Source organism: Sessilibacter corallicola, assembly GCF_021290925.1.
GTDB lineage: Bacteria > Pseudomonadota > Gammaproteobacteria > Pseudomonadales > Cellvibrionaceae > Sessilibacter > Sessilibacter corallicola.
In genome coordinates this window covers 1-57671 of sequence record NZ_JAJSLX010000002.1, presented here as the reverse complement: position 1 = coordinate 57671, position 57671 = coordinate 1, and the positions used below count along the sequence as shown (strand labels likewise).

47 protein-coding genes and 1 tRNA gene (1 of these 48 running past the window's edge) are annotated in these 57671 nt (G+C 44.9%); 10 read left to right on the top strand and 38 right to left on the bottom strand.

What is annotated here, in order from left to right; all coding sequences use genetic code 11:
- From LU361_RS07590 to LU361_RS07570, 5 genes are all read right to left on the bottom strand, one after another.
- Positions 1-292, bottom strand: the 5' end (the start) of a protein-coding gene (locus LU361_RS07590; protein ID WP_233088257.1) for a S41 family peptidase. The gene continues 1310 nt to the left of window position 1, outside the view; 292 of the gene's 1602 nt are visible here — the first part of the coding sequence; its start codon is at positions 290-292; the stop codon falls past the left edge of the window.
- Positions 293-457: 165 nt separating this feature from the next.
- Entirely contained in the window at positions 458-1669 is a 1212-nt protein-coding gene (locus tag LU361_RS07585) for a pyridoxal-phosphate-dependent aminotransferase family protein (protein WP_233088256.1), read from the bottom strand.
- A 236-nt stretch (positions 1670-1905) separates the two neighbouring features.
- Positions 1906-2415, bottom strand: coding sequence for a DinB family protein (locus LU361_RS07580; protein ID WP_233088255.1), 510 nt, complete (start codon positions 2413-2415; stop codon positions 1906-1908).
- Complete coding sequence (locus tag LU361_RS07575; protein ID WP_233088254.1) at positions 2399-4174, bottom strand: bifunctional lysophospholipid acyltransferase family protein/GNAT family N-acetyltransferase; 1776 nt, start codon at positions 4172-4174, stop codon at positions 2399-2401. Before LU361_RS07575 ends, LU361_RS07580 begins: the two co-directional genes overlap by 17 nt.
- Positions 4175-4405: 231 nt before the next feature.
- Positions 4406-5593, bottom strand: a complete 1188-nt coding sequence (locus tag LU361_RS07570) for a D-alanine--D-alanine ligase (protein WP_233088253.1) — start codon at positions 5591-5593, stop codon at positions 4406-4408.
- A 677-nt stretch (positions 5594-6270) separates the two neighbouring features.
- On the opposite strand from LU361_RS07570, the gene hmuQ reads away from it, so the two are divergent.
- On the top strand, positions 6271-6561 hold the full coding sequence (gene hmuQ, locus LU361_RS07565) for a heme-degrading protein HmuQ (protein WP_233088252.1): 291 nt from the start codon (positions 6271-6273) through the stop codon (positions 6559-6561).
- A 39-nt stretch (positions 6562-6600) separates the two neighbouring features.
- On the opposite strand, the gene LU361_RS07560 is transcribed toward hmuQ, so the two are convergent.
- From LU361_RS07560 to LU361_RS07525, 8 genes are all read right to left on the bottom strand, one after another.
- Positions 6601-8079, bottom strand: a complete 1479-nt coding sequence (locus tag LU361_RS07560; RefSeq protein ID WP_233088251.1) for an O-antigen ligase family protein — start codon at positions 8077-8079, stop codon at positions 6601-6603.
- 165 nt (positions 8080-8244) lie between these two features.
- Positions 8245-9780, bottom strand: coding sequence for a GMC family oxidoreductase (locus LU361_RS07555; RefSeq protein WP_233088250.1), 1536 nt, complete (start codon positions 9778-9780; stop codon positions 8245-8247).
- Complete coding sequence (locus LU361_RS07550; RefSeq protein WP_233088249.1) at positions 9770-9967, bottom strand: hypothetical protein; 198 nt, start codon at positions 9965-9967, stop codon at positions 9770-9772. Before LU361_RS07550 ends, LU361_RS07555 begins: the two co-directional genes overlap by 11 nt.
- Positions 9968-10003: 36 nt before the next feature.
- Positions 10004-11344, bottom strand: coding sequence for an oligosaccharide flippase family protein (locus tag LU361_RS07545; protein ID WP_233088248.1), 1341 nt, complete (start codon positions 11342-11344; stop codon positions 10004-10006).
- Between the two features lie 84 nt (positions 11345-11428).
- Positions 11429-12439, bottom strand: coding sequence for a glycosyltransferase family 2 protein (locus LU361_RS07540; RefSeq protein WP_233088247.1), 1011 nt, complete (start codon positions 12437-12439; stop codon positions 11429-11431).
- A gap of 84 nt (positions 12440-12523) precedes the next feature.
- Positions 12524-13342 (bottom strand): hypothetical protein, encoded by an 819-nt coding sequence (locus tag LU361_RS07535; protein WP_233088246.1) that lies wholly within the window; start codon positions 13340-13342, stop codon positions 12524-12526.
- Between the two features lie 58 nt (positions 13343-13400).
- Positions 13401-14420 carry a Gfo/Idh/MocA family protein gene (locus LU361_RS07530; protein ID WP_233088245.1) on the bottom strand — a complete coding sequence of 340 codons (1020 nt, stop codon included), beginning with the start codon at positions 14418-14420 and terminating at the stop codon, positions 13401-13403.
- A gap of 143 nt (positions 14421-14563) precedes the next feature.
- Positions 14564-15118, bottom strand: coding sequence for a serine O-acetyltransferase (locus tag LU361_RS07525; RefSeq protein WP_233088244.1), 555 nt, complete (start codon positions 15116-15118; stop codon positions 14564-14566).
- Positions 15119-16108: 990 nt separating this feature from the next.
- On the opposite strand from LU361_RS07525, the gene LU361_RS07520 reads away from it, so the two are divergent.
- From LU361_RS07520 to fusA (LU361_RS07500), 5 genes are all read left to right on the top strand, one after another.
- Positions 16109-16768 (top strand): XrtA/PEP-CTERM system exopolysaccharide export protein, encoded by a 660-nt coding sequence (locus LU361_RS07520; protein ID WP_233088243.1) that lies wholly within the window; start codon positions 16109-16111, stop codon positions 16766-16768.
- A 105-nt stretch (positions 16769-16873) separates the two neighbouring features.
- Positions 16874-18388 (top strand): hypothetical protein, encoded by a 1515-nt coding sequence (locus LU361_RS07515; protein ID WP_233088242.1) that lies wholly within the window; start codon positions 16874-16876, stop codon positions 18386-18388.
- Positions 18389-18397: 9 nt separating this feature from the next.
- Positions 18398-19192 carry a P-loop NTPase family protein gene (locus tag LU361_RS07510; RefSeq protein ID WP_233088241.1) on the top strand — a complete coding sequence of 265 codons (795 nt, stop codon included), beginning with the start codon at positions 18398-18400 and terminating at the stop codon, positions 19190-19192.
- Positions 19193-19252: 60 nt separating this feature from the next.
- Positions 19253-20569, top strand: a complete 1317-nt coding sequence (locus tag LU361_RS07505) for a hypothetical protein (RefSeq protein WP_233088240.1) — start codon at positions 19253-19255, stop codon at positions 20567-20569.
- Between the two features lie 365 nt (positions 20570-20934).
- The gene (gene fusA / locus LU361_RS07500; RefSeq protein ID WP_233088239.1) at positions 20935-23022 is read left to right on the top strand and encodes an elongation factor G; all 2088 of its coding nucleotides are present in this window, start codon (positions 20935-20937) and stop codon (positions 23020-23022) included.
- Between the two features lie 96 nt (positions 23023-23118).
- Here fusA (LU361_RS07500) and LU361_RS07495 read toward each other — a convergent pair whose 3' ends face one another.
- Complete coding sequence (locus LU361_RS07495; protein ID WP_233088238.1) at positions 23119-23949, bottom strand: YdcF family protein; 831 nt, start codon at positions 23947-23949, stop codon at positions 23119-23121.
- A gap of 37 nt (positions 23950-23986) precedes the next feature.
- Positions 23987-24592 carry an acyltransferase gene (locus tag LU361_RS07490; RefSeq protein ID WP_233088237.1) on the bottom strand — a complete coding sequence of 202 codons (606 nt, stop codon included), beginning with the start codon at positions 24590-24592 and terminating at the stop codon, positions 23987-23989.
- Positions 24593-25009: 417 nt separating this feature from the next.
- On the opposite strand from LU361_RS07490, the gene LU361_RS07485 reads away from it, so the two are divergent.
- Positions 25010-25639 carry a DUF1176 domain-containing protein gene (locus LU361_RS07485; protein WP_233088236.1) on the top strand — a complete coding sequence of 210 codons (630 nt, stop codon included), beginning with the start codon at positions 25010-25012 and terminating at the stop codon, positions 25637-25639.
- 382 nt (positions 25640-26021) lie between these two features.
- On the opposite strand, the gene LU361_RS07480 is transcribed toward LU361_RS07485, so the two are convergent.
- From LU361_RS07480 to LU361_RS07460, 5 genes are all read right to left on the bottom strand, one after another.
- On the bottom strand, positions 26022-26216 hold the full coding sequence (locus LU361_RS07480) for a hypothetical protein (RefSeq protein WP_233088235.1): 195 nt from the start codon (positions 26214-26216) through the stop codon (positions 26022-26024).
- Positions 26217-26519: 303 nt separating this feature from the next.
- Complete coding sequence (tuf, locus tag LU361_RS07475; protein ID WP_233088234.1) at positions 26520-27743, bottom strand: elongation factor Tu; 1224 nt, start codon at positions 27741-27743, stop codon at positions 26520-26522.
- A gap of 49 nt (positions 27744-27792) precedes the next feature.
- Positions 27793-29901 (bottom strand): elongation factor G, encoded by a 2109-nt coding sequence (gene fusA / locus LU361_RS07470; protein WP_233088233.1) that lies wholly within the window; start codon positions 29899-29901, stop codon positions 27793-27795.
- Between the two features lie 479 nt (positions 29902-30380).
- Positions 30381-31886, bottom strand: a complete 1506-nt coding sequence (gene amaB, locus LU361_RS07465) for an L-piperidine-6-carboxylate dehydrogenase (protein WP_233088232.1) — start codon at positions 31884-31886, stop codon at positions 30381-30383.
- Between the two features lie 50 nt (positions 31887-31936).
- Positions 31937-33046 (bottom strand): saccharopine dehydrogenase family protein, encoded by a 1110-nt coding sequence (locus LU361_RS07460; protein WP_233088231.1) that lies wholly within the window; start codon positions 33044-33046, stop codon positions 31937-31939.
- A gap of 123 nt (positions 33047-33169) precedes the next feature.
- On the opposite strand from LU361_RS07460, the gene LU361_RS07455 reads away from it, so the two are divergent.
- The gene (locus LU361_RS07455) at positions 33170-33604 is read left to right on the top strand and encodes an Lrp/AsnC family transcriptional regulator (protein ID WP_233088230.1); all 435 of its coding nucleotides are present in this window, start codon (positions 33170-33172) and stop codon (positions 33602-33604) included.
- Positions 33605-33622: 18 nt separating this feature from the next.
- Here the strand turns inward: LU361_RS07455 and LU361_RS07450 are convergent, their stop codons facing one another.
- The 6 genes from LU361_RS07450 to rpsL all read right to left on the bottom strand — a co-directional run bounded on the left by LU361_RS07450 (position 33623) and on the right by rpsL (position 38859).
- Positions 33623-34420 (bottom strand): DUF1338 domain-containing protein, encoded by a 798-nt coding sequence (locus LU361_RS07450; RefSeq protein WP_233088229.1) that lies wholly within the window; start codon positions 34418-34420, stop codon positions 33623-33625.
- A gap of 343 nt (positions 34421-34763) precedes the next feature.
- The gene (locus tag LU361_RS07445; protein WP_233088228.1) at positions 34764-36071 is read right to left on the bottom strand and encodes a TRAP transporter large permease; all 1308 of its coding nucleotides are present in this window, start codon (positions 36069-36071) and stop codon (positions 34764-34766) included.
- Between the two features lie 2 nt (positions 36072-36073).
- Entirely contained in the window at positions 36074-36595 is a 522-nt protein-coding gene (locus LU361_RS07440) for a TRAP transporter small permease (RefSeq protein WP_233088227.1), read from the bottom strand.
- Entirely contained in the window at positions 36595-37656 is a 1062-nt protein-coding gene (locus LU361_RS07435) for a TRAP transporter substrate-binding protein (protein WP_233088226.1), read from the bottom strand. The genes LU361_RS07440 and LU361_RS07435 overlap by 1 nt, the downstream gene beginning before the upstream one ends.
- A gap of 238 nt (positions 37657-37894) precedes the next feature.
- A complete protein-coding gene (rpsG, locus tag LU361_RS07430; protein WP_233088225.1) occupies positions 37895-38365 on the bottom strand; it encodes a 30S ribosomal protein S7 in 471 nt (156 codons plus the stop codon).
- 122 nt (positions 38366-38487) lie between these two features.
- Positions 38488-38859 (bottom strand): 30S ribosomal protein S12, encoded by a 372-nt coding sequence (rpsL, locus tag LU361_RS07425; protein ID WP_233088224.1) that lies wholly within the window; start codon positions 38857-38859, stop codon positions 38488-38490.
- A 640-nt stretch (positions 38860-39499) separates the two neighbouring features.
- Here rpsL and LU361_RS07420 point away from each other — a divergent pair.
- A complete protein-coding gene (locus LU361_RS07420) occupies positions 39500-40618 on the top strand; it encodes a M14 family zinc carboxypeptidase (RefSeq protein WP_233088223.1) in 1119 nt (372 codons plus the stop codon).
- Between the two features lies 1 nt (position 40619).
- On the opposite strand, the gene LU361_RS07415 is transcribed toward LU361_RS07420, so the two are convergent.
- A complete protein-coding gene (locus LU361_RS07415; RefSeq protein ID WP_233088222.1) occupies positions 40620-41561 on the bottom strand; it encodes a L,D-transpeptidase family protein in 942 nt (313 codons plus the stop codon).
- A 177-nt stretch (positions 41562-41738) separates the two neighbouring features.
- The gene (locus LU361_RS07410; RefSeq protein WP_233088221.1) at positions 41739-42626 is read right to left on the bottom strand and encodes a LysR family transcriptional regulator; all 888 of its coding nucleotides are present in this window, start codon (positions 42624-42626) and stop codon (positions 41739-41741) included.
- A 116-nt stretch (positions 42627-42742) separates the two neighbouring features.
- On the opposite strand from LU361_RS07410, the gene LU361_RS07405 reads away from it, so the two are divergent.
- Complete coding sequence (locus tag LU361_RS07405; RefSeq protein WP_233088220.1) at positions 42743-43960, top strand: MFS transporter; 1218 nt, start codon at positions 42743-42745, stop codon at positions 43958-43960.
- A 74-nt stretch (positions 43961-44034) separates the two neighbouring features.
- Here the strand turns inward: LU361_RS07405 and rpoC are convergent, their stop codons facing one another.
- The 10 genes from rpoC to tuf (LU361_RS07355) all read right to left on the bottom strand — a co-directional run.
- A complete protein-coding gene (gene rpoC, locus LU361_RS07400; protein ID WP_233088219.1) occupies positions 44035-48258 on the bottom strand; it encodes a DNA-directed RNA polymerase subunit beta' in 4224 nt (1407 codons plus the stop codon).
- Between the two features lie 109 nt (positions 48259-48367).
- Positions 48368-52456 (bottom strand): DNA-directed RNA polymerase subunit beta, encoded by a 4089-nt coding sequence (gene rpoB / locus LU361_RS07395; RefSeq protein ID WP_233088218.1) that lies wholly within the window; start codon positions 52454-52456, stop codon positions 48368-48370.
- Between the two features lie 296 nt (positions 52457-52752).
- Positions 52753-53130 (bottom strand): 50S ribosomal protein L7/L12, encoded by a 378-nt coding sequence (gene rplL / locus LU361_RS07390; protein ID WP_233088217.1) that lies wholly within the window; start codon positions 53128-53130, stop codon positions 52753-52755.
- A 74-nt stretch (positions 53131-53204) separates the two neighbouring features.
- On the bottom strand, positions 53205-53735 hold the full coding sequence (rplJ, locus tag LU361_RS07385; protein WP_233088216.1) for a 50S ribosomal protein L10: 531 nt from the start codon (positions 53733-53735) through the stop codon (positions 53205-53207).
- A gap of 274 nt (positions 53736-54009) precedes the next feature.
- The gene (gene rplA, locus LU361_RS07380) at positions 54010-54705 is read right to left on the bottom strand and encodes a 50S ribosomal protein L1 (protein ID WP_233088215.1); all 696 of its coding nucleotides are present in this window, start codon (positions 54703-54705) and stop codon (positions 54010-54012) included.
- 1 nt (position 54706) lies between these two features.
- A complete protein-coding gene (rplK, locus tag LU361_RS07375) occupies positions 54707-55141 on the bottom strand; it encodes a 50S ribosomal protein L11 (protein ID WP_233088214.1) in 435 nt (144 codons plus the stop codon).
- A 224-nt stretch (positions 55142-55365) separates the two neighbouring features.
- The gene (gene nusG / locus LU361_RS07370) at positions 55366-55899 is read right to left on the bottom strand and encodes a transcription termination/antitermination protein NusG (RefSeq protein ID WP_233088213.1); all 534 of its coding nucleotides are present in this window, start codon (positions 55897-55899) and stop codon (positions 55366-55368) included.
- Between the two features lie 8 nt (positions 55900-55907).
- On the bottom strand, positions 55908-56276 hold the full coding sequence (gene secE, locus LU361_RS07365) for a preprotein translocase subunit SecE (RefSeq protein WP_233088212.1): 369 nt from the start codon (positions 56274-56276) through the stop codon (positions 55908-55910).
- 38 nt (positions 56277-56314) lie between these two features.
- A tRNA-Trp gene (locus LU361_RS07360) sits at positions 56315-56390 on the bottom strand.
- Between the two features lie 66 nt (positions 56391-56456).
- On the bottom strand, positions 56457-57671 hold a 1215-nt coding region (tuf, locus tag LU361_RS07355), incomplete at its 5' end, for an elongation factor Tu (RefSeq protein WP_233088211.1).

Genomic DNA, 57671 nt, shown 5'->3' with positions numbered 1-57671 from the left:
AGTAGGTGTCATTCGTCCAAGAACGGAGCCAAAAGTTTTCTTCTAACACCGAGCCTTCACGATCATCAAAGGCGACACCAGTGACCGAGCTAACGCCACTGCGAGGATTTTGACACGCAGATTTGAAGTTATCGGCATCAGGAAAAACACCCGACTCAAACTGCAAATCAGCAAGACTAGCGACAGCATCGCTGGAACTGGAACCGCCGCCACCGCCACAAGCAGTCAGACTTAAAAATACGCCTGCCAATGAAAATACAACAATCCGTGAGCTACTCAACACTTGGAACATGCTTCATCCTTTTGCATAACGCGAACGCCATTCACACCGCTGATGACTGACAAGTTATTGACTCAATATAGGCGATTCTCTGTACTCCAGACAGCCCAGTATCAACGAGCAATGCAGCATCGATAAATATTGAAATCGAAAATTAGGAACTTACGAATCGGTATTTTACAAATCTGGCGTCTGTTTTTTGCTCGACTGTATTCGATTTTCGAGTTCTGCCATTGCCAGAGGAACATCCACTGCAACACCCAAATCGTTAAACGTAGAACCCAACGCGTGAAGTGCCCGAAACAAGTTATGCACTCGACATTGTTCGCCCATTTGACCGATTCGAACAATGGGTGGCCCGAACGAACCGGCAATCTCAACGCGGTAATTTTCAGAGATATGAGCGCACACCTGCTGCGCTGACAGTGACGGTGGTAAAGAAATACCAACGACGGAATTTAACCGAGCCTTAGGCTCAACGTAGAGATCCAATCCAAGACTTTCGATCGCACTTTGTAAAGCATCGGAACACACTTTGTGTCGCAAAAATCGTTTTTCCAAGGTCTCATCACACACGAGCCTCATCGCTTCATGCAACGCCAATAAACCCGAAACCGGTGCGGTGTAATGGTAAGACGCGCGATGCCAAAAGTTGGTTGCCAAGTTTGCATCTAGCGTCCAGTGGTTGCACGGCGCTTTGCGAGACTGGATTCTCTCCCAAGCAGGTTCCGAAAAGGCCACCAACGACACGCCTGGTATGGAACTCAGCCCCTTCTGACCTCCAGTAATAACCGCATCAATTCCCCACTCGTCCATCGGTAGTGGCATTGTACTTAGCGTACAGACCGCATCGACAACCACGAGACAGCCAAATTCTTTGGCAATTTTGGCAATTTCAGGGAGATGACAGTTAAACGTGGTATTGGAGGTTTCCCCCTGAACCAAGGTTAAAACCTGGGGGCGAAATTTTTCTATAATTTTGCGGACGTCGTCAGGATCAGCACTTCTTCCATCTTCAACAACTAATCGCTCGACGGTTCCGCCGGCACGCTCAGACATCTCGGATAATCGCTGCGAGAAAAATCCATTGCAGATATTAAGCACTTTGGTACCCGGCCAAACCAAGTTCACCACCGCCATTTCCATCGCCGCCGAACCTGGACCGGCCACCCCTAATAGCCAAGGTGATTGGGTTTGAAAAATATACGCACCCATTTGCTTCACTTGCTCAACAATACACGCCATGGTGTCGCCCAAGTGGTTTATAACAATACCATTGGCGGCAGCCACAGGCTCGGGAATCGGCACGGGTCCGGCTCCCATCATCAATAAAGGTTCGTCGGGGAGTATTTGATGAAGTTGTTTAATCGAGGGTAAAGCGACCGACATAGCGAATCCTGCGAGAGCAAATCGTCAATGTTAGCTCGCAGATTTCTAGAGACAAGTTTTTATTGTATCGATAAGCACCACTGCCTAATTATCTCGTCGAACAACGTCGACAAATTGTAGTCGTGGCGAACGAATACACCGATAAGAACGGAGCTTAAAGACGGAAAACTAAGAAATTGAGGGGTATACAGCAGGAAGGAATTCGCCGATTGAGAAAACCGGCGAATCAGTGGTGCTTAACCGTAGGCAGTCTGTCTCAAGTAGGTCGCCGTGCTTGGTGCAATGCCCACCTGCTTATCGATATCAATACCTAACTGACCGGCAACTAGCTTAGCGTAAGCCAAGTGATGAACGGTGTGGTTGATGATATAGCAGAATTCACGACTTAGTGACGAAGCCACAACCATATTTTGGGTTTGGCTAACAGAGACTTCTGTTTCAACGAACACGCTTTCATTCTCGAAATTGTTAGCGGTCATCCAATGAATTAAGTCATCGATTAGCTCAAGTGCTAATGTTGGCTCAACTTCTAAACGGCTATCACGAGAACGTTTGTTGTAATCAATTTTGCGAGACTCGATGCCTTCACGCAACGTAATAAAATGATCAAGAATATGTCTTACATGGCGACCGATTCCAGATAGTGAGTGCTCACAAGCTTGATTGTAAGACTCGCCCTGGCAAGCAATGACCAAAGACTTAAGTTGCTCTAGGGTTTCAATAGTTGCTTCAAGCAGCTGTTTCATGTTGGTTCCATAGTTGCAAAAATTTCTCAGCGCCATCTTTGCCGAGATAACGCTTAATATACTTCTCTGGCGACTTTCTCAAATCCACCAAGATCAAACCATCCAGGGAATCGTTAAATCCGGTATTCACCGAGAAACACACAAATCGCCCATTTAAAGCCAAATAATGACGCAGCAAGATTGGTACAGATTTACCGGGATCGCAGCGCCCTAGCAATTTATTAATTGCCGCAATATTGGATATTGAAGCCAAAGACTCCGGCGTCCATAACTTGCCTTTAACTTTCAAAGGCACAACCGGACGAATATCCATCAAAAATTCTTGCTCAGCTCTAAAGCTGGTCATCATTGAGTCTGATAAAAACGCTCGCGCAAGAATCGAATGCTCTTTTGAAATACTCACACAGCCAAATAACGTGTGGTAGTGAGGATTCTTAGCAACATAAGCACCAATACCTTTCCACAACAAATCTAATGCTCGCGGATGGCGTTGGTATTCTGGGGTGACGAAAGAGCGCCCCATTTCTAATGCGTTACCAATTCTCTGTAAATAACGCTCGTCGTAATGATAATGGGATCGGCTGTATAAACCTTTTAAGCCGTGTTTAGAAACAATTTCATCAACACAACCAATTCGATAGCCACCCACTAACGCTTGAGCTTCGTTATCCCATAAAAATAAATGTTGATAGTGTGGATCGTAGTGGTCCACATCCATTGCTCTACCCGTACCTTCACCGGCTGCACGAAATGTGACTTCGCGCGAACGAGCAATGACGTCCATCATTTTTCCAAGGCGCTGATACGGCGCGCAATAAACGGAAAAAGTGCCGCTATCTATTAACTTGAACTCTTCAAGTTTCGCTAAATCTTCTAACAACTCGTCTTGCTGGGAAGGCTGAATAATGTCCTTCCCTTCTATAATGACCGACTCAAGCGGTGTCTGGTTGCTTGAGTTTGGTAACAAATCTGTAGCAATTCTCAAATAATCGGTGATAGCTTGATCAGATTCCAAATGATCCAGCTCTCTAGGCGCAATAGGTTGACCAACAATGAGATCAAAGCGTTTACCTTGTTTGTTGGACAATTCACGAGGCAGCATCAATGTGCGCAAACGAGGGTGAACCAGTCCTGCAAGATAGAACAAGGAACTGTTTCGACCATCGACGAAAAACGGAACACAAGTCGCTTTGTATTTTTTCGCCAAACGACCGACCAAAGAATCCCATTGGCGATCGCGAATTTTTCGTAATTTGGTGTCGATTGCAGAGACCATCCCCGCAGGATAGATCAACAGTGCACCACCACTGCTCAACTGCTTGCACGCTGCACGAATACCCTTCGCATTTGCAGCCGCTGCATTTTTCGATAATACGTCAACACCAATAAACAACTCGCTCAACTCTGGAATACGAGTCAGCATTTCATTGGTGAGTACTTTTAGGTCGGGCCGAATTTTTACCAGCATTTCGGTCATCGCAACACCTTCCAAACCACCAAGAGGATGGTTTGCGACGAAAATAACTGGCCCTTCTTTCGGTATTTCGTCTAGATGTTCAGGGTAGACTGGATTCAAACCGCACCCGAGAACATCCATGGTGTAATTCAAAAAGTTAACGGAATTCTCAGCGCCGTCGGCGGACTCAGGGCGCTGATCATAGTAACGAATAAGCTTTTTAAGTCCGAGCAAGCTCTCTACAGCACCTGAAGCCACAGGATTACTAAGCGGAACTCGAAACGGATTAAACGCGGATTTCATACACCAAACCTTTGAATCTTACTTTTTTACACCCATATGCCGGCCGGTTTTTGAGCGGGTGCAACAATACCATTAGCCGACATTCGAAACCATGAGCAAATCAAATCTTGTCACAGAAATTACATAGAACTGCGAAGTTTGAGCTACTAATATGAAATTCAATAGTATCGAGGAAAGGCAAACATTGTTTTTTGTTAAATTTAACGCCCCGCCTCAACCAGAGATTAAAACTCAATCAGTTTCTGGGTAAAACTCTTTTAAGCGCCGCTCCTTCTGCCAGTGGCGATAAAATTGCAAAACGCCGGGTGTTTTAAAACCGCGTTTGCGATTTTGGCTGCCCAACGTAAACAGTGTTTTGTATTGATACAGCAACGAACCCACCGCCGTAGAAAGAGGCGTGTCGCTGTCCCAAATATGCAGCGATTCAGAGCTGGCGGTATTAATCTCAACAATTTCAATGCCGCGACCCGCTTGGAGTTCTTCAATAGACGGGAATTTAATGTCTAATCGGCCGTAATAGAATTCTGGCAAATCCGACATAATTTCATTAATGCGAGCGGTTAACGCTTCCGTGATGTATTTATTCGCGTCTTTAAATACCGCACCACGACAATGGCTAGCCGAAAAAACAAGACGATAAGGCTCGTTTTCAGGGATCACATCTTCGAGTCGGTCTTTGTGTCTTTCAAGATACAAATGTTGTAATTGGCTTGCTCGCTCATCGTTTTCTATCAATTTAGCCAACGTATCTTTGCCATTACCAACCACGTAGGGCATGTATTTCAATGCCAAAGAAATAATTTTACCGGCTTTTTCGTTAGGCTCACGAACAAAAAACACACCCGCCTCAGCTTCATGGCTGGCTAGGCGTTGCACCATCACACCAGAACCCGCTGGGTACGCGCGAAGATAACGTAACAGTTGTTCTTCATTTTTAACTAATTTAACACCTGAACCACGACAGCCAATATCAGGCTTACAAACCACAGGGAAAGAAAGGTCGTACTCTTCCATGGTTGATTTAATGATTTCAACCTGGGTTTCTAGTGCCTTGTCGTTAATGGTGTGCACAAACCACGTTAAGGTAGCTTCCGCACAGTGGCCACTGGCCTGGGCCAGAAGTTCGCTTTTAGGAACGCCGACCATGCCGGAAAGCTCTAGTTTTGGATTCGCGACTAAAGGCAGCGTCAATGAACGGTGTCTTATGCTTAAGAGAAGCCACTGGAGAACGACGGGCAAGTACATAACCCATGTCGGCCAAAACTCAAACATAGAAATTCTTTTCTTGGAATACGTCAGCGGCGGCATTCCAGGGGATACGAACGAATCAGAACGGCTTGCGGTTTTCATAGATTCACTAGGTTGTTCTATTCCTGAGTTATCGACATCAGGAAAACCTTCTTGGGTTTTTGCGCTCATTACTTTTTAACTTAAATAAAAATATCGTACAGATGGCGAGCCATATTCGCGTTGGAACACAAGATTCGCCACCATTATTGACCAGTTAATGAATACACGAGTCGAGTGCTACCTCTGAAACGGTAATGTCCAAGCTCTCATCTCACGAACAACAGATTGCCACCAAACCAGGGCAAACTACCGGTTACCTGTGCGGTAGCCAATCAGCTATTCTTTTTTGTACTCGTGCGTATGTTGTTACTGCGACAATCCATACACCACTTAATTCATTGGTCATTCTACCTGATCAAAAACCAAACAAAGAACATTGGCAATTGATCCATTCGAGGAAACCTACCATTCAAAACCTGAACACACCTAAAATCATAAGGTTTGTCGATTGAATTCAGCTGTCCTCAGAGAAAGCAGCAGCGGATTATATGCGCAATAGTGGTGTAAATCATGTCAGATCTATAAAATCCTGACAGGTTTAATCTATTGCGACCAAATAATGCCAAAAGTTAGCATACACTTACAGCAAACTTTCCGAATTCCGGGAACACATCAAAATAATTACGAATAGAGACGTATTAGTTTTTAGTAATACTGACCGATTACCTGGGCTGATCTGCCCCTTATAAGCATGAATACAGCTCACACCTACCCCCAACAAAAGGGCCTATTTTATGTATATCGCTATGAATCGATTTAAAATCGCACTCGGGCAAGAAGATGAATTTATCAATGTCTGGAAAAGCAGAGATACCTTTCTTGACGAAGTGCCAGGCTTTAAAGAATTCCACTTACTACAGGGACCAACCAACGAAGAATACACGTTGTTCTCTTCACACACGGTTTGGGAAAACGAATCAGATTTTATCAATTGGACCAAGTCCGAAGCCTTCAGAAAAGCCCACGCCAACGCAGGCTCTAATAAATCACTTTATTTAGGCCCGCCGCAATTCGAAGGATTTAACTCAGTTATTTAAACCATTTGATTCTCTGAGATTCAACCGTAACTCAGAGAATCACACTGGCGCATTGGCCATGCGCCTTCGAGTTTTCTTGGGAGGCGTTGTGTTTTTGATGTAAGCAGAGGCAAGCGCCAACAATAGCCAAAGCAGTTTACCGAGATACACGATGGAACTGGTAGTCACGATAAAGACGGCCATACCGACTAACATTCCCAACAACACAACCCCCACTTTCCAAAGCGGATCGTCTTTTTTCTCAAGTATCGCAATACGATCAGCTACCCGTATCATGGCGTAAAACCATATCCACACGTACAAGACAAAACCGAGCAAACCGTATCGAAGCAAAATTGCCAGATAACTGTTAACGATATCGACAATACCCTGCCCTTGCAGCATGGTCGCTCGCAACACTGGGTCATCGCGGAAAAACGGTGTTCCGAATAACGGATTTTCGTTAAAGGCGTGCCCAGAGTTTTGCACTAGATTGTATCGATAAAGCCAAGATCCCCCAGAGCTATCGAATTGCAACAACGCTTTCATATTGATCAGCATTATCGCCGCGACAAAGAAAATTGTGTATTTATAGAAATTACGCGCGCCTTGAGATTCAATCTTGTAATACAAAACGACCGCAATACCCACGAGTGCAACTAGGAAAGCACCCCGAGAATCGGTAAATAGCAAAGCGGCAAACAGCAAACCGACAAAACCTAAACTGTAGATTGAGGTTTTAACTCCGATTTTTGTCAGCTGGGTTACCACAAATAGTATAAGCGCCATAAATGACCCAAAAGCGATGGGGTCAAACCAGGAGGCGGAAATTCGCAAACCGAACCCTCGGAAATGGTAAGCCGTTGATAATTTGTCAACGCGAACACCACCAATATGAGACGCCAGAGGACCGTACATTTTCCAACTGAGAAACCACTCAGCCACACTACCAATCGCCAAAATAATACCGCCAAAAGACAGCGCGATTAAATACGAACGGAAATTTCCCCCCGCATTACTGATAACATAATAGGGCAGCCAAATGGTTAAAAAGGTATTTAACCCGAGTTTAAACCAGAAGGTAATCGAGGTATCGATTCTGAAATTAAGCACCGTGATAACAATGCAATAAATCAGTACTAATTTATCGATCAGAAGCTTTTGATGGGGCTGCTTTCTCAGCTTTAAATAAATTGGCAGCAATAAACAGATACTGAGAAAAATGGGGTGTTCCATCACCATCAAGTTACTGATTCCTGGGAACGGAACTGGAAACTTCATCATGGGTATTGCGGAGAATAACGCGAGAAAAGCACAAATTTTTTCTTCGCGCTCCTCTTCAATCATTTTGAAACAGATATAACCTGTCGCAAAATAAATCAGCCAAATATTCCCCATAAGTGCCGTAACACCCACCAGAATAAGAGAAGCTTTTCCCCACAGGTATGCACGCGGCTCTTGAAACGCCTTATTAAAGAGATAACTGCCCACAATAATTGTGGTGCCGAGCACAATGAAGATTTTTAGATAATAAATCATGACACCTCAACGGTTACCGCTGTGATTGCGTAATACCCTTAACTTTTGATCCAGATTTGCTTGTTGAGATCTGCCCGATAAAAATCTAAAAAATGTTGAAAGACACAAACCCCGAAGAATTCGAAGTCTATGCCGTTTGAATCATAACGTCACATTTATACGAAATTATGTCTCTTGAAGTAATTCTTGCTCCGCTGACAAACCTTCTTGATCGGGTAAACTCCCATCGTCAATTAAGTGATCGGCAAGGCGCAAGGCAAGTTGAACCAATGGCATGGTTGGGTTATGAGCGCCTCCTCTTGGGAACACACTCGACCCAGCAACGTATAAATTATTGGTACCAAAAACTCGACAATTAGGGTCGACCACGCCGTCTTTTTCAGACTCAGCCATACGGGTCGCCCCCATGTGGTGCGCGTGACCATTCACTAAATAGCCGTTGCCGTAAAATGGTAATTTAACGTCTTCTTCAAATAAAAATTCGGGTAACTTAACCCGCGCCACGCCACCTCTGTGCGCCTGAATAGCAAATTCCTCAGCGACTGCCTTAATGGTTTTTTTGTCAAAATCGGACAAACTCCAATCCACCGAGACTCGTCGCAAACCCAACTCATCTTTTTCATCGCTGAGGTAAATACGATTTTTTCTGTGCGGATCTTGCTCGGTCAAAGTCGATAAGCGCCCTTCTTCAGGACACACAAACTGGAAAACATTGGAGAGCTGATCTTCCAATCCCCAATTACAAGCGCGCTCTACTAAAAACTTTTTAACCGCTTGGCCACGACCATCAGATTCCGCTTTGGCGGTATAACCCATTGTCACATTTGAGGCACCAATACCTGCCGAGCGAATAAAATCATCGCCTGTGTAATACGCCATCGAGCTAATGCCGTCTTTCCAAACGTCTTTGTCTGGAATAAATTTACCCAAACGAACATTAACGTGGTCCATAAAGCACGTGCCAAGCATACCGCCGCCGTTACCTAAACCACCATCAATTTGACGATCGCAGTTCAATAGCAGGCGGGCATTTTCTACGGCACCAAGCGCAATCACATAATTTTTCGCCTGAATATTACCGCTGACATTATCAAATGTTTTAACTGCAAAAGAGTCGATACTTGCCAAATCTTCTTTTAGCGGAATATCAACAACATTAGCATTGACGTACAAGTCAATTAATTCAGATGACTGCAAGGTATCGAGGTATTTAACACCAAAACGGGTGGGAGGACTCAACAATTCTAAATCAGGATAAAAGCTATCGATTAAATCTTGAGTGCCTTCTTTCTCTTTAAATTCTTTCGATTCTAAATCCAGAATCGCTTTTGCAGGCGCTAAGTATTTCTTAATTTCGGCAAATGAAATTGGCCAACCAGATTCTTCATAGGCTTCTGGACGCTCTTCAAAATCCACCGGCTCAGGCTCGCGACAACGGCCAGCCCAGTGGTTTGAGGTTCCACCAAAAAAGCGCAACCGAGTCGCAGAAAAATACGGATCAGTGCCTTCCGCCGTTTGATATACCGCTTGAGATTGTGGGGTAAATTGTAAGCCACCAGCTTCTAAAAGCGCTACCTTCTTACCCGATTCGGCCAGACGAAGCGCGAGTGAAATACCCGCAGGGCCAGAACCGGCAACAGCAACGTCGTACTTATCTTGTGGAAATTCAAGCTCAGATTTCCCCGCCAAATCAATCAACATGGCCTGACTCCTTCAGCTGAGCAAGTTCTTTCTCAGACACCACCCATCCGTCGACGGTGTAATAACCTTCTCGCAAATAAACAACTTTTGTGGACTTTTTAGCTTGATTCGTTGAATCCGCTTTTACAGGTACCGCTGCTGCAAATCCCGTTGCCAAAGCACCACTGATAAAATTCCTTCGATTCATAGTTCCATCCACATTTTTGTCTAAGACAATCTTCATTTATTGAGGGGCCAAGCCCAAGTTTGAATCAGAAACTGGATTTTCAATCTCCAGCGGATTGAAGCCAACGGCCCACCAAGTCAAACACACGCAAACCACAATAAACGCCATAAGAACCACATCTAAACTGAGGGTTTTAATTCCGTGGCGCCTGACGTAAAAAGTTAACATCAACTGATTCAGTATTGGGGTAATAACGATGGCGTAAATAATGCCCACCAGCCCCAGCATATACCCACCAATAATCATAGCTACAATATAGGTGATTCCTTTACCAAATTCATAAATCATCGCAGTAAACGAATCATTATTGGCTAAAAAGATGGGTTTTAGCGTTGAATCCATAGCTCGAACCAAAGACGCAACGATCAAAATTTGTAGCATCCAGCCTGCCGCATCGTAACGCGGGTCGTATAAGAAATACACAAGCTGATCACCAAAGGCAACTATCGGCAAACACAGAACTGTACTAGCCACCACACCGAGCACGCGGAATTTACGGATAAACTGATTCAGGTTTTCTTCTGCCACGACTTTTTGTCGATAGCGGGGGTACAGGTATTTTTTGCCAACTTTTTCAGCGGCTTCGATTACCATCGACGCCAATGCTATAGCAATACTGTAAATACCGAGCAGCTCTACTGTTGCAAAGTAACGGGTAACAAATCGGTCACCCTGAAGCACCAGGAACGCACCAATGGTAGAAATAAGAATCCATCGACCGAGTTTAAACACTTCCCAAAAAGCGTCTTTTTCCCAGTGGAAATGATTTCTTGGCCCTGGGAGAACGTAGGTGTAGCAAGTGATCATAATAAGCGTAGTGACAATAGACCCTACCGCCAATGCCCAAACACTGCGCCACCACCAGGCCAAGGCAATCATCACAATCATTCCGATCAGCGAAGACGCGATCTCGATTAAAGATACGGTTTTTAGCTGAGTCTCACGCTCGGCATTAAAAACCTTTGTACTCATAAACGAGTACGCAAGAATCGATACCCCAGAGACGCAAATAATAACCGCAATTCCCTCGACATCTAGGAGGAGTTCCGCGGGATACGCCAATAACAGAATAATGCCGTATACGACAAAACCTCGAATAACACTGAGTGTCCAAGCGGTATTGACGAAATTCTTGTCTTTGTGGCGATGGCTATTAATGACCGCATCGCGCACGCCAACGTCAGCAAACATATTGATACCCAGAATAATGGCGTTCACCAACGCAATCGTTCCGAACATTTCTGGGTGCAAAAGGCGAGTGAGAATCAAATTCCCAATAATGCGGATGCCGACCAAACTACCATAGGAGGCAATAACCCAAAACAATCCCGAATTCATTCCTTACGCTACCCAAAAATCTGTATTAAAAAGTGGCACTGAGCGTGTTAAAAAGCTCAGTGAGCAAGTCGAGTTATGCTGACATTATTTGTATTCAATAATGCTAAATCCACTGTTTTTGCGTTTGCGCTGGTAATACTTCTGCACACCAACCAACTCAGGGATTTTCGCGACAACCAAAGATAAGGAATACAACACAGCTGGCTGGAAAGGCAGCTTTTTGGGTCCAAGAGAATATTTTAAGACTTTTAAAAACAGTACCGCAGGTAACAACCACAACACCAAACTGAAAGGTGGCGTCAAACCGACAATAGCCAGTCCAGTTACAAGCAATAACAAAACCGGGATAACACCTCCCCAAGTAATCGCACTTTTGACTTCCCGGCGATAATACTTCTCAGGGCTCATACCGTGCATATCGAACCCCTGAGCGTAGGCATGCCCACAGCGTTTAGCGCGCTGCCACCACTGTTGAAATTCGGTCATCTGGGCATCGTGATGTGTCATCAAGTGATCAATGCGGAAAATTTTCCAATTTTTTTCTCGCAACCGAAAGCACATTTCCGGCTCTTCCCCGGCAATGACCGACGGATTAAATCCTTCGACAGCTTCAAGTGCTTCTACTCGACCTAAGAAATCGCCGCCGCATGCACCAGCTTCACCTACAGGCGTGTCCCATTCGATATCGCAAAAAAGATTGTAGAGACTCGCCTCAGGAAATTTTTCCTGGCGTCGGCCACACACAATGGCGCAAGAGGGATCGTTTTCTAGAAAGGAGTAAGCCGCTTCCAACCAGCCATCAGCAACTTGGCAATCGCCATCAACGAATTGGACGTATTCGGTCTCTGGATGTTCTTTCAGCAATTGGCGAAAGCCTTCATTTCTGGCTCTGGCAGCGCTGAAGGGAATACTGGTATCGAGATTGACAACGCTCACACCCATCGATTCAGCAAATTCAATACTGCCATCGGTGGAACCAGAATCAACATAGACAATATTTTTAATGACTGTGTGAGTGGATCGCAAACAAGCTTTAAGCCGATCGCCTTCGTTTCGACCAATAATCACCGCACCGAGGCATTTGGGGCTTTCCATACCGTTCCTCTATTTTGTGTATTCAAAGCTTGTTTTGACGTGTCATTGAGGGGAAGCCTCGACGAAAGCCGAGGCAAAATTTGATTATTTTGGCAGCTGCCACAAATCATCGATGATTTCTTTAGTTTGAACAATATTACCTTTTGACGAAGCACCAAAAACAATAGAGTCCAGACCTTCTAAACCACACACCCATTCGAGTGCTTCTTTCGGTGGAATTGCACCGGAAGCCAATACCGACATTGCAATAACTCGGGCGTCATTGCGAGCGATGGTTTCTTGGTATTTTTCAACGCCACCGCACATACGGAAACCGATCTTATTAACGTTCGCGCAAACGATCGGGTTTTCAATACCCAAGTCATGCAGAACATCGATCAACAGCGGCAAGTTCATGGTGATGAAACCCGCCTCGGCGTTGTATTTTTCTTTGATGTAGCGGTGGAATTCAGCCAAAAATTGGTAGCCTTTCACACCGAGAATCAAATCGGTAACCACGTTTTGCAAGAAAATAACCGGAGTTTTAACACCCTCAAAACGCTTCATTTCTGCATCGACTAACAAGCGCAACATTTTGTTAACGTCTTGGGTAATCGCAGACATAGCGCCGGTCATTAATGTACCCATAACACCGGAAGGCGAGAAACGCTTCAATGTTTCTAAAATTCCAACCTCGCCCACAGAGTTTGCGTATTTGTGCGCGTATGGCATACAAGGGTAGAACTCAAAATCGGGATAGCGGGTTGGGTTTGCTTTAATGATGTCAGCAATTTCACCCACACGATCGTAAGTTGTACACATAAATACTTTGATGCCCGCATCGTAAGCATCATCCAACACTTTCATGATTGAAGCTGCATCGCGAAAACGCATTGATTGCGCGCGAGCTTTGTCTTCAGACATGTGGTTCACACCAAAAAATTGGTTATCACCAAACAAAACCCTTTGTAAGCTCATAGCCTCAACCTTTCCCTAATTTAGCAATTTGTTCGATAACTTCATCTGTGGCAGTTGCCGTTTGGAAGTTGGTTTCAACGCTGGTATCGCGACCTAAAATGCCATCGATAAAATGATCCAGCTGAGCAGAGTATTCTTCACCACGCATGTAGAAGTTAACTGGCGCTTGCAACTCAGTAATGTACTTAGACGTCCAACCGTCATCAAAACCTTCGAAGGTATTGCCCGGTGACAAATACAAACGCAGCTCTTGGCGATCAGTAACGATCTTACCTTTCGTGCCGTATGCAGTAATCGTGGTGCTCATTTTACGAACTGACTGATCACTCCAATTCGCTTCTAGGTAACCGGTCGTTCCATTTTTGTATTCAAATTGGGCGAATACAGCATCTTCAATGTCAGCCGAAAAAATTGACTGTAACTGAGCAGAGCGAACCTTGCTTGGGACATCGCTAATGAAATTCATTAAATCGACAACGTGACAGGCGTAATCGTGTAAGCAGCCGCCACCTTCTGATTTTTTAGAACGCCAAGTTTTAGCGCTTTTTGTAGGGCGAATAACCACCTGACCGTAAGCTTTACCTTCCATATGGTAAAGATCGCCAATAGCACCGGCTTGCACTAAACGTTTCATTTCTTGGAACGTGCCGATAAAACGATTGTGATAACCAACTTGGTTTACTAGGTTTTTCGACGATGCAATTTCAAACAGTTTTTTGCCTTCTGCAGGATTTAAGCACAATGGCTTTTCTAGGAAGACGTGAATACCAAGCTCTAAAGCATTCTTGGCAATTTCGAAATGCGTGGAATTAGGCGTTGAAATAATAACGGCATCGGGTGATGCCTCTTTGAACATTTTTTTATAATCACTAAACGTCTTTACACCCAACTGTTTACTGATCACTGAAGTTAGAAAAGCTGCGCTATCACAAACGCCGACAACCTCCACCTCAGGATGTGCGGAAATAATTGCAAAGTGGGATAAGCCCATTTTGCCCGCACCAATGAGAGCTACCTTAACCATTAACGATTTCCCTTTTTGTTGCTACACGATTAAATCAATATCTTAAATTAGAAGCTTCGTTGCTTGATCCGTCTGAAATTATTCGATTCGTAATCGTGGCGTACTCCTTTTCGTATTGATTCTCGAATTAAATGAGTATTTCGCTAGGAATTTCCATCCACAGCTTTTAATGTTTCTTTGACGTTGCTCTTTTTTTTGTAAACTGACTTCGCTGGAATTCCAACCACCGTATCGCCACTATTTACATCATCAAGGACCACGGCATTAGCGCCGATTGCCGCACCATCACCGACCAAAACCTTACCCATTACCGCAGCGCCCGCACCAATATTGACGCCCTTGCCTAAAGTCGGCGCGTCCAGTGGTTTATCCAAATGACGATTGCCCAGCGTTACACCTTGGCGAATTACACAGTCGTCGCCAATTTGTGAAAACCCGTGAATAACAATCCCACCTTGGTGTTCAAAAACAACGCGACGACCTAACACGACGGTATAAGGAAGCTCTATGCCATAAACATTTCGGCATCGACGATACAAAAAACCGTACAGCACGCTAAACGGCGCCCGTAATATTTTCGGCTTGATCGACATTCTCCACACGCCGAATCGGTGAGCAGCAACGGTTCGAAAACCTGGCTTTGTCCAATCTCGGCCGTGGGCGATCCAATCTTCACGAATTATTTCAAATAAACTCAAAATACTGCCCTATATTGCACGTAAGCATGTAGGTCTTTACTAATCACCAATCAGCGTTGCACGTTCATAACCATTATTTGAGAAAATATTTAGACGCTCCCTGCGAATGTAACCTGGAAGACACTGCACTAGATACAAGGCTAGTGCGATTCTCTCACTTTTTTATACAAGCTTTCTGTAAAATAATACCAAGCTTGTTTAGTGGAAAAACTTGAATACCAACGCAAAATCAAACATTCAAAATTTAGAATTCGTGGCAGCATCCCAAACGAACAAACTTACCCAGTTAATTCAGCAAAATTTGTTCAAGATAACAATATCCATTGTAGTAAAAACTCGTAAAACACATTGATACACAAATCGAAATTGCACATTAACAAATTTACATAACTCTAAAATACAGCAGATTCTTATAATTAAAAGCTGGGAAAAATTAGCAGATTTATACCTAGCCTGCCGATGGGCTATTTTCTTGTATTCGATTTTGAATGGTCAAAAAACTGCGAATAATAATGGACTTGAACGGCTATTAGCCTTAACAACAAACCGAACAACAACGTTGTTGATATTGATTTTTCCCTGTTTTTGGATGAGATCGACTCCATGCCGAAACGATATTTTTCACTCGATTATAAAGACTAAACAGCAATTGTTAACCTTTTTCTATAGCGGAACATATTAAGCAACAAACATAAATTATACTGTGTTTATAAAACTCTCATCACAGGGCGAGATTCACGCGACATACTTTGCACAGATTTAACACAAAAGCACCTATTGCACATCGATCACTCAAAATAACTTTGTGATAGACTTCACAAACAAGTAGCGAAAATCAATAAGTCTGCACTGATATTGCCACTAATTTACAACGATTTACCTATAAGGTGAGATTCGTATTGAGACGAATTCTGTGCTTAAGTGTATGCTAGCGCAGGCTAAAACTAAGCAACAATAATTTGGACAAAGTAACAACATAAGGTACAAGGCATGCCAACCCAACCTTTAACAAGCTCCTTACCCAAAATTCGCAGCTCGTTTCGTATTGTAGGACTCTTTATATTACTTGTTGTTGGTTTAGCAGGTTGCTCTAACAAATCAAAAAAACCCGAACTTCCCATCACTCAATCTCCGGATGTTCTCGCCGAATACCACATAGGGATTGGTGATCAACTCGCGATCAGTGTATGGCGGAACCAGGATTTATCGGTTTCTGTACCTGTTCGTCCCGATGGCAAAATTTCAGTGCCTCTGGCTGGCGACTTAATTGCATCTGGCAAAACACCCAAAGCATTAGCGCAAGATATTACGACCGAACTCACTAACTTTTTAAAAAATCCACAAGTTACTGTCATAGTTTCAGATCCAAGCTCTGTGGATTTCCAACGACGAGTTAGGGTGACCGGTGCAGTACAATCACCCATTTCCATTCCTTACCGAGATGGGATGACCGTGTTGGATCTTGTGTTGTTGGCAAATGGCCTGAATGATTTTGCGGCTCCTGGAAAAGCAAAATTGTACCGCCGCACGGAACAAGGCGTAAAAACGTTCCCGGTTAACTTAGATGACCTTTTATTCAAGGGTAAATTAGAATCTAATTACGCCCTGCAACCATCCGATGTTTTGTCGGTTCCCGAAAGACTCTTTTAAACCCTTGATAAACCCACAAGGTTTTACCACGGCTTTCGCGGACGTAACTGAATTGTATTAACCCGGTCACAAGCCGTTTAAGATTATTTTCGGAGTCTATTGCGCATGGATATCAAAGCAATTTTCGCGATTATTCGCTATGCATTGAAGGAGTTGATGCTGCGACGTATACCCGCGACTATCCTATTCATTGCAATTGCTTTTACTGTCTTCTTGGTAGGTGTAAACCTGCCCCAAAACTTTACCTCTACAGCGCTGGTACAAGCTGAGCGGAAGAATATTCTCGAGCCTCTATTAAGAGGCCGTGCAGAAGCAACAGAAATCACCCCTGTTAGCATCGTGCTTGAAACACTCTATTCCGAGCGTCTGTTGAGTCGCGTTGCTATTCGGTTAGAGCTCACCAATGCCGAATCAACACCGGAAGAAGTCACCGCTGCACGCAGAAAAATCGCTCGCGAAATGTACCACGAGATCAAAGACGATAACGTCCTACGACTTTTCTACACGTCCAGTTCACCAGAGCAATCTCACGAAAATCTCAGCGCGGTTGTCAGCGTATTTCGTGAAGACGCTAATAAGCAACAACGCGATGAAAGTGAAGAAGCGTATCAGTTCATTAGTGAACAGGTGGATAAATACCGAGAGCAATTAACCGAAGCCGAGCGACGCCTTTCGGATTATAAGCTCAATAATATGGACGGTACCGAAGCGGAATCTCTCGAACGTGTGCTTCAGTTGCGAGCCGAAATTGAGCAAATCGAGCTTACTGTTGAAGAAAACCAAGCGAAAGCCGTGTCTTTGAGAGAACAGATCAAAGTAGAAGGCGAACTGCAACAAGCGCGCATGCAACTGACAACGTTGCAAAACCAACGCTTGACCTTAGAAAGCAACCTCCAGAATTTACAGCTAGCTTTCCAAGACGACTACCCAGATATTATCTCAACCAAAAACCAGCTTGAGATCGTCAACCAAGAAATAGAAGACGTAAGATCGCAAAACCCGAACTTACCGAGTGAAGTTTCCAATGATGAGGTTTCATTGTTTGAAGGATTGCGCACCGCGTTGTCTAACAATGAACTTGAAACCGAAAGTCTCAACAGACGCAAACAATCATTGACGCGAATTCTAGAGCGAGAAAACGATCGCGCCGACAGCCTCACCGTGCACCAAGCAAAGCTTGCCGAGTTGACTCGCGACTACGACAAAACCAAGCAAATCTACGAAGAATTGCTTCAACGTCGAGAAAACGCCAGTCTTTCGGTAACCATCGATGAAGCTGGTCAGGGCATGAGTTATAAATTCCGAGAAATGCCAACCATGCCGACCTCAGCAGAGGGCCCGCCACCTGCTATATTTATAGCTGTAGCGCCGGTCTTGGGCATAATCACATTGTTCGGCCTCAGTTTTGCGTATGTTTTTCTAGATCCAAGAATTCGCTATGGAGTAGTGTCAAAGGCAAAAATTCCAGAAGGTATTGACATTATTGTGAATATTCCTTCATATAAAAAGGAACCAATAATATCGTTGTCATCTAAAACCAACTGGATATTATTTGCCGTATTAGTCATAGCCGCAGGTTTGTACGGCTATATTGCAATGGAGTGGCTAGCTGCCAACTGAAACTGAATCGTGGATAAACTGAAACAAATAATCACTCAAAAACGTGCAGGTGGTAACACTGCTCGCACCTTGAGTGAACATGCGCCAAACAGCCACGACCTAGTTAATCGTTTCATCGCCGGCGAAATGGTGCTGACACCAGAGGAAAGGAAACTCCTTTGGGCACCGGAAGCTTGTGCCGATAAGAACGTTATTTACCAGGGAATGGAAAATGTTGATGTCTTAAATGCCTACCGAGAATTGCGCACAAAGCTACTGCGCCGTTCTGGGGGCTCATCAGCCATCATATTAATCACCAGCTCCGGATTAAAAGGCCATCACGACTGTGATGTTGCTTTTAACCTGGCTACCAGCTTTGCAATGGATACCAGTAAATCTTCGATTTACGTCGATTGCGATCCTTACACAGACGATCGCCAAGATCTGGCCATTCGGCCCTTCCACTCAGGGCTCACAGATCACTTACGCGATCCCAACACCTCACTCGCTGACGCAACTTATCCATCGGGTGTTGAGCATTTAAAAATTATTCCAACCGGCGGCCAAGCAGATACCGCAGCGGAATACTTTAACCACCCTCGCCTCGGCGGCATTTTTAACGAAATTAAATATTCGTTACCTCATGTGTTTATTTTTATTCACACACCGCCTGTCTTGCACTATTCGGAAGCCTCGATTCTGGCAGATATCGCTGATATGGTTGTGCTGTCTGTACCTTCCAAACAGACAACACAAAACCAAATCATGGAAGCCATAGAATTGCTCGGAGAAAATAAAGTAGCGGGCCTTGTTTATCAGGAGTAACCCTGATTATTTTGAGGTATTAACCCCGGTACACATCCGCCTATTACAGGAGTTATACACATGCCCCAAAATACCATTCGCGCCTTAATTCTGGCCTGTGGATTCGGCAGTGTGAGTGCAGTTGCCGAATTTCGCGCAGAGTTATTCCACATGAGCGAATTCTCTGACAACGCCGATCTCCGATTCTCCAATGAAGCCAGTGAGCGCGAAGACACCACTGGCTTTAACTTTAATTACACGCGAGCCCAAAAGAACTGGCAGTGGAGCGCAAACTACGAAGTTCGAAAAATCAACTTCGACACAAACAGTGCTAACCCGCAAGAAGACACCGATGAATACGGCGGCACAACCACATTTGCGGGCTCTTTTTTTCGTCAGCGATTTGATTTTCTCGCCAGCCACACCCGCGAAAATATCTTGAGTAGCCCATCGGATTTATCACTGCAAAACAATATTTTGGCACGCGATACCGTGGTGGTTCAGCCAACCTTTAATTTCTACAAGACCAATGCCGATACACTTTCGGTTGGCGCTTTCTTTCACCAAGTTGAGTTTGATGACGACGTAACGCAAAGAAGTTCGATCGACAGTAAAACCGAAGGTGCACGCTTTTCGTGGTCACGCAAACTGTCCAACATCAGTACCTTTTCACTGGTCGCTGAAACCAGTGAAACCCAGTACAAAGAAGACAATATTGACGATCTCAGTTACGAGAATTACCAATTGGGATACGCGGTAGAATTGCGCCGGCTGAACTATCGATTGCTAGTTGGCTTTAACAAATCATCGTCTTCAACAACCGAAGAACTCGAATCACCCAGCGCTCTGGCTCAAATTACCTACAACACAGGCGCCACGGTTATTGATCTGTTCGCCAACTTCTTCATTACTGATTCCTCCCGAGGAAACCAAAACGGCATCACTGGCAATAACGTTGGCGAAACCTCCAGTGAACAAATTGGTAACGGCGATACTTCCATTGCCGACTCCTACGAATTACTCACATCACAGCTTTCTATCACCAAATCAGTATGCCCGCGTTGTGTCACCGACATTCGATTCAGATTCGCGGAAGAAGATTACAGTGTGAACGAAGAAGAAAGCCAAGAGCGTATCGACGTTATTTGGGGATTAACCTATCGAGTAACACCAACCATCTCAAGCCGCTTTGAAACACGCTTTGTTAATCAGTCCTTTGAAATTCCTGACCCAATTCAGGAATTTGATCAGATTGGTTACAGTTTATCGGTTGAATACCAACTGTCTGAGAAGCTCAGAATGGAATTTGAAGTGGGTTACGAAGAGCGAGATGCGGAAAATGATCTCCGGTCATACGAAGAACAGACCTTCTTATTTGATGTCAGATACCAGCTCTAAACCGTTTGGCGAATCATCAAACTAGCCCTGATAAAATTCTCCTGTTGATTTGCCAATATTTTGTTCAACAGATGCCCTGTAATCCTGTATACTGCGCGCGTTTTTCGCTCCCGGTCTAGAGCTCTTATGTTCTTGAATACGCGATTCGATCTCGATTGAATGAATTGAGATCAAAGGAGCCAACAAACGCGCCGCGTCACCAACGAGCGTCAAACATTCGCGGCACCCTAAGCTCTACTGCTGGAATGAAAAAGCCCGTAAATGGAAATTTACGAGCGTCTTTCCTGTCATTGAGCAATTGATCACCCGGCGATCTCACAACGCTCGAAGTGAGGTAACCTTGTAATTTATAAATGAGTAACCCAATGACAGATTTAGCCCATTATCGAAACATTGGTATTTTCGCCCACGTTGATGCGGGGAAAACCACCAGTACCGAACGTATTCTTAAACTTACCGGTAAAATTCATAAAACCGGTGAAGTGCACGATGGTGCCGCAACCACCGACTTCATGGACCAAGAAGCTGAACGTGGTATTACCATCCAGTCAGCTGCAACCACCTGTTTCTGGAAAGATCACCGCTTAAACATTATCGATACTCCAGGGCACGTTGACTTCACTGTAGAAGTTTACCGTTCATTGAAAGTTCTTGACGGCGGTGTTGGTGTTTTCTGTGGTTCTGGCGGTGTTGAGCCTCAATCAGAAACCAACTGGCGTTACGCGAACGAATCAGAAGTAGCTCGTGTTATTTTCGTCAACAAGCTTGACCGTATGGGTGCTGATTTCTACCGCGTTGTTGAGCAAGTGAAGAAAGTACTTGGCGCAACTCCATTGGTAATGACATTGCCAATCGGCATCGAAGACGACTTCAAAGGCGTTGTTGACGTTCTTAGCCAAAAAGCCTTTATCTGGGATGACACTGGCCTTCCAGAAAACTACGAAGTTGTTGATATTCCAGAAGATCTTGTTGAAAAAGCTGCTGAATACCGCGAGCAATTGATCGAAACTGCCGTTGAGCAAGACGACGATCTAATGATGGCTTACATGGAAGGCGAAGAACCTTCTGAAGAGCAAATCAAAGAATGTATCCGCAAAGGTACTCGCGATCTAGCGTTCTTCCCAACTTACTGTGGTTCTGCATTTAAGAACAAAGGTATCCAGCTTGTTCTTGATGCTGTTGTTGATTACTTGCCATCACCAACCGAAGTTGATGCTCAGCCATTGACTGACAAAGACACTGGTGAGCCTACTGGTGAAGTCGCTACCGTTTCTGCGGACGAGCCACTGCGTGCGCTTGCGTTCAAAATTATGGATGACCGCTTCGGTGCATTAACCTTTATCCGCATCTACTCAGGTGTTATGGAAAAAGGTATGACCGTTCTTAACTCTTACACCGGCAAAACCGAGCGTATCGGCCGTATGGTTGAAATGCACGCTGATGAGCGTTCTGAATTGGAGCGCGCGCAAGCGGGTGACATCATCGCGGTTGTTGGTATGAAGAACGTTCAAACCGGTCACACTCTTTGTGATCCAAACCACGAATGTACTCTTGAGCCGATGATCTTCCCAGAGCCAGTAATCTCTATTGCTGTTAAGCCTAAAGACAAAGGTGGCACCGAGAAAATGGGTGTTGCTATCGGTAAAATGGTTGCTGAAGATCCATCATTCATCGTTGAAACCGACGAAGATTCTGGTGAAACCATCCTTAAAGGTATGGGTGAGCTTCACTTAGACATTAAAGTCGACATCTTGAAGCGTACCTACGGTGTTGAGCTAGAAGTAGGTCAACCTCAGGTTGCTTACCGCGAAACCATTACCCAAATGGTTGAAGACAGCTACACCCACAAGAAGCAATCGGGTGGTTCTGGTCAGTTTGGTAAAATCGACTACCGCATCAAGCCAGGTGAAGTGGGTTCTGGCTTCAAATTCGAATCTACCGTTGTTGGTGGTAACGTACCAAAAGAATTCTTCCCTGCAATTGAAAAAGGCTTCAAGGGCATGATGGATCAAGGTACGTTGGCAGGCTTCCCTGTATTGGACGTTGAAGTTGAACTATTCGACGGTGGCTTCCACGCCGTTGACTCCTCTGCGGTTGCGTTTGAAATTGCTGCAAAAGGTGCGTTCCGTCAATCAATTCCAAAAGCTGGTCCTCAGTTGATCGAGCCAATCATGAAAGTTGACGTATTCACTCCAGACGATCACGTTGGTGATGTTATCGGTGACCTTAACCGTCGTCGCGGCATGATCAAAGACCAAGAGCCAGGCGCAACTGGCGTACGTATCAAAGCAGATGTACCTCTTTCAGAAATGTTTGGTTATATCGGTCACCTACGTACCATCACTTCTGGTCGTGGTCAGTTCTCTATGGAGTTCTCTCACTACCTACCATGCCCTGCTCAAGTTTCTGAGACGGTCATTGCAGAAGCAAAAGCGAAAAGAGAAGCAAAATAAGCTTTCTTTGCTCGCACAAAAAAGCCACCCTTGGGTGGCTTTTTTATTGCCTGATTATCTGAAGTTGAAGCTCTGCACTAGCAGTTCCAAACCAGCTTACGTCGGTGGCTCAGATTCATCACTCGCCCTCAAAATTGCCAAGTTATCCACATCGTTAATTTCTTTGATAACAGCAAAGTCAAAATTGGCATTACTTTCAATAACACTGGGATCAAAGAAAAACGCTGCTTTTACTAAGCCCGCCACTTCACTGACGACAATCTTTGCCGAGCCGCTTTGCTTCCACCAACCCGCTAATTTATGCCGACCTTTTAAAGCCGCATACACCCCCATTTCGACATTTTGCTCTGCAAACGCCTGACGATACAAATAGCGCGTACGGCGAGAATGGCAGTACGCAGAATAAAGGTTCAGTGCATTGATTTGGATGTTGTGCTCTTGCAGCCATTCACGCACAAATGTCGCCGAAAAATAAGTTCGGTTCACTCTGGCAACCGGTGCTGGCAATGCGATGATTTTACTGGGGTCAACGCCACGGCCAATCAAATAGTCTCGCGTACGTTCGGCATAAGTCTCGACGGATTCCTGGTGAAAGCTGGACTCGATCTTACCGCCAGTGGCAATGATCAACTCATAATCGCCAGTATTTAACTTATCGTAAATTTCATCAAGCCTTGGCGGTGACATCCACCCTTCAACCATCGCGACTCGGGCATTCACAAGCTGAGTAGGGCTTAAAAAATAGGCAAGATTGGTCGCAGCAAATGTGAAGACAACAACAAAAACAACAACAATCGCCAGCATGCTGGCAATGGATGGTAAAGGTAAGGAGCGTGACCGAAAGAAAAAGGATTTTAAACGACGGGCATTAGATACCGCCGCAGAGCTGGAATCTTCCAGGCTAGTTGGCTTTTCGAACGCAGACACAGCCTCTCCTTTTGGCGATGACTAGATGATGATTCGGCTATTCATGCTCGTTTTCGAAAAAATGCTTAACACGCAGCTTCATAAGCGTTGGCTCAAGCTCGGGATCAAAATCGCCTTTGCGATTGGCAATTAAATCAGCCCAAGGCAGAGTTTCCATATGCTTATCCATTTTTTCCACGTACTTGCTCACCGTTGAAACCACCTTGGCCGGTGAACCGGCAACAATCGAGTCCTCAGGTACATCCCGCGACACCACCGCGCCAGCAGCAACAATTGCGTTCGGGCCAATAGTCACACCCGGCAGAATAATCGCGCCATGACCAACAAAGACATTATCTTTAAACTCAACCTTGGCCACCTTATCAAACTTTCGACCAAAAGCACGATTGAGCATATTCACCGAACCATCGTGACCAAACACCGAGCAATTCGACAAGCGCACATTGTTGCCCATTTTAATATAAGGCGTATCAGATACATTGGCGTAGCTGGGAATCGAGCAATGCTCACCAATGGCGTAGTAATCACCCCACTTTTTTAGAAACTCGGCATACTCAAGACCATCCGGGCGACACAGCTTGATGTACCAAGATCGGCATTTCCCTGTTTTAAACGCATAACTTCTAACGAACTTTCGCAACATACTTAAAACTCTTAAACCGATACCAATGCAGACGCCAATAGTTTAGCTAATAATTAAGCTTAACAGAGAAGTGTTGATGAAATCGATGTGGAAATGAAAACTGGCAACAGACGGCAGAAAGTCTCAACAATCGAATCGGGCTCAGATATAACTGTCCTAGCTAATTGACCCAAGTAAAGTAAAATTTCAAGAGTCATTCACCATCCCATAGAAACAAGAAGAGCATCTCAATTCGCGACATTTACCCATGCTAGTTTACTCATTCAATTAGATGCTCCCCAATACCCAAGGTGAAAACACTGCGAAGTGATAAGAAGATTATTATAACGCTCGCAAAGTAATAAATGACTTAGACAAGGCAAAACAAATTGCTGATTACGCCGAAAACTTTGAAATTTTCCTCCGGACATCAACATTATGAAATTTGTTAAATACACTGCAATATTAACTCTATTTATTATTGGCTCTAGCCAAAATATAAATGGCGCTCCAATCTCCAACCACAGTTCAGCAGATCATTCTGATTTAGATTTACTAAAAATTTACGACAGAGAACTATGGAGTGGCCCCGATGGCTGGAGTGCAGAACAGTGGCGATGGAAAAAAACATTAAAATGGGGCAAAAACTGCGATTATGTTGCAGACATCGAAACTTATGAAATCGACTCAAAATACCGGTTAATCACTGTGCAATGCGTCCCTGGCAGTTATCAACCAACTTATTACGTTTATATTTTTGATCGACATTCAAAAGACAACAAACAATTGTTATTAGGCACCACTCAAAACACAGACGACCCCAAAGAGATATCAGGAAAAATTAACTACAACCCTTCCAACCAACAACTATCAATATTAACACTCTCAAGAGGTTTGGGAGACTGCGGAATTTTTAGAACTTTTGGCTTTAAATCGGGGGAAGATATTGAAGAGTCAGAATTTAAATTAGTTGAAAGCCGTGCAAGAGATTGCGTAAATCACAGCGTTGATATTGAACAATTACCGAGTGAAATTTTTGACTACCCCTCCTGGCCACTAATTAATTAGCTCCCATACTACAATAAAGGCTAGCAATGCACACCAGCATTAGAATCAACATCAATAAAACCAGATTAATTTTTCTCTTCTCGTTTTAAAGCAACCTCATCAAATGAGCCACTGATAAGATACTCTGGCTCATCTAAGCTAGCTTTTTGATTCCATTCTTTGTCTAGCTTCTTCAAGTGCTTTTTGTTCTTTAATATTCATTTTTTAATCTTGGTAGATATTTTATTAATATATCCCTTAAAATTTTCGCACCGAAATTCACTTAAAGTTGACATTTCTACCTATCAACCGAACTTTAATTTCTTTAGCAAATCAAGCATTTTCCAAAGTTATTTCTCCTTTTATTTGAATCAATTGCTTTTCATGCTCTAGCAGTGATCGATTAATCTTCTTTTCCATCGTCACAGATATCCTCGATTCTTTTTTGTATTCCAGATGCATAATAATCGGGCTCATCAACATTAGGAGATATTTCTTTAAGCTCTTTGCTTCTACGGTTGGCAAATTCTTTTATTTCTTTTTGTGTCCACCCCTTCTTTTTCCGAGCCCTGGTAAGTGATTCAATCTTATCTGCCATAATAATAGCCCTCTTATTAGATAATCACCTTTTGCCACATACTTATAACCAAACTTCTCATACATGACTTTCACTGTCTCATTGACCGGATTCATGATCCTAATATTATTAGCATTTATCATTCGAGCATAAATTTCATAAGCAAAAATCACCGCGCCAAATGTAGCGGAACGTTTCCCCAAAATCCTGCGGCATGGCCTCTACTAGATCGAGTTGAAGCCCTGCTCCGTTGTGGTTGGTCGTCCTATGCCCACAAAAAAGCCCGCAAAAGCGGGCTTTTTGAATCATTGAGGAATTAAACTATTACTCGATGATTTTAGCAACAACACCAGCACCAACGGTACGGCCACCTTCACGGATTGCGAAGCGTAAGCCTTCGTCCATCGCGATTGGGCAGATCAAGGTAACAGTCATTTGAATGTTGTCACCTGGCATGACCATTTCTACGCCTTCTGGAAGCTCACAAGCACCAGTCACGTCAGTGGTACGGAAGTAGAACTGTGGACGGTAGCCTTTAAAGAATGGGGTGTGACGACCACCTTCATCTTTTGACAATACGTACACTTCGCCTTCGAATTTGGTGTGCGGAGTGATTGAACCAGGCTTCGCTAGTACTTGGCCACGTTCAACTTCATCACGCTTGGTACCACGTAGAAGAACACCAACGTTCTCACCTGCACGACCTTCGTCAAGCAACTTACGGAACATTTCAACACCGGTACAGGTGGTTTTGGTGGTTTCTTTGATACCGATAATTTCGATTTCTTCACCCACTTTAACGATACCGCGCTCAACACGACCGGTTACTACAGTACCACGGCCTTGGATTGAGAATACGTCTTCGATCGGCATGATGAAGTCACCGTCGATAGCACGCTCTGGCTCTGGGATGTACTCGTCTAGAGTTTCAACCAATTTCTTAACCGCAGAGGTACCTAATTCGTTACCGTCTTCGCCGTTAAGGGCCATCAACGCAGAACCAGCGATGATTGGGGTGTCGTCACCTGGGAATTCGTAAGTGTCTAGCAACTCACGCAGTTCCATTTCAACAAGCTCTAGCATTTCTGCGTATTCTTCTGAATCTACGCCGCCACAGTCTTCTGCAAGAAGGTCTGCTTTGTTCAAGAATACTACGATGTAAGGTACACCTACCTGACGAGACAACAAGATGTGCTCACGAGTTTGAGGCATTGGGCCGTCGGTTGCGCCACACACTAGGATTGCGCCGTCCATTTGAGCGGCACCGGTGATCATGTTTTTAACATAATCGGCGTGTCCTGGGCAGTCTACGTGGGCGTAGTGACGGGTTGGGGAATCGTATTCAACGTGTGAGGTTGCAATGGTGATACCGCGCTCACGTTCTTCCGGTGCGTTATCGATACCGTCGAAAGCAACAGCGTCGCCGCCCCATACTTCTGCACATACGCGAGTCAAAGCTGCGGTCAAAGTGGTTTTACCGTGGTCAACGTGACCAATGGTGCCCACGTTTACGTGGGGTTTACTACGTTCAAATGTTTCCTTAGCCACTGGGAATTTCCTCTAATCTTTAGCTAGTTAATTTGATGTCGGCTATCGCTTAGCCGGTTACATTTTTTGCGATAATTTCATCTGCAACGTTTTTAGGAGCTTCGGCGTATTTACCAAATTCCATTGCAAAGGTTGCACGTCCTTGAGTTGCCGAACGGAGATCGGTCGCGTAGCCGAACATTTCTGCCAGTGGCACTTCAGCATTCACAACTTTACCCGAGGGGTTTTCTTCCATGCTTAAGATCATGCCGCGACGACGGTTGAGGTCGCCAACCACATCACCCATGTTTTCTTCTGGTGTTACTACTTCGACTTTCATCACAGGTTCTAACAACACAGCACCACCTGAGGAGGTGAGATCTTTGGTCGCCATAGACGCCGCGATCTTAAATGCCATCTCACTGGAGTCGACATCGTGGTAAGAACCATCGTATAAAGTCGCTTTCAAACCAAGCAGCGGATAACCGGCAACAACACCGTTTTTCATCTGCTCAGAAATACCTTTCTCAACCGCAGGAATATACTCTTTTGGTACCGAGCCACCAACGATTTCGTTAACAAATTCTAGCCCTTCTGCGCCTTCGTCTTCGGCAGGTTCAAAGCGAATCCAAACGTGACCGAATTGACCGCGACCACCAGATTGACGAACGAATTTACCTTCAATCTCACACGACTTGGTGATGCGCTCACGATAGGCCACTTGCGGCTTACCAATGTTCGCTTCAACACTGAATTCGCGACGCATACGATCGACGAGAATATCCAAGTGTAGCTCGCCCATACCTGAAATAATGGTTTGACCGGTTTCTTCATCGGTGTTGACTCGGAAAGACGGATCTTCCTGAGCGAGCTTGCCAAGGGCAACGCCCATTTTTTCTTGGTCGGCTTTCGAACGCGGCTCAACCGCAACCGAAATTACCGGCTCTGGGAATTCCATGCGCTCAAGAACGATTTTGCTGTTCTCCGCACACAGGGTATCGCCCGTGGTAACGTCTTTAAGGCCAACGGCCGCTGCGATGTCACCAGCGAGTACTTCTTTAATTTCTTCGCGTGAGTTTGAGTGCATTTGTACCATACGGCCAACGCGCTCTTTTTTACCTTTCACGGAGTTATAAACCGCTGAGCCACTCTCTAATTTACCAGAGTAAACTCGGAAGAAAGTCAGCGTACCCACGAATGGGTCGGTGGCGATTTTAAACGCCAAGGCAGAGAACGGAGCTTCGTCATCAGCTTCGCGAGTTTCAACTTCCTCAGTACCTTCAAGGTGACCTTCAATCGCTTTAACTTCGGTCGGTGATGGCAAATACTCAACCACAGCATCCAGCATGGCTTGAACGCCTTTGTTTTTAAAGGCCGAACCACCAATTACAGGCACAATTTCGTTTGCCAAGGTACGAGTACGAATCGCCGCTTTGATTTCTTCTTCAGTAAGTTCTTCGCCCTCGAGGTATTTTTCCATCAAGGCTTCGTCAGCTTCGGCAGCACTTTCGATCAGCTCTTCACGCATTTGCTCGCATTCTTCGAGCATATCAGCCGGCACTTCGCCGTAATCGAAAGTCATTCCCATGTCGTCTTCATTCCAGAGAATGGCTTTCATCTTGATGAGATCGACAACGCCTTTAAATTCGTCTTCGGCGCCGATGGTCATTTGCAGTGGAACCGGTGTTGCACCCAAACGAGACTCAAGCTGCTCGACAACACTGCGGAAGTTAGCGCCTGCACGGTCCATTTTGTTGACGAAAACCATGCGCGGAACTTCGTATTTGTTCGCTTGGCGCCAGACAGTTTCGGTCTGTGGTTGTACGCCGGAAGAGCCACACAAAACCACTACTGCGCCGTCGAGAACACGCAAAGAACGCTCTACCTCAATGGTAAAGTCAACGTGCCCCGGGGTGTCGATGATGTTAATGCGGTGTTGATCAAACTGCTGCTGCATGCCTGACCAGAAACAGGTAGTCGCGGCAGAGGTAATGGTAATACCGCGCTCTTGCTCTTGTTCCATCCAATCCATGGTGGCAGCACCATCGTGCACCTCGCCGATTTTGTGCGATAAACCGGTGTAGAAGAGCACGCGCTCAGTCGTGGTGGTTTTACCAGCGTCTACGTGAGCGCAGATACCTATGTTGCGATAGCGTGCAATCGGTGTTTTACGTGCCACTTGCTACCTCCTCTAATATTTATGTTCTTATAAACCACAAAAGGCAGCGAGTATCGCTGCCTTTTTTTAAAGCAATGTGAACGTAACGACAAAGCCGAGCACGGGAGGTGCTGGAAATGAGAAAAAATCGATGTAATACAGCCAAACTGCGCTTTTTTCTCCCTTTGTATGGCTGTCACGCACGCATTCCTGTATGCATTCGGGCTGAAGTTCGCTGAATCGTGCTGTGCTGATGCGAGATTTGTCGCGATAGCACTTCAACCGAAAATAAAAAGGTGCGAAATTTTAAGCACACCACACCAGAGCGTCAAGCCATATTATCGGTGTAAATTCAAGTATCGTGCGGGTTCTCGATGTTTTCTCGGCGTTTCTGATCTGGATCGTTCAAAATAGCAATTCAAACCGTGCACCCGCACCTTCAATCACAGTTTAGAAAACAAGGGTTCTAACTGTGACCTGAAACAAACACGGCAAAAACATCAGGCGTCAAAATTAAATTCAATGCCTTGAGCCAAAGGTAATTCCGACGAGTAATTCAAGGTTGAGGTAGAGCGACGCATGTAACCTTTCCATGCATCAGAGCCCGACTCTCTACCACCGCCGGTTTCTTTTTCACCGCCAAATGCGCCACCAATTTCTGCACCACTGGTGCCGATATTAACGTTGGCTAAACCACAGTCGCTGCCGCATTCTGAGGTGAACAACGCAGCTTCACGCAAATCGTTCGTGAATATCGCCGACGACAATCCTTGAGGAACGTTATTTTGCAATTCAATAGCGGTTTCTAAATCGGAATATTTGTAAATGTACAAAATAGGCGCGAACGTCTCTTCTTGTACGGATCTTTCCGCAGGCGGCATCTCTACAATTGCCGGCTCGACATAAAACGCGTTCGGGTGCGAATCCGTCAACACACGCTGACCACCACTGATGATTCCACCTTCGGAAGATGCCTTTTCCAATGCCTGCTGCATAGCCAAATAAGACTGTTCTCCAATGAGCGGACCAACCAACGTCGATTGCTCCAACGGATTGCCAATTGCGATTCCTTGATAGGATTTTTTCAGCGCTGGCACCAATTGCTCGTATATATCTTCGTGAACAAATAAACGACGAGTACTGGTACAACGCTGACCTGCCGTGCCCACTGCACCAAACAAGATTGCACGTATTGCCATATCCAAATCGGCCGAAGGCGCGACAATAATCGCGTTGTTTCCGCCCAATTCTAATATCGTACGACCAAAACGTTGCGCTACCATAGGCCCAACTTTTCGGCCCATGGCACAGCTGCCTGTCGCACTGATCACAGGAACTCGGGAATCGTTCACCAGCAATTCACCCACTTCAGTGACACCGATAATGACCTGACTTAAATGTTCTGGAATGTAATCAAGCTCACTTGCGGCTTCTAAAAATAATTTTTGGCAAGCCAATGCCGTGATAGGTGTTTTTTCTGAAGGTTTCCAAACAACACTGTTACCGCAGACAACGGCAATGGCAGTATTCCAAGCCCACACAGCGACGGGGAAATTAAATGCCGAAATAATTCCCACCGGACCAATAGGTTGCCATGTTTCGGTAATACGATGACCTTCACGTTCAGACGCTATTACCAAACCATACAATTGTCGCGATAGACCAACGGCGAAATCACAAATGTCGATCATCTCTTGGACTTCGCCCAAACCCTCTTGAAGAATTTTTCCACATTCAAGAGTAACAAGCGCTCCCAGCGCAGATTTATGTTCGCGCAGTTTATTGCCGAACAAACGGATAAGCTCGCCACGCTTTGGCGCAGGTACACTGCGCCAATTCCGAAAAGCTGACTTTGAATTGGCAACAATCTCAGCAACCGAATCCGATTGAGTCATGGTAACCGTCGCAATTTCGGCGCCATCAATAGGGGAAAACACAGGCAAATCGCCGTTTTCGAGGGCATTCAAGTCCAGACCAAGTTGCCCAAAAATTTCTGAAGCATTCATCGTGTGAGTCTCTTTAATCAAATTATGGGTTAATGACGAACACAAACCACTTACTCTGCATCAAATAAATTATTCTCACCCTCAGGCGATGCGTAATAACGACCAAATCTATTTTTAATAAACGCGTTGTAAGAAATATCTTCCTGTTTCACAAAACCCGATTGTGGCAATTCACCGGTTGCCAATAAATCCAATACACCACAGATTCCCGCTGAGGTTGTAATTTGAATGGCGCTGTACAAAACACCATTAATTTCTTGGCTATAAATTTTATGAGCAAACGTCTTTTGTATTAATTGATTATTGATATAGCCATCGACGTTTACGAAAACTAAAACAACATCTTGATACGTGATAGGCAATGCCGATTCTAAAATTTCTTTTAATAAATCCCTGCGATCAACCAATCGTAAATCTTGCAAAAGTAATTTCATAACGTCTCGATGACCTGGATAACGTACCGTTCGATAATTTAAATTATCGACGCGTCCCGAAAGAGACTCACACAAGGTTCCGAGCCCACCTGAAGTATTAAAAGCTTCGTAGTCTATGCCATCCAAGGAAAACTCTTCTATTTCTTCCATGGGTGGAACACTCACTAACTCACCTTGATAAATTGCCTCACAAGGATTGCAATATTCGTTAATCAAACCATCGGTAGACCAAGTTAAATTGTATTTCAGTGCATTCGACGGGTATTTTGGTAGAGCACCCACACGCATGTGTACGTTACGAAGTTTATCGAACCCTTTTGTTAACCCGTGGGCAACAATAGAAATAAATCCAGGAGCTAATCCACACTGCGGAATCAACGCCGCTTTCGAATTCTCTGATAAACTTTTTACGAATCGCGTGGTTTCAACATCTTCGGTTAAATCCAAATAATGGACACCCACTTCTGCGGCAACTTCAGCAGCGTATTTAGTAATGTTAAATGGGCACGCACATAAAACAGCAAACTTACCGTCCATCACCTGCAGCATTTTTTCTTTAAACGTAACGTCCACCTGCACACATTCAACGTGCTTATTTTTAGGCATTCTCGATAAACTTAATTCACTCTTATCGACCACAGTAACAAAATAGTCACCGGTTGAAGAAAGCATTTCCGTAATAATGCAACCAATTTTTCCAGCACCTAATAAAAGAATATTTTTCATAAGCGGTCTCAATAGAGTTAGTTTATTAATATTGAGAATAGATAAATGCGGTGCCATAATGAATTATCAGCATGCGCAAAATGACAATAAACTGCTTAGCAAATTGAGAGACTGCTTTACAAAATGGAAAAACTAACCACTTTTGACCAAGCATTGATTGAGTTACTGTCCGAAAACAGCCGCGAGTCAACATCAGAGCTTGCAAGAATATTAGGCGTGTCGCGAGCAACAGTAAAAGACCATATTGATCGATTAGTTGAAAACGGAATTATTAGCGGCTTTACTATTCAATATAGCGATTCGTTCGAGTCGAGCCGAATTGAAGCACACGTTATGATCAAATCAGACTCAAAAAAATCGGCAATTATTAACAGAAATATAAAGAAAATTTCAGAGGTAAAATCCCTGCAAGCGGTGAATGGAATTTATGATTTTATTGCAATCGTGAAAGCAGAATCTACATACTCACTGGATAAAACGCTGGACGCCATTGGGCAAATAGACGGCATTGAGAAAACCTTATCGTCCATTGTTTTATCCACCAAATTTAAACGCTAATAGTTTTTCGAAAACGAATTACTTCGATGACGTAGACTCAAAGATTTTATCGGCATTAGCAGCGACAAAGCCCTGATAGAGTTCACCCTGGGAGTTTTTATAACGTTTAGCAAACTCGTAAAAACAACTGGGGACAAAATGCGCCTGACCATCACTGAATGAAACCTTTATTTTATCCGCCATTGTTGATCCTTGTTCCAACAAAACATCGGGCGTACCTTTGATCCTACCGCCGGATTCATTAATAGCAAAACCCGCCGCCTGGACTCGATCGAGAACATCTTCTAAGCGATCCGTAGAATGTAATAAATTCACGTTCACAGTGAAGTGATTAACTCTCAAACCAATAACGAGTAACCAAGCTGCATACTCGCTCTCTTCAAGTACCGTTGCGTAATCATCAAAACTTGGCATCTGCCAATGTCTACCTGACCAGAACACCTCTGGCTCAGACTTAACTGGTTGTATTTGATCGCAATATCGAGCCAAAATAGCTTGTGACGCGTCTGATAGCTTGTGACGCTCTAATTCAGATACAAACACCTTAGGTACTTTTTTGTCTTCGTGAATAAAGCTCATAGCTTTCAGCTTTTTAACAGTAAAATCGTAGCTATCCTGCACTTGATAACCCAGTGATAAAACAACATCTTTTAGAAAATTTAAATCTATTGGAGAGTCTGAAAAGGTCCTAAATGCTACGTGATCGTTCACCACTTCGGAATCTGTTTCTAGAAAAAGCTGCCTAATTTTTTCAGCCTGGGGAGTAATTTGAATGTAATCTTCCCACAAGTTTGAATAGAAGTCGTTTATAGTCATTATCATATACTCCTTTATTGTCTTATTAGTTTAGATAACTCAAACAGATAAAAAAGTTCCGAGTGTATAGGGGCCTCTGATTAACCTCAAAATTACTCAGCGTGATCTCAAGCGTGCAGTTGCAAGGCGCCGTTTGTAATTAATGGCCGCAGTCCTTAATAAAAACGGCAACACCGCAAATGTGCGCTTGAGACCGCGCCCTACGGGGCCTGCCAGTTTTTTTCCTGCTCTGCGTTGTGCTTTTTCGATTTAACCCGTTAGACCTTCAAAAGCACGCCTTAATCAGAAAAAAACTCCTTGGCCTGAGTGATCTTGAGGTTAATCAGAGGCCCCTATATTCTTATTATTTTAGTTGCGCTGCAGTACTGGGTAAATAGGTAGCTATTTCAGGAATAACAACCAGCAAAAATACCATAAAAACCATAATCAAAAACATAGGGAACGCAGCTTTAGCAATGTAACCAATATCGTGCCGAGTTATTCCTTGTAAAACGAATAAATTGAATCCTACCGGAGGAGTTATTTGAGCCATTTCGACGACAATCACAATAAAAATACCAAACCAGATAATATCAATACCCGCAGCACGAACCATCGGCTCGACAACAGCCATGGTCAGAACCACCGCAGAAATACCATCTAAAAACATACCAATAACGATATAAAAAAGCGTTAAAGCAATAATCAACGTAATGGGGGAAAGCGCCAAATGGTTAATCCAATCGGCAAGCGCACTGGGCAAACCCGTGTAGGCCATTGCCAGCGATAAAAAAGACGCCCCCATTAAAATTAACGCAATCATCGCCGATGTACGAACTGCGCCAAGTACACTGTCGATAATCGTAGACTTTGACAAAGAGCCTTGAACCGCCGCTAAAGCGAAGGCACCAATAACACCCACTGCAGCAGCTTCGGTTGCAGTCGCAAAACCTAAATACATTGAACCAATTACTACCGCAATTAATACCAATAATGGAATAAGCAACCGAGACGCGTTTAATTTTTCGAGCAAACTGGTTTTAGGTTCTTTAACAGTATTGGAATCACGATTCAGTAAACTCCAAATAGCGATATAAGCGGTGAATAATGTCGCCAATAAAATTCCTGGGACAACACCTGCCATAAATAATTTGGTTATCGATTCGTTAACCGTAACACCATAAACAATCAACGTTAACGATGGCGGAATCATTAACCCTAAAGTCGCTGCACCGGCCAAAGTGCCGACAACCATTTTTTCGGAATATTTACGTTGCTGTAATTCGGGGATCGACATTTTACCAACAGTGGTAAGCGTTGCTGCTGATGAACCTGAAATTGCAGCAAAAAGAGTACATCCGGCTATGTTGGTATGGAGCAATCCCCCAGGTAAGCGAGATACCCATGGCGCCAGCCCACGAAACAAGTCTTGTGATAGCCGTGTTCGATACAGAATCTCCCCCATCCAAATAAATAACGGCAAGGCGGTTAATGTCCAACTTGTAGAATGCGACCACACAACCATTGCCATCCCTTGACCGGGCACACGCCCAACAAAAACTTCCATGATGACCCACGCCACGCCCAGTAATGCCAAGCCAACCCAAACGCCCATTCCCAACAGTAAAAACAATAAAAATAAAAACAAACCAGATAAATATAAAAGTTCCATTTTTAAAACTCCTTGTTATCTGTTGTTAACGCGGTAGAAAATATTGTTCGTGAGAGCAATAAGCATAAAAACAAATCAAGCAGAGAAATAAAAAATACAATCGCGCCTAGCGACATAGCCAATTGGGGTATCCAGATAGGCGTGACATCCTGCCCTTGGCTTAGCTCTCCCAACTCAAATGAATTGATATTGTTGATGACTGCATGAACCGCAAACCAGCCTGCAATAACCATAGAAACACCGACAGCAGTAACCTCAATGAATTTTCTAAATCCACCACTGTGGCTCACAATTAAAGTCACACGAATATGAGAACCGTGATTGAGCGCATAACCGAGACCAAAGAAAGAAGCACTTCCTAAACAATAACCCGCGTAATTGGATAACCCAGGAAAATCAAGTTCAAACCACCGCGAGCTCATTTGAACCATAACCAGAAAAAGCAAACTGAATAATGAAAACGCGGCACATCCACCACTGAATAAATAAAGACGAGTTAATGCGTTACGAATAAAAACTGTCATTAATCAACCTCCGATGTATGCTTCTTAGATTCATAACGATTAATAATTTGCACGCCCTTTTCGCCCGACAGTTGAAGCCATTCCTCAACCATCAATTTTCCGATTTCAGCCAATGAAGCGTCTAACTGCGGACCGGCTTGCACAACTTGAATTCCGTTTATCTCTAGCTGTTGCAAATACCAATCGGTGAGCTGTTTTGATTTTTTTGTACCACGCAACTCCGCATTTTCTGAAGCGGTCAATACACACTGTTGATATCCACTAGGCAATTGTGAAAAATCCGTTTTATTGACGAAAACATAATTGCGCGGCAACCACGCTTTTACGTCGTAAAAATGACTGAGATGCTCCCAAACTTTTCGATCGTAACCTGTTGAGCCCGATGCCATAAACGAATCAACAACACCCAACGCAAGCGCCTGGCTTAATTCTGCGGCTTCGATTTGCACGGGAATCATTCCTGAAAGCTCTGCAAAACGTGCGGTAGCTGCGTTGTAAGAACGGAATTTAATATTTTTTAATTGCTCAATATTTTCAATGGGTTGCTTGAAATAAAGACCCGATGGCGGCCAAGGCACGGAATAAAGCAACGTTAATTGCTCTTTGTTCATATCTTTTTCAAGCACACGCTTGGCAACACGCCAAAGCTGATTAGACTCTTCAAAATTAGCGGTTATAAAAGGAAGAGAATCAAAACCGAATAGCGGATTTTCGTTAAAGTGAGAAGACAACAAACGCTCGCCAATAGGCACCAACCCGACTTGGACCGCGCACTTTATTTCTCCGCCTTTATACAAAGAACCACCACCATGAACGGAAATATCCAAACCGCCGCCTGTGCACTGATAAATTTCTGTAGCAAATTCCTTAGCATTTTGAGTTTGAAAATTACTCTCAGAATAGGCAACCGGCATATCCCAATGAATTGTTGGGTCAGACGACCGCGTGATTTTGCTAAGCGCGGTAAAGCACACCACCAGTAAAAACAGGGCAAGCAATATCATCATCGCTAACCACCCCGATTCAGAATTATTGTTGCTTGGTAACTTGCTATCAGACATAGCGCGACGCGCTCCAATATCGAAGGATGATCTTCAATATTCTACGCGCTCGATATTTACGTGGCAGCTGACAGGAATCCCAAATATTTCAAGGAACAGGAAATTTTTAGAGATACGCTAAAAGGAGTTACTGGAATGCTCACAGAAAGGCAGGAACATTAAAAAGAGAAGAATGCAAAATAAAAAAAGGCAGCTGTAATAGCTGCCTTTTTCGGTAAGCTTAACGAGAACGTTAAACTTAGAAGCGGTAGTGCGAGAACGCCTTGTTCGCTTCAGCCATACGGTGAACGTCTTCACGCTTCTTAACCGCAGAGCCCTTGCTTTGAGAAGCATCAATCATCTCGCCAGCCAAACGCTGAACCATAGACTTTTCACCACGGCCACGAGAGTATTCAACCAACCAACGCATTGCCAAAGCAGTGCGACGAGCCGGACGAACTTCAACCGGTACTTGGTAGGTAGCACCACCAACACGGCGAGATTTAACTTCTACTAAAGGTGCAACGTTTTCTAGAGCTTCGTCAAAAACTTCTAGTGGATCTTTGTTTAGCTTTTGCTCAACAATCTCCAAGGCACCGTATACGATACGCTCGGCAACGGATTTTTTACCGCTAACCATTACCATATTCATAAATTTCGCCAGCGTGATATTCCCGTACTTAGGATCAGGTAATATCTCACGCTTGGCGACGACGCGTCTTCTTGGCATTTTTAGCCTCTCTTCAGGGATTTCTAAGACAACGCTCTCACAACGTCTTTACTAAATAATTATGAGCGCGCTTAGCCTTACTCGGTTCTACCGGAAAATCGTGTGCCCGAGGGCACCAGCAATTACTTAGGTCGCTTAGTACCGTACTTAGAACGGCCTTGCTTACGATCGTTAACACCTGAGGTATCAAGTGCACCGCGAACGGTGTGATAACGAACACCTGGCAAGTCTTTTACACGACCACCGCGAATCAACACAACACTGTGCTCTTGAAGGTTGTGACCTTCACCACCGATGTATGAAGAAACTTCAAAACCGTTGGTTAGACGCACACGACATACTTTACGTAGTGCCGAGTTTGGTTTTTTCGGGGTTGTAGTGTAAACGCGAGTACAAACGCCACGCCGTTGTGGACAGGCTTCTAGCGCACGTACGTCGCTTGCAACTGCTTTACGTTTTCTCGGCTTACGAACCAACTGGTTGATCGTTGCCATGAAAAATAACTCCAGAAATAAGTGAGCATCTTAATTGATGCATAAAAATTAGCGCTGTTTATGCAATCGTGAATGATCAATCACCAGAGAATAAACAGACCCCATAAAAAATGGGTGCGCAATTATATTGACCTGCTGTTCGCATTTCAAGCAGATGACAGCGATTTATTCAATGAATTTGGAAAAGATTCTGTCAGCCTCATATTCCTGGGCATAACTAGGGCCTGTTCACACTAATTTAACCGCACCTGTCGCGCCTAAAATGCGTCAGTCTAGGCGTGAGGAGTGCGGTTTAGCGCGCTAAATAAGCGACGAACAACAACGAATTGCGTGTTTTAGGGGCGACCCCAAGGGCTCGGCGTATTTTTCCCGTATTTCGCGTTGCAGCTCGTTCATTTGGAACAACCAAATCACACTCACTGCGCCTAAAATACGAAAAAAATACCCTCCAGCAGGTGTGATTAAATTAGTGTGAACAGGCCCTAGAATGCAATTTGGGATAAGTTGAGCAGTTTTGAGTTAATCTAAGGTTCCTATATGATGTGGCAGCAACCCCGCGTTGTAAGGCAATTCAAGTTACGCTTCACTGAAATAAGCAACGAGACGTAACCGACAAAGACTAATCTGAAGAAAGTGGCTGATGCTTCGATTTTTACGTGTACTCACTTACGCCTCATCGTTGATTGCGGCGCTCGGTTTGATTTCCTGTACCACCAACACTGAGAAAGCGAATCCAACCAAAGCACCCGTCGTGAGCGAACCGCAACCCGAGCTAATCACGCAAGCTAAAACCAAGCCTCAGCCAGCCGTTGAACCACAAGAACCACTTCCTGAAAAGCCGCCTGCTCCGGTTGAACAACCGAAACCCGATACTCCTGCCCTGTTAGAGAGACCTTCTGCCAAAGCAGACAATCCGTCAAAAACACCGACTTCCAGTACCGTGAATACAAGTAATGATGCAATCGCCGGCCTGTGCAAAGAGATCGGTGACAAGCTCGGCAGTGTTACGGTGGATAATTGTTTGCAAGCGTCGCTTAGAGACAGCGGCGGCCGCTCTATTTTGGATCGGGCAATCGCTATAAAAAAATTCGATCCCCAGGACGATAAGCAACCTCTCGGGCGAGTCCTGTTAATGGGCGGTATTCACGGCGACGAGTACTCGTCAGTATCCATTGTTTTTCGTTGGTTGGAGACGTTAAACGAACACCACAGCGGTTTATTTGAATGGATGGTGGTGCCGCTGTTGAATCCAGATGGCCTATTAAGGAAAAAATCGCAACGTCAAAACGATGCGGGTGTGGATCTAAACCGCAACTTCCCCACCCCCGATTGGCGAGCGGATGCTCTTAATTATTGGCGCAATAGAACTTACAGCAACCCGAGACGCTACCCCGGACCGAACGCCTCCAGTGAACCCGAAACTCGATGGTTCATCGAGCAAATCGAGTCATTTAAACCTGACGCGATCGTTGCGGTTCACGCACCGCACAGTTTGGTGGATTACGACGGCCCGCAAAGACCTCCGCATAAATTAGGTCGATTGTATCTTCAAGAACTTGGTATTTACCCAGGCTCATTAGGTAATTACGCCGGTGTGGCAAAGGATATACCGGTTGTGACGATTGAATTGTCGTCTGCCGGCATTATGCCGCCGAGTTCAGAAATCAGTTCAATGTGGAGTGATTTAATTGCTTGGCTGCAACGTGAAGTTCCTAAGCAACGTCTGGCAAGATCTCAAGAAAACGAGCCGGAAGACTAGGTTAGCCACCAGCTTCGTAAATAATTTTCCAGGAATCGCCTTCTTTTTTCCAAAGCTGTTTTTTCCAACCTTTAGAGCGGTAATTGTTACTGACGTAACTTTGATAAAACTCAGTCATCACTATGTTATCAGCGCCGGGGTAGGAAAAAATAGCGAGATCAGAAATGTTGACGTCGATAAATTTTTTCGACCCGTTCACCCGCTTTTTGTATTTATCCCAAGACGCTTTATCGTGCTTCAAATTGTTATAGTCGTCGCTGTAAAACGCTAGATAAGGTTGGTCTTGTAATGACTCCCAAGCTTCTTGCCAATTTTTAATGTGGCTTTCCAATTCTTCGCGCTGAATTTGTATTTGTTCTGTTGGCAACCAATCGGATTTATCCGTTAGAACAATACGAGTACGGCCCACATCTAAATACGGCGACAGCATTTCTATTTGCTCGTTATTAATAACGATGCAGCCATCGCTGTCGAGTGCCGGACGGCTGGTGACACCCTCGGGCATAGCGTGCAGCCAGATTCCACTGCCAGTTCGATTTTGCAATAAATCCCAAGCATTTGGATAATTCAATGGGTAAGCGGCACGACCGTAAAAATCATCCAATTGTTCGTCGTTTAAAAAGCTGGTAATTCGATAAACACCAACCGGGGTTTTTTTATCGCCCTCAATTTCTTTACCAAACCCCTCTTTACCAATGGACATGGGAAATTCCAGTTTCGGAATTAACGTACCGTTACTGTTTTCAAACAGTTGCAGGCTTCCCTCTTCTAAAGAGGCAACCAAGATGTAAGTATCTCGTTCACTGAGACCAATAATAGAACTCGGCTGCAATGTTGTCTGAATAAGCGCTTGGTCGTCACTTTTTTTCAAATACGCCAATTCGGTTTGCGCGAATAAAATCGATGAGACAACCAGTAAAGCTAGTGGGAAAAATCTCTGCATAGATAAAACGTCAATATCAGAAGAACGATTCAAAAAATTACATCACGCATTTAGGGTACATCTTGTTACCGTTTATAAGTTACCACTGATGACGCCTGTAGATGTATTGCTAAACTTCGTAGGTTGAATATTTTACCCAGATAGCGCCAAAAGCCAAAAAATAACCACTAACAATTGTCAGCGCTTGGGCGTTAACGCGGTTTGTTCTAACATAAAATCCACAAATGCTCGGTTTGCCTTGGATAAATAACTGTCTTTGCGCCAGGCGAGGCACAAGTCCAAACACACTGGCGGCTCAAACGGTAAGGTAACCAGTGCCGGGTCATTTTCCACTGCCATTTTCAATAATGTCGAGATACCAAAACCTTGTTTGATAATAGAGCGAATCAATGGCAGTAAATTGGTTTCAAAACTGATCGAAGGCTCGATTCCCGCTTCTTCGGCCATTTGGTCTAGCAGACGTCGATGGAAATACCCCTGACGAAAAACCACTAACTCGTGCTCAAACAGTTCTTTCGGTGTCACGCTGTTTGCTTTTGCTAATGGATGATCGGTAGAAACCACAACCTGCATTTCATCGCGCAATATCGGAGTAGCATCTACGTTATCTGGAATACCGCCAGATTCAATGACCGCCAAATCGATATCGCCGTTTTCTAACATTTGTTGTAATTGCCAAGCGCCGCTCTCTAGGACCGACAATCGCAATTTAGGGTAACGGTGTTTGAAGGCCATGACTAACGGCGGGAAAAAATACGAGCCCAGCATTCCGGGAACGCCCAAATGCACAACGCCTTTTTCGAGCCCTCGCAATTCATCCATTTCCAGATCGGCATCGTTCATGGCCTGAATAATACGTGCGGATTGCTGGTATAACTTCTCGCCTTCGTCAGTTAGCGCAATTTTGCGATCTTGGCGATGAAACAACGTTAATCGCAGCTGTTCTTCAAGCCGTTTTATTGCCATGCTCACCGCTGGCTGAGCGATGCTTAAGGACTCCGCCGCGCGCGTAAAGCTGCCCAATTTAGCAACTTCATGAAAGTATCTAAGTGCTTTGTAATCCATAATTAACAACCGTCATTCATCAATAATTATGATACTTACCATACAGTATATATATTTTTATTATGCTTGGTATGAATCTACCATCTGTGAATCAATGTATTGATAGGTAAGTAATCATGATCAAAAGCGGTACTTGGGAGTGGTGGCGAATTACGGGTGCGCTGTGCCTGGGTTCGATCATGATTTTCGCAAACCTCTACGTTACACAGCCACTCATGCCGCTATTGGCCAATGAATTCTCTATTTCTCCTTTAAAAGCGAGCTACACGTTAACCAGCGCGACCTTATCTCTGGGGCTATCGCTGGTGTTTTTTGGGGTGATTTCTGATGCTTTAGGCCGACGATGGCTGATCCTAACCAGCAGTTTTTGCGCCGTGCTGACAACGGCTCTGGTTACACTCGTCGATAACTACGAGTGGTTGATCGCGCTAAGAATTATTCAGGGAGTTTGCCTGGGAGGTTTGCCCGCCGTTGCTGTTGCTTATATGGCGGAAGAGTTTGAACCTAAAGCATTGGTTTCAGCCATTGGTTTGTACGTTGCCGCGAATTCGTTAGGTGGCATCAGCGGCCGATTATTAGGTGGCTTTTTTGCCGAATTTCTCAGTTGGTCACATACCTTTGGCGCCGTTGCGATGCTAAGCATTGGCTTGTGGTTGATCTTGGCGGTGCTGCTTCCTAAACAAAAACACTACACTGCAAAGAGCTTTAAGCTCAAAGGCATTGGCAGCGATTTATTCAACCATTTAAAAAACCCCAAGCTATTGCCTGCCTATCTGTTGGGCGGCTTTAACTTTTTTATTTTTGTGAATCAGTTTAGCTTTATTACCTTTGTACTTGAGGCAGAGCCTTATCATTTATCCACAAAATTCCTCGGCGCTCTGTTTTTAACATACTTAGCGGGTACAGTTGCTTCGGCGATTTCTGGAAAATTTGGTAACCGCTTTGGACAACCCAGTTGCATGGCAGCAGGCTGTATCCTGCTCATGATCGGCACGGGAATTACGTTATCGGAATCACTGTATCTGATTATTCTGGGCTTTCTGATCAGCAGTTTTGGCTTTTTCTTCGCTCATTCGAACGCCAGTAGTTGGGTCAGTCAAACCGCGACCCACAGTAAGGCCAGCGCCAGTTCGTTGTACTTACTTTTCTATTATGTTGGTGCGAGTACAGGGGGCTTGTATCTGAATATATTTTGGCAGTGGAACGCTTGGATTGGTGTAGTAATTGGCTCTTTGATCATGCTGAGCGTTACTCTCGCATTAGCTCTCTATTTAAAACTTGGCACCAAATACGCTACCAATTGGGGAGAAAAGATATTGGCAAACTCTGAGTAAATATTGTCGTTTAAAGCGCGAATCTCAGATACAAAAAAGCCCCCAATTGGGGGCTTTTTTGGTGAGCGAAAGAATTAACTTGCGCTCGACTTAAGAGCTTCTGTCAGCGCTGCTTCTACTTCTGCTGCACTTGGACCTTCCACTTCAGTCTGCTCATCCGCGCGGTTGCGACGACGCTCCGCGTGGTAGGCAAGACCAGTACCTGCAGGAATCAATCGACCCACAACGACGTTCTCTTTCAAGCCGCGTAAGGTATCAACTTTACCAGTAACCGCTGCTTCGGTAAGAACACGAGTGGTTTCCTGGAACGAAGCCGCAGAAATGAACGACTCAGTTGCCAAGGACGCTTTGGTAATACCAAGAAGCTGACGCTCGTAGGTTGCAGGCTGCATACCTTCAGCGCGTAAACGTTCGTTTTCTTCAAGAACATTTACGTACTCAACTTGCTCACCCTTAACGAAAGAAGAATCACCCATTTCTAGGATTTCTACTTTACGTAGCATCTGACGAACAATGGTCTCGATGTGCTTATCGTTAATCTTCACACCTTGCAGACGGTAAACGTCTTGAATCTCGGTGGTGATGTAACGAGCCAACATCTCAACACCTTGCAATCGTAAGATGTCGTGCGGGTTGCTTGGACCGTCGGAAACAACTTCACCCTTAGCCACAGATTCACCTTCGAACACGGTCAACTGACGATGTTTTGGAATCAACTCTTCGTAGTGAGTATCGCCATTTGGCAACACTTGGCCGTCTTTTGGTGTAATGACCAATCGACGCTTACCTTTGGTTTCTTTACCGAAAGATACGGTACCGCTGATTTCCGCAAGGATTGATGGCTCTTTTGGCTTACGCGCTTCGAATAAGTCAGCAACACGTGGCAGACCACCGGTAATATCTTTAGTACCGCCAGATTCTTGAGGAATACGTGCGATAACATCACCTGCATTTAGCTGATCACCATCGTTCAAACTCAACAAAGCTTTTGAAGGCAACATGTAGTGAGCAGGCTGATTGGAGTTAGCCAACAATACTTCGTTACCGGCAGCATCATAAAGAGTAACCGCTGGTTTCAAGTCTTTACCTGCCGCTGGACGCTCGGCTGGATCGAGAATTTCGATAGAGGTTAGACCGGTAAGATCGTCGGTTTGACGACGAATCGACAGACCATCTTCCATACCAGAGAAGCGCGCGATACCACCAACTTCAGTAATAATTGGGTGTGTATGCGGATCCCATTTAGCAACCACTTGGCCGCCTTTAACTTCAGCGCCGTCAGAGACAGTAATATTGGCACCGTACGGAATCTTATAACGCTCACGCTCACGACCATTGGAATCGGCAACCGCCAATTCACCAGAACGAGAAGTAGCAACCAATACGCCATCTTGACGCTCAACCACTTTCACATTGTGCAGACGTACAGTACCGTCTTGCTTCACCTGAATACTATCCGCCGCAGAAGCACGGCTCGCTGCACCACCGATGTGGAAGGTACGCATGGTTAGCTGAGTACCTGGTTCACCAATGGATTGCGCTGCAATAACACCGACAGATTCACCTTTGTTAGCACGGTGACCACGCGCCAAATCACGGCCGTAACACTGAGCACAAATACCGTGGCGGGTTTCACAGGTAATCGGTGAACGTACGATAACCTCATCGATACTGAGTTCTTCAATACGTTGAACCCAACTCTCATCGATCATAGTGCCCGCTGGAATCAAGATCTCATCGCTGCCTTCACGCAATACGTCTTTGGCAACAACACGACCAAGAATACGATCACCCAAAGATTCGATGATATCACCACCTTCAATAACCGGAGCCATGACAAGACCTTCGTCCGTGCCACAATCGGTTTCAGTGATAACAACGTCCTGAGCAACGTCCACCAAACGACGGGTTAGGTAACCGGAGTTTGCTGTTTTCAATGCGGTATCGGCCAAACCTTTACGCGCACCGTGAGTCGAGATGAAGTACTGACCAACGTTTAGACCTTCACGGAAGTTCGCCGTAATAGGCGTCTCAATGATCGAGCCATCTGGCTTAGCCATCAAACCACGCATACCGGCAAGCTGACGAATCTGTGCGGGGCTACCACGAGCGCCTGAGTCAGCGTACATGTATACGGAGTTGAACGAAGCTTGTTGCTCGTCTTCACCGTTGCGGTTTTCAACAGTCTCTTTAGAAATACCTTCCATCATCGACTTAGCAACTAAGTCATTGGCACGTGACCAAATATCGATAACTTTGTTGTATTTCTCACCTTGAGTTACCAGACCAGAAGCGTACTGGGCTTCAATCTCGGCAACTTCGGCTTCTGCCTTACCAACGATGTCGGTTTTCTCGACTGGAATTTCAAAGTCGTTAACACCGATTGAAGAACCCGAACGAGTTGAATAAGCGTACCCGGTGTACATCAATTTATCGGCGAAGATAACACTCGCTTTCAAGCCAACACTGCGATAACAGAAGTTAATTAACGCAGAAATAGCTTTCTTAACCATCGATCTGTTAACGAGTTCGAACGGCATGCCTTCTGGGACGATTTCCCATAACAACACACGACCAACGGTCGTATCGAAGATAGAGGTTTTGTATTCTTTTTCACCGTCTTCGCGAATGCTCGCTTCGGTGATACGGCACTTAATACGCGCCTGTAAGTGAACTTTTTTAGCGTTGTAAGCGCGATTCACTTCGGCAGGGTCAGAGAACACCATGCCTTCGCCATCAACATTAACGCGCTCACGACTCATCCAGTAAAGACCGAGTACAACGTCTTGCGACGGTACAATAATCGGCTCACCAGAAGCAGGCGAAAGAATGTTGTTGGTCGACATCATTAACGCACGAGCTTCAAGCTGTGCTTCGATGGTCAACGGTACGTGAACCGCCATTTGGTCGCCGTCGAAGTCAGCGTTATAAGCCGCACAAACTAACGGGTGAAGCTGAATTGCCTTACCTTCAATCAAGACAGGTTCGAACGCCTGAATACCCAAACGGTGAAGGGTCGGTGCACGGTTAAGTAGTACCGGATGCTCGCGAATAACTTCGTCGAGAATATCCCAAACTACGGGCTCTTCGCGCTCAACCATTTTCTTCGCAGCTTTAATGGTGGTCGCAAGACCGCGCAACTCAAGCTTGCTGAAAATAAACGGTTTGAAAAGCTCCAATGCCATTTTCTTAGGCAAACCACATTGGTGAAGCTTAAGTGTCGGGCCGGTCACAATTACCGAACGGCCAGAGTAGTCAACACGCTTACCGAGAAGGTTTTGACGGAAACGACCTTGCTTACCTTTGATCATGTCGGCCAAAGATTTCAGAGGACGTTTGTTAGAACCGGTAATGGCACGACCGCGACGACCGTTATCTAGCAACGCATCCACAGACTCTTGCAACATACGCTTTTCGTTGCGCACGATGATGTCTGGTGCATTGAGGTCCAGAAGACGCTTCAAACGGTTGTTACGGTTGATCACACGACGGTATAGATCGTTCAGATCAGAAGTCGCGAAACGACCGCCTTCCAATGGAACCAACGGACGTAAATCTGGTGGTAGAACTGGAAGTGCTTCCAAGATCATCCACTCTGGATCGTTGCCTGAGTTGTAGAATGCTTCTAACAGCTTCAAACGCTTAGAAAGCTTCTTAACTTTGGTTTCAGAATTGGTGTTTGGAATCTCTTCACGAAGTTCTTGAATTTCTTGCTCGATATCGATATCGCGCATCAATTCTTGGATGGCTTCTGCACCCATCTTCGCTTCGAATTCGTCACCGAATTCTTCCATGGCTTCGAAGTATTGCTCATCGGTCAACAACTGGCTTTTTTCAAGCGTTGTCATACCTGGATCAGTGACCACGTAAGATTCGAAGTACAAGACACGTTCGATGTTACGAAGGGTCATATCGAGCAGCAAACCAATACGGCTCGGCAGTGACTTCAAGAACCAAATGTGGGCAACAGGACTTGCCAATTCAATGTGACCCATGCGCTCACGACGCACTTTTGCCAAGGTCACTTCCACACCGCACTTCTCACAGATAATGCCGCGGTGCTTCATACGCTTGTATTTACCACACAAGCATTCGTAATCTTTCACTGGGCCAAAAATTTTGGCACAGAATAGACCTTCACGCTCTGGCTTGAAGGTACGGTAGTTGATCGTCTCAGGCTTTTTAACTTCACCGAATGACCACGAACGGATCATATCTGGTGATGCCAAACCGATACGAATGGAATCAAATTCTTCGCTTTGCCCTTGGGACTTAAGCAGGTTGAGTAAGTCTTTCAAATTTTCCTCCAGCGCTTGCGAGTTACGCTCTATGCACCCTTAACAAACTTCGTTATTAAAGTTTGTCGTCACTGGCGAAGGTTTCCCTTCGCCATTGGAAATTGCCGCTCTAGTTGTTGTCGTGGTCGAGTTCCATGTTGATACCGAGAGAGCGAATCTCTTTCAACAATACGTTGAAGGACTCTGGCATTCCCGGCTCCATACGATGGTCGCCATCAACAATGTTCTTATAGAGCTTGGTACGTCCAGCCACGTCATCGGACTTAACAGTAAGCATTTCTTGAAGTGTGTACGCTGCACCGTATGCTTCCAGTGCCCATACCTCCATCTCTCCGAAACGCTGACCACCGAACTGGGCTTTACCACCCAACGGCTGCTGAGTAACCAAGCTGTAAGAACCGGTAGAACGAGCATGCATTTTGTCGTCCACCAAGTGGTTCAACTTCAACATATACATGTAACCGACAGTCACTGGACGCTGGAAGGCGTCACCGGTACGGCCATCGTATAAGGTGCGTTGTCCACTGTCGTGAAGGTCAGCCAAACGCAATAGCGCTTTAATTTCTGATTCTTTAGCACCATCGAATACTGGCGTTGCCATTGGTACACCAGCACGTAGGTTTTGCACCATTTCCATGAGCTGTTCATCGCTGAACAAATCCAGTTTTTCTTTGTTGTAAGAATCACCGGTGGTGTTGTACACCTCTTCTAGGAACTGGCGAACCTCAGCAATAGCACGCTGCTGTTTAACCATTTTGTTGATCTTGTCACCAAGACCTTTGGCCGCCATACCCAAGTGCATTTCTAGAACCTGTCCCACGTTCATACGAGACGGTACACCTAGAGGGTTAAGCACGATATCAACCGGCTCACCGTTTTCGTCGTATGGCATATCTTCAACCGGCATAATTACGGAAATTACACCCTTGTTACCATGACGACCGGCCATCTTATCGCCCGGCTGAATACGACGTTTAATCGCTAGATACACCTTAACGATTTTCAATACGCCTGGAGCTAGATCGTCACCAGTTTGGAGTTTGCTCTTCTTATCTTCGAAGCGCTCATCCAATTCTTTACGACGTTCTTGCAACTGAATTTCTGCACGATCGATTTGCTCATTGAGAGAATCGTCGTCCATACGCAACTTGAACCAGTCTGCTTCTTCTAGACCATCAAGAATTTCGTCAGTAAGCACTTCACCTTTCTGAACGGCTTTACCGCCAGAAACGGTTTGACCAACCAATGCTAAACGCAAACGTTCGAAAGTTGCGGTTTCAACGATACGGTATTCTTCGTTGAGATCTTTACGAACTTGGTCAAGCTGAGACTTCTCGATGTCTTTGGAGCGCTGATCTTTTTCAAGACCATCACGAGTGAAGACCTGTACATCAATAACGGTACCTTTGGTGCTCGTTGGAACACGCAAAGAGGTATCTTTAACGTCAGATGCTTTCTCACCAAAGATTGCACGTAAAAGCTTTTCTTCTGGCGTTAATTGAGTTTCGCCTTTTGGCGTTACTTTACCAACCAGAATGTCGCCAGGGCCAACCTCTGCACCAATGTATACGATGCCTGATTCATCCAGTTTAGAAAGCGCACTTTCACCCACGTTAGGAATATCAGCACTGATTTCCTCACTGCCAAGCTTGGTATCACGGGCGATACACGTTAATTCTTGGATGTGGATAGTGGTAAAGCGGTCTTCTTGAACAACACGCTCAGAAACAAGGATTGAATCCTCGAAGTTATAACCATTCCAAGGCATGAATGCGATGCGCATGTTTTGGCCAAGTGCCAATTCACCCAAGTCAACGGATGGACCGTCAGCCAAAATATCGCCGCGAGTTACCTGATCACCACGGCCAACAATTGGACGTTGGTTAATACAGGTATTTTGGTTAGAACGGGTGTATTTGGTGAGGTTATAGATATCAACACCAGCGTCGCCTGCGGTAACTTCATCGTTGTTCACTTTAACAACGATACGACCGGCGTCGACACGATCGATAACACCACCGCGTTTAGCAACCACACAAACACCAGAGTCACGAGCAACAAAGCGCTCCATACCAGTACCAACAAGCGGCTTTTGTGCGCGCAGAGTTGGAACCGCCTGACGTTGCATGTTCGATCCCATCAATGCACGGTTCGCATCATCGTGCTCGAGGAATGGGATAAGTGACGCTGCCACCGAAACCACCTGGCGAGGTGAAACGTCCATGTATTGAACGTCTTCTTTCGGCTTCAAGGTAAAGTCGCCACCGGCACGAACAGAAACCAAGTCTTCCGACAGGCTGCCACTTTCATCAACTTTCGCAGCAGCTTGTGCAATGATGTACTGGCTTTCGTTAATGGCTGATAGATACTCGATATCGTCGGTAACCTTGCCATCGATAACTTTTCGGTACGGGCTCTCTAGGAATCCGTAGCTGTTAGTACGCGCGTAGGTTGCCAAAGAGTTGATCAAACCAATGTTTGGACCTTCTGGCGTTTCAATCGGACAAACACGACCGTAGTGAGTTGGGTGAACGTCTCGAACCTCAAAGCCCGCACGCTCACGAGTCAAACCACCTGGACCAAGGGCCGACACACGACGCTTGTGAGTCACTTCCGACAATGGGTTGTTTTGGTCCATAAACTGTGACAACTGAGAAGAACCGAAGAATTCTTTTACAGCTGCAGCAACAGGTTTTGCGTTGATCAAATCTTGTGGCATCAAACCTTCGCTTTCTGCCATAGACAAACGTTCTTTAACAGCACGCTCAACACGAACCAAACCAACACGGAATTGGTTTTCGGCCATTTCACCAACGGAACGAATACGGCGGTTACCCAAGTGGTCGATATCATCGACAACACCGCTACCGTTTCGAATGTCGATCAATGTTTTTAGTACATCGACGATGTCTTCATTGGATAGAGTCCCTTCACCTACGTCTTCGTTACGACCAAGACGACGGTTGAACTTCATGCGACCAACGGCTGAAAGGTCGTAGCGCTCTTGACTAAAGAACAAGTTCTGGAACAGACCTTCTGCTGATTCTTTAGTTGGCGGCTCACCTGGGCGCATCATGCGGTAGATTTCTACCAATGCCTCTAATTCAGAACGTGTTGGATCGGTTCTTAGGGTATCGGAAATGAACGGTCCGCAATCAAGTTCGTTGGTGTACAGAGTGTCAAACTCAGAAACACTGCTTTCGGCAAGCTTAACGAGGACTTCGTCGGTAATTTCAGTATTACATTCAAGCAGTACTTCGCCGGTCGTCTCATCGACAATATCAGCGGCAAACGCACGACCAATCAGATATTCACCAGGCACGGCCAATTCTTGGACGCCGGCCTTTTCCATTTGGCGAATATGACGCGCTGTAATACGTCGACCTTCTTCAACGATAACCTTACCGCTGCCATCTTTGATGTCGAATGATGCAATATCACCACGCAAGCGCGACGGAATCAGTTTTAATAAGAACTGACCATCGTCAATTGATGTGAATGTGTCAGTATCGAAGAACATACTGAGCATTTCTTGGGAGCTGTATCCCAAGGCACGTAAAAGGATGGTCGCTGGTAATTTACGGCGACGGTCGATACGTACATATACTAAGTCTTTTGGATCAAACTCAAAATCCAACCATGAGCCACGGTAAGGAATCACGCGAGCGGAATATAGAAGCTTACCGGAAGAGTGTGTCTTACCCTTATCATGATCGAAGAACACACCTGGAGAGCGGTGTAATTGAGATACGATCACACGCTCGGTACCGTTAATAATAAAGGTACCATTGTCTGTCATGAGCGGAATTTCACCCATGTAGACTTCTTGTTCTTTAATGTCTTTGATGGTTTTGTTCGATGATTCTTTATCATAAATGATCAATCGAACTTTCACGCGCAACGGAACTGCGTAGGTAACACCACGCAATATACACTCGTTGACATCAAATACGGCTTTACCTAATTGGTAACTCACGTATTCAAGCGCTGCGTTTCCAGAGTAACTAACGATAGGAAAAACAGATTTAAATGCCGCGTGTAGACCTGTATCTAAACGATCTTCAGGCGTTAAATTAGCTTGCGTGAATTTTTGGTAAGAATCCAATTGAATAGCAAGAAGGTAAGGAACATCCATTACCTGTGGTAACTTGCTGAAATCCTTACGGATGCGTTTTTTCTCAGTATATGAGTAAGCCATCTATTTACCCCAGCTTGTCTTCGGAGAGGGCAGTCTCAGCCTTTACGCACGGAACGTGCTCTAGCGTGCAGTTTCACGATTATTTCCGTTTCACCCAACGGACGGGTCGGTTTCTTCTATGCGGCCTCTGCCTGCCTTGTAGATATATTCGTGTGGCCACTTAATTATTGAATAATTAATTGAGCACACATGCAGAGTGACTCCGTCAACCGAAAACGGAAAAAGGCCGGCAAGTTTCACTCGCCAGCCTTGCATCAACTGTTGCCAGTTGACGACGAAGTTTTAAAATTAAGTAATTACTTAACTTCAGCAGTTGCACCTGCTTCTTCGATTTGTTTCTTGATGTCTTCAGCTTCGTCCTTAGCAACACCTTCTTTGATTGCTTTAGGAGCGCTTTCAACCAATTCTTTAGCTTCTTTCAAGCCAAGACCGGTGATCGCACGAACAGCTTTAATGGTGTTAACTTTCTTCTCACCAGCGCCAGTCAAGATAACGTCGAATTCAGTTTTCTCTTCAGCAGCAGCAGCACCATCACCACCAGCTGGAGCAGCAACAGCAACAGCAGCTGCAGCAGAAACACCAAATTTCTCTTCCATTGCTTCAACAAGAGCAACAACGTCCATTACGCTCATTTCAGCGATTGCATTCAAAATATCTTCGTTAGACAGAGCCATGACTCAAATCTCCAATAAAATTAAAATCTTTAAAAATAAAACCACTAATTACGCAGCTAACAAAAGCGCGTGAATTACGCCGCGTCTTGTTTTTGGTCGCGAACTGCTGCCACAACACGAGTAACCTTGGTTGGAATCTCGTTGAAAGTACGAGCCAATTTGGTAACCGGTGCGATAAGAGTCGCTGCCAAAGTTGCAAGAGCTTGCTCGCGAGTTGGCAATTTCGCCAAAACATCGAGTTGAGACGCTTCTAACTGTTCACCGCCAACAGACAACACTTTCACTTCAAATTTATCGTTTTCTTTCGCGAAATCTTTGAAGATTCGTGCCGCTGCGCCTGGATCTTCCATAGAAAATCCAAACAAAGATGGGCCGGTTAAGGAGTCATTAACGCACTCGTATTCGGTGCCTTGGAATGCTCGTCTAGCAAGAGTGTTACGTACTACTTGCAAACGAACATTGTTTTCACGTGCCAATTTACGCAAACTTGTCATGCTGGTTACGTCAACGCCACGAGCGTCGGCAACCACCAAAGACAACGCGTTCATAGCGGTCTCGTTAACGTCGGCAACAATGGCCTTTTTGTCTTCGAGTCCTAATGCCACGATAGTTCTCCTGGATTAGAAAAGCAGAAAATCACTTTTCTTGGTTTCGATATTTTTAAATTCAAAAGAATTTAAAAACTTTTCGGTGACCGAACCAGGCTTACTCTAACGAATGTAAAATAGTACCGATTCGGAGCCACCATCTGCGTAGGCGACACTGATTTATGTAATTAAGCAGTTTTAGTCAACCGCACCTACGGTCTTTGATGGCCAGAGTAAACTCAGGCCCCAAAGTTTGGTAACACACAGTTAAACTCAACTGTGTGTCTAATGCTTATATCTCTAAGGTTGATTGGTCTAAGGTAATACCAGGACCCATTGTAGTACTTAGAGAAATCTTCTTAAGATAAACGCCTTTAGCTGTCGCTGGTTTTGCTTTTTTCAAGTCAGCAACCAATGCTTCAAGGTTTTCTTTAATTGCACTTGGTTCGAATGTTACACGACCAATGCCACCGTGAATGATGCCACCTTTGTCTGCACGGTAACGAACCTGACCTGCTTTTGCATTTTTAACAGCAGTAGCAACGTCTGGAGTTACAGTACCAGTTTTAGGGTTAGGCATAAGACCACGAGGACCAAGAATTTGACCTAATTGACCAACAACGCGCATTGCAGCGGGATCAGCGATAACTACGTCGAAATCCATGTTGCCAGCTTTTACTTCTGCTGCAAGATCGTCCATACCAACGATGTCTGCACCAGCTTCTTTAGCTGCTTCAGCAGAAGCGCCTTGAGAAAATACTGCTACGCGAACGTCTTTACCAGTACCGTGTGGCAAGCTAGTAGCACCACGAACAGCTTGATCTGATTTACGAGGATCAATACCTAGATTGATAGCTGCATCGACAGTTTCTGGGAACTTAACAGTAGAAAGTTCTTTTAATAACGCGATTGCTTCTTCAATGCTGTAAGCTTTAGTGCTATCAACTTTTTCGTTAATTAGCTTTTGACGCTTTGATAATTTAGCCATCTTAAACAACACCCTCAGTCTCTAAACCCATCGCACGTGCAGAACCTGCAATTGTGCGAACTGCAGCGTCCATATCAGCAGCAGTCAAATCTGGCATTTTAGCAGTAGCAATTTCTTCTAATTGCTCACGAGTCAATTTACCAACTTTTTCGGTATTTGGACGAGCACTACCAGACTTAATCTTCGCAGCTTTCTTCAACAAGTAAGAAGCTGGAGGGGTTTTCATGGTGAAAGTAAAGCTGCGATCGTTATATACAGAGATCACAACAGGTACTGGTGCACCTGGCTCCAAACTTTGAGTTTGAGCATTGAACGCTTTACAGAATTCCATGATGTTCACACCATGTTGACCTAGAGCAGGACCAACTGGTGGACTTGGGTTCGCCTGACCGGCGGCGACTTGTAGCTTAATATAAGCTTCAATTTTCTTTGCCATGATTAGCCTCCATTATGGGTATTGGCGCCTCAAAGTGACTGGCATCACTTGTCTTTGGCTCCCCAGTTACAAAGCCCCTGAAAATTGCTCTCCAGAGGTAATTAAATTATGCAAACAAATCTATAGAACTCGCTGTTTTTACGAATAAAACAGCTTAAGCATTCACTAATCTATAAATAGATTAGATACAGTGTAGATCTATTTATAGATTTTGCAGTTTAAAACTAAACTTTTTCGACTTGGCCAAATTCTAACTCGACCGGAGTAGAACGACCAAAAATTAGAACTGCAACCTGAAGTCTGCTTTTCTCGTAATCGACACCTTCAACAACACCATTAAAGTCGTTAAACGGACCATCAATTACACGAACCATTTCGCCTGGTTCAAATACAGTTTTCGGTTTTGGTTTCTCAGTTGAATCATCAACTCGCTGTAAAATAGCCTGAGCTTCTTTTTCGGTAATAGGAGCTGGCTTGTCAGCTTTACCGCCAATAAAACCCATAACTCTTGGAGTATCTTTAACAAGATGCCAAGTGTCATCATTGAGTTCCATTTGAACCAAAACATAACCTGGAAAGAACTTACGTTCGCTCTTTCGCTTTTGGCCACCGCGCATTTCGATGACTTCTTCAGTAGGAACTAAAATCTCACCAAAGAGATCTTCCATGCTGTGAAGCTCAACTCTCTCCTTTAAAGAAGTCGCGACCTTTTTTTCATAACCTGAGTAGGCATGAACAACATACCAACGTTTCGACATGTTTCACCTTAGCCCAAAATTAACGACGCGATCCAACCAAGTAGAGAATCTAAACCCCATAAAATCAATGACATCAAAATCACAACACCAATTACAATTAGCGTGGTGCGATTTGTCTCTTCCTTCGTTGGCCAAACAACTTTTCTAACTTCTGTTTGAGCATCACGCAACAATCCCCAAATGGCTGCGCCCTTCTCAGTTTGCGCCATTACAAATAACGCAACTGCAGCACCAACCAATATAGATGGAACTCGCCACAACAACGACACTTCGGAGAATACAGAGTTACCAATTACACACAGAGCAACAATGGCAATCGCAACTAGCCATTTAAGCGCATCAAAACGATATTCTGGCGCCTCAACTTTGCCGCTCATAAATATGCCTTACTCTATAAATTGTATATAACTAAAGATGGCAGGCCAGGAGGGACTCGAACCCCCAACTTTCGGTTTTGGAGACCGACGCTCTACCAATTGAACTACTGGCCTAAAGACTGGAAAAACACAAACGCCTCGCTCAACGCGAGGCGTGATCATCATTGAGGAATTAAACTATTACTCGATGATTTTAGCAACAACACCAGCACCAACGGTACGGCCACCTTCACGGATTGCGAAGCGTAAGCCTTCGTCCATCGCGATTGGGCAGATCAAGGTAACAGTCATTTGAATGTTGTCACCTGGCATGACCATTTCTACGCCTTCTGGAAGCTCACAAGCACCAGTCACGTCAGTGGTACGGAAGTAGAACTGTGGACGGTAGCCTTTAAAGAATGGGGTGTGACGACCACCTTCATCTTTTGACAATACGTACACTTCGCCTTCGAATTTGGTGTGCGGAGTGATTGAACCAGGCTTCGCTAGTACTTGGCCACGTTCAACTTCATCACGCTTGGTACCACGTAGAAGAACACCAACGTTCTCACCTGCACGACCTTCGTCAAGCAACTTACGGAACATTTCAACACCGGTACAGGTGGTTTTGGTGGTTTCTTTGATACCGATAATTTCGATTTCTTCACCCACTTTAACGATACCGCGCTCAACACGACCGGTTACTACAGTACCACGGCCTTGGATTGAGAATACGTCTTCGATCGGCATGATGAAGTCACCGTCGATAGCACGCTCTGGCTCTGGGATGTACTCGTCTAGAGTTTCAACCAATTTCTTAACCGCAGAGGTACCTAATTCGTTACCGTCTTCGCCGTTAAGGGCCATCAACGCAGAACCAGCGATGATTGGGGTGTCGTCACCTGGGAATTCGTAAGTGTCTAGCAACTCACGCAGTTCCATTTCAACAAGCTCTAGCATTTCTGCGTATTCTTCTGAATCTACGCCGCCACAGTCTTCTGCAAGAAGGTCTGCTTTGTTCAAGAATACTACGATGTAAGGTACACCTACCTGACGAGACAACAAGATGTGCTCACGAGTTTGAGGCATTGGGCCGTCGGTTGCGCCACACACTAGGATTGCGCCGTCCATTTGAGCGGCACCGGTGATCATGTTTTTAACATAATCGGCGTGTCCTGGGCAGTCTACGTGGGCGTAGTGACGGGTTGGGGAATCGTATTCAACGTGTGAGGTTGCAATGGTGATACCGCGCTCACGTTCTTCCGGTGCGTTATCGATACCGTCGAAAGCAACAGCGTCGCCGCCCCATACTTCTGCACATACGCGAGTCAAAGCTGCGGTCAAAGTGGTTTTACCGTGGTCAACGTGACCAATGGTGCCCACGTTTACGTGGGGTTTACTACGTTCAAATGTTTC

What these genes read in the sequence shown, in the direction of transcription:
- LU361_RS07585 (WP_233088256.1), bottom strand. Translation starts at nt 1,669, where the DNA reads ATGTCGGTCGCTTTACCCTCGATTAAACAACTTCATCAAATACTCCCC.
- LU361_RS07580 (WP_233088255.1), bottom strand. Translation starts at nt 2,415, where the DNA reads ATGAAACAGCTGCTTGAAGCAACTATTGAAACCCTAGAGCAACTTAAG.
- LU361_RS07575 (WP_233088254.1), bottom strand. Translation starts at nt 4,174, where the DNA reads ATGAAATCCGCGTTTAATCCGTTTCGAGTTCCGCTTAGTAATCCTGTG.
- LU361_RS07570 (WP_233088253.1), bottom strand. Translation starts at nt 5,593, where the DNA reads ATGAGCGCAAAAACCCAAGAAGGTTTTCCTGATGTCGATAACTCAGGA.
- hmuQ (WP_233088252.1), top strand. Translation starts at nt 6,271, where the DNA reads ATGAATCGATTTAAAATCGCACTCGGGCAAGAAGATGAATTTATCAAT.
- LU361_RS07560 (WP_233088251.1), bottom strand. Translation starts at nt 8,079, where the DNA reads ATGATTTATTATCTAAAAATCTTCATTGTGCTCGGCACCACAATTATT.
- LU361_RS07555 (WP_233088250.1), bottom strand. Translation starts at nt 9,780, where the DNA reads ATGTTGATTGATTTGGCGGGGAAATCTGAGCTTGAATTTCCACAAGAT.
- LU361_RS07550 (WP_233088249.1), bottom strand. Translation starts at nt 9,967, where the DNA reads ATGAATCGAAGGAATTTTATCAGTGGTGCTTTGGCAACGGGATTTGCA.
- LU361_RS07545 (WP_233088248.1), bottom strand. Translation starts at nt 11,344, where the DNA reads ATGAATTCGGGATTGTTTTGGGTTATTGCCTCCTATGGTAGTTTGGTC.
- LU361_RS07540 (WP_233088247.1), bottom strand. Translation starts at nt 12,439, where the DNA reads ATGGAAAGCCCCAAATGCCTCGGTGCGGTGATTATTGGTCGAAACGAA.
- LU361_RS07535 (WP_233088246.1), bottom strand. Translation starts at nt 13,342, where the DNA reads ATGTCTGAAGACAAAGCTCGCGCGCAATCAATGCGTTTTCGCGATGCA.
- LU361_RS07530 (WP_233088245.1), bottom strand. Translation starts at nt 14,420, where the DNA reads ATGGTTAAGGTAGCTCTCATTGGTGCGGGCAAAATGGGCTTATCCCAC.
- LU361_RS07520 (WP_233088243.1), top strand. Translation starts at nt 16,109, where the DNA reads ATGCCAACCCAACCTTTAACAAGCTCCTTACCCAAAATTCGCAGCTCG.
- LU361_RS07515 (WP_233088242.1), top strand. Translation starts at nt 16,874, where the DNA reads ATGGATATCAAAGCAATTTTCGCGATTATTCGCTATGCATTGAAGGAG.
- LU361_RS07505 (WP_233088240.1), top strand. Translation starts at nt 19,253, where the DNA reads ATGCCCCAAAATACCATTCGCGCCTTAATTCTGGCCTGTGGATTCGGC.
- fusA (WP_233088239.1), top strand. Translation starts at nt 20,935, where the DNA reads ATGACAGATTTAGCCCATTATCGAAACATTGGTATTTTCGCCCACGTT.
- LU361_RS07490 (WP_233088237.1), bottom strand. Translation starts at nt 24,592, where the DNA reads ATGTTGCGAAAGTTCGTTAGAAGTTATGCGTTTAAAACAGGGAAATGC.
- LU361_RS07485 (WP_233088236.1), top strand. Translation starts at nt 25,010, where the DNA reads ATGAAATTTGTTAAATACACTGCAATATTAACTCTATTTATTATTGGC.
- LU361_RS07480 (WP_233088235.1), bottom strand. Translation starts at nt 26,216, where the DNA reads ATGGCAGATAAGATTGAATCACTTACCAGGGCTCGGAAAAAGAAGGGG.
- amaB (WP_233088232.1), bottom strand. Translation starts at nt 31,886, where the DNA reads ATGAATGCTTCAGAAATTTTTGGGCAACTTGGTCTGGACTTGAATGCC.
- LU361_RS07460 (WP_233088231.1), bottom strand. Translation starts at nt 33,046, where the DNA reads ATGAAAAATATTCTTTTATTAGGTGCTGGAAAAATTGGTTGCATTATT.
- LU361_RS07455 (WP_233088230.1), top strand. Translation starts at nt 33,170, where the DNA reads ATGGAAAAACTAACCACTTTTGACCAAGCATTGATTGAGTTACTGTCC.
- LU361_RS07450 (WP_233088229.1), bottom strand. Translation starts at nt 34,420, where the DNA reads ATGACTATAAACGACTTCTATTCAAACTTGTGGGAAGATTACATTCAA.
- LU361_RS07445 (WP_233088228.1), bottom strand. Translation starts at nt 36,071, where the DNA reads ATGGAACTTTTATATTTATCTGGTTTGTTTTTATTTTTATTGTTTTTA.
- LU361_RS07440 (WP_233088227.1), bottom strand. Translation starts at nt 36,595, where the DNA reads ATGACAGTTTTTATTCGTAACGCATTAACTCGTCTTTATTTATTCAGT.
- LU361_RS07435 (WP_233088226.1), bottom strand. Translation starts at nt 37,656, where the DNA reads ATGTCTGATAGCAAGTTACCAAGCAACAATAATTCTGAATCGGGGTGG.
- rpsG (WP_233088225.1), bottom strand. Translation starts at nt 38,365, where the DNA reads ATGCCAAGAAGACGCGTCGTCGCCAAGCGTGAGATATTACCTGATCCT.
- rpsL (WP_233088224.1), bottom strand. Translation starts at nt 38,859, where the DNA reads ATGGCAACGATCAACCAGTTGGTTCGTAAGCCGAGAAAACGTAAAGCA.
- LU361_RS07420 (WP_233088223.1), top strand. Translation starts at nt 39,500, where the DNA reads ATGCTTCGATTTTTACGTGTACTCACTTACGCCTCATCGTTGATTGCG.
- LU361_RS07415 (WP_233088222.1), bottom strand. Translation starts at nt 41,561, where the DNA reads ATGCAGAGATTTTTCCCACTAGCTTTACTGGTTGTCTCATCGATTTTA.
- LU361_RS07410 (WP_233088221.1), bottom strand. Translation starts at nt 42,626, where the DNA reads ATGGATTACAAAGCACTTAGATACTTTCATGAAGTTGCTAAATTGGGC.
- LU361_RS07405 (WP_233088220.1), top strand. Translation starts at nt 42,743, where the DNA reads ATGATCAAAAGCGGTACTTGGGAGTGGTGGCGAATTACGGGTGCGCTG.
- rpoB (WP_233088218.1), bottom strand. Translation starts at nt 52,456, where the DNA reads ATGGCTTACTCATATACTGAGAAAAAACGCATCCGTAAGGATTTCAGC.
- rplL (WP_233088217.1), bottom strand. Translation starts at nt 53,130, where the DNA reads ATGGCTCTGTCTAACGAAGATATTTTGAATGCAATCGCTGAAATGAGC.
- rplA (WP_233088215.1), bottom strand. Translation starts at nt 54,705, where the DNA reads ATGGCTAAATTATCAAAGCGTCAAAAGCTAATTAACGAAAAAGTTGAT.
- rplK (WP_233088214.1), bottom strand. Translation starts at nt 55,141, where the DNA reads ATGGCAAAGAAAATTGAAGCTTATATTAAGCTACAAGTCGCCGCCGGT.
- nusG (WP_233088213.1), bottom strand. Translation starts at nt 55,899, where the DNA reads ATGTCGAAACGTTGGTATGTTGTTCATGCCTACTCAGGTTATGAAAAA.
- secE (WP_233088212.1), bottom strand. Translation starts at nt 56,276, where the DNA reads ATGAGCGGCAAAGTTGAGGCGCCAGAATATCGTTTTGATGCGCTTAAA.